Source organism: Halalkalibacter kiskunsagensis, assembly GCF_037027555.1.
In the GTDB taxonomy this organism is placed as follows: domain Bacteria; phylum Bacillota; class Bacilli; order Bacillales; family Bacillaceae_D; genus Halalkalibacter; species Halalkalibacter kiskunsagensis.
In genome coordinates, this window is record NZ_JAXBLX010000011.1 from 1 (window position 1) to 57,671 (window position 57,671).

A 57,671-nucleotide genomic window follows, 5' to 3' on the forward strand; every position below is an offset into this window, starting at 1 on the left:
TGGATTTGGGGAGGTACTTCCTTTTTTATGCCTTGGAACCCTTGAGACACAAGGGATGATATTTATGAAATTCACTCAATTGCTAGTTCTTTTCTAAAATAGATTAATTTTTGAACATTAGCTTTGAGTGATACCGTACTCCTGTATACTTAGCTAATCAACTTCCGGCGTTTCATCTCTTTGCAATATTCAATTTCAACTTCTGTCAAAGTTAATTCATACAGATGTTGCCCTTCTTTTTTATAGACACCTAAATCAAGCAGCCTTTGGATTAATTCTTCTTTTCTACGAAATACAGATTCACGTAACGTAGTCATGTCTTTACCTCCTCATTAATAGTTTTCTTTTCTTATCGATTAATGCAGAAGAGATACTCTTTTGTTAAATATTTAGAAAACGTAAATAAACCATTGATCACGATCACGATGTCACTAGAATTTAGAAACAAATCAATATACAAACTTTAGTTCATGTACGATAGAGCAAAACGAAGACCTAACCTCTTTACATGAGGTCAGGCCTTCGCGTTTTCCGATCGGCAACGTATTAAATTATTGTTATTATATATCTGATTATTCCGACCTGTCAACTCGTTTTATAATTAATGGCTTCGGCATAAAATGGTGTTCCATTATGAAATGTTACATCTTGATGCATTTATACTTGTATTTATCAACTCCCCTTAACCCAAGCTAGAGGGTGCGAATAATCGGTTTTCACTGTTGGATTTATGCTAGATAAAAAGCAATTGTTCTACTGATAGAGAGTATTATATGTTTACTCAAAATAACTTACCTGTTGATATGCTCTATATTGGTAACACTCTACCCAGCCGGTTTTTATGCCGATAATATGCTACCCTTGAAATTAAAAGCTATGGAGTGTAACTTAGATTTAAATTTCTATAGATACCTTACCGTTGTACTGTTAATATTTAAATGGTCTCTCTATAAGAAAGTCCTCACAATCGAAGAGAAAATCACCAAAAAAGCTATCTCATCAAGGTTTATACCTTGATGAGATAGCTTTTTGATTAATATTTTTTCATTTGTTTCTTGCTTTCATCAAGCTTCCACTCTATTTATCTTGAACCGTTCGAACAAATCGAATAAACGCCGCTTTTCCTTCCTCAGTTCTTTTATAGACACCAGCATGCTCTAACACAACAGAAAACACATGACCAATTTCTAGTTTCAGTACTTCATAAATTGTCTCCTCATTGAGATCTTGATATTTTCCTTTAACCTCAGTCGCCCACTCTACATGCTTTTTTGTTCGTTCATCATTACTTGCTAGTGTAGCAAAATCTTCTTGCAGCATATACGTTGCTAAAACCGCCATTTCCTCTTGAAGGCGTCCAGGTAATACGGCTAACCCCATTACTTCAATTAAACCAATGTTTTCTTGTTTAATATGGTGCACTTCATCATGAGGATGAAAAATCCCTAATGGATGCGCTTCATCAGTCCGATTATTTCTAAGAACTAAGTCCATTTCAAATTTCCCATCTTTAAAACGGACAATTGGAGTAATCGTATTGTGTGGCTCATCATTAGTAAATGCATAGATAGAAACACTTTCATCCGAATAGTTGCGCCAGCTCATTAAGATTTCTTCTGCTAAAGCGGAAACTTCATGGCGATCAGCTCCACGTAAACGGATAACAGACATTGGCCAACGGACAATCCCTACTTCCACATTTGCATATCGTGAAACAGAGAATGATTCTTCTATTTCTGCGATCGCCATTGGAAATTCATGATTACCACCTTGGAAATGATCATGTGATAAAATTGATCCTCCAACAATCGGCAAATCAGCATTCGTTCCAGCAAAATAATGTGGATATTGTTCGACGAAATGTAATAAGCGGTCAAATCCTTCTTTTGATATTGCCATTGGTTTGTGCTCTTTTGAAAACAAAATCGCATGCTCATTGTAATATACGTACGGTGAGTATTGAAAATACCAATCTTCACCGCTTAATGTAACAGGTATAATCCGGTGATTTTGTCTTGCGGGATGATTGACCCTTCCCCAGTACCCGACGTTTTCTTTGCATAACAAACATTTTGGATACGTTGATTGCTTCAGCCCTTTCGCAGCTGCAATCGCTTTCGGATCTTTTTCTGGCTTTGCTAGGTTAATCGTAATTTCTAAATCGCCATATTCTGTTTCACTATACCAATGTTCATTTTTAGCAATGCGATCTTTCCGTATATAGTAAGAGTTTTGTGATAACTGATAAAAATAGTCCGTTGCCTCTTTTACATTATCACGTGATTGAAATTGATGAATGACTTCAGATGGCCTTGGCATGAGGCAATCCATAATTTGCGTATCAAGTAAGTCACGATACGTAATCGTATTCGTTTTTAAAATCTCTTTTTCATAACACCAATCCAACATCTGATCTAAAATCGGTTGTGGTGAATCCAACTCCTCTAAAGGGGCGATTGTTGCTTCTACACCATCTAAAGTAAATATTCCTACTAGCTGATTACGAACATAGTCGACATCGAATAATGTAATTAGCTTTTTTTGAAGGCCATATTGAATGAGTCGCTCTATTTGTTCATAAATATTAATTGTTGGCATTTTCTTCCCTCCATAGTAGTTAGAGTGCAATTTCTCGTGCTTGATCTCCAATTTCTACCGTATAAAAGTCTGCCTTTAATCCGGTTTGTTGCTCATATTGTAAACCAACTTGATCAATAAATGTGGCAAGTTGCTCCTTATCCACTAAATTTACAGTGCATCCACCAAATCCAGCACCTGTCATTCTTGCCCCAACTGCCCCTGCGTCCCAAGCAGCTTGAACGAGTGCATCTAGTTCATGCCCTGTCACTTCATAATCATCTCGTAAAGAGATGTGTGACTCATTCATTAATTTCCCAAAACCAACAAGATCTCCAGCGCGTAATTTTTCAACAGCTAGCACAGTTCTCTCGTTTTCATAAACAGCATGTTTCGCACGCTTTTGAACCGTTTCATTTTCAATGACGTGTTTACGTGACTCAAACGCTTCTGTCGATAAATCTCCAAGCGAATCAATGGCAACAACCTTTTGAAGTTGCTCTAAAGCTTGTTGGCATTCACTTCTTCTTTCATTATATTTCGAATCAGCTAATCCTCTTTTTTTGTTCGTATTAATAATAACTAATGACATATCCTCTAATTTAATAGGAGAGTACGTAGCTTGGAGTGTCTGACAATCAAGTAAAATGGCATGATCTTTCTTTCCCATCCCGATCGCAAACTGGTCCATAATACCACATTGAACACCTATAAATTCATTTTCAGCTTTTTGAGCAAGTTTCACTAATTCAACTTGATCAATCGCTAATTGATACAATTCATTCATTATAACTGCTGTTACTAATTCAATAGATGCAGAAGACGATAGCCCTGCTCCATTTGGAATCGTTCCATTAAATACAACATCAAAGCCAGTAGCAATATCAGCTCCTGATTCTAATAATTTAGCTACAACGCCTTTAGGGTAATTAGCCCAATCATGTTCATCAACATATTCTAATTTTTCAAGAGACGTTTCAATGACTCCTACATCCGAAAAATTCATTGAATACAATCGAATTCTTGAATCGTTTCGTTTCCTAGCAACAGCAAACGTACCAACACTTAACGCACATGGGAATACATGCCCCCCATTATAGTCAGTATGTTCTCCAATTAAATTGACACGTCCTGGAGCAAAAAAAGCACGTAATTGATCCGTTTCATTAAATACTTCTATAAATCTTTCTTTTATGTTTTCCACGGAAGACACCTCATTTAATAATATAATTTAAAGCCTGATATAAGTTTAAGTTTTACAAACGAGAGTAGTCGCTACTTAGTCAAATGAATATCATCTACTTTATTTTTTATAGCCGCTTGGGTTGGCTTGATGCCAATACCATGCATGGGAAATGATTTCTTCTAGGTTTGGATATTGTGGTTCCCATTGTAATTGTTCTTTTGCCTTTTGCGATGAGGCAATTAAAGTAGCTGGGTCACCAGCTCTTCTTTCGGTAATTACTGCAGGAATTTCTTTTTCCGTAATAGTTCGACATACCTCAATTACTTGTTTCACAGAAAAACCTGTTCCATTACCGAGATTATAGATTCCGCTTTCATTTGTTTCTTCTAATTTTTTCAAAGCAAGATAGTGTGCTTGTGCTAAATCCATGACATGAATATAGTCTCTAACACAGCTACCATCTTCAGTTTGATAATCATCACCAAATATCTTAATGTTTTCACGTTGACCTAATGCGACTTGCAAAATGATTGGGATGAGATGAGACTCAGGGGTGTGATCCTCCCCAATCCTTCCTAATGGATCAGCCCCAGCTGCATTAAAATAACGCAAACATACTGATTTTAATCCATAAGCTTCATCAGCCCACTTCAACATTTTTTCAATTGCAAGCTTTGTTTCCCCATAAGGATTTGTTGGGATTGTCGGGTCACTTTCCAAAATAGGTATTGATTTAGGCTCCCCGTACGTGGCTGCAGTGGAAGAGAATACGATTTTTTTCACACCATGTTCAACCATTTTTTTAACAAGTGTGTACGAACCGATCACATTATTATCATAATACTCTAGCGGTTGTTCTACACTCTCACCAACTAAGGAATTAGCAGCAAAGTGGATTACGCTTGAAATATGATGAGCTCTGAAAATTTCATCAAGTACGTCCTCATTTCGTAAATCACTTCTATACAACTTCGTACCAAGCACAGCTTCCTCGTGCCCTTTTTCTAAGTTGTCTAAGATGATAACTTCCTCACCTTTTTCTTGTAAATAAAGTGCCGTATGACTGCCAATGTATCCAGCTCCACCAGTAACTAAAATCGCCAAGAAAATTACCTCCTACAATTAAGTTCAAATTTTGAATTACTCATCAAACTTAATTAATTAATTTAATTAAGTTTATCTTATCACACCGATAAGATTTTTTCTTCACCTTTTTTAATTTTTAGGGTAAATAGGCAAATCTTTTTTCATAATAGTATTTAGATGGAAATTCCTTTTTCGTTCACTACATTTCAATTCGTAATAGTGGCATAATACGTACATTGCGAGTAATTATTGTAACTATTACTGGAGGTACCTACTAAGAATGAAAATCGGATATGCATGTATTAATTTGTCTCTTCCCTCTAAATTTAAGACGTGTAGATTAAAAACTATTGAGACAGAAGGTTTACAGAAAGTGAAAGAACTCACCTTACATAATTTTAGGGAAGTACGTAGAGTTCTTGAATGGAATAGTAAACACAATATTTCCTTTTACCGGTTAAGCAGCGATTTAGTTCCTTTTGCAACTCATGACATAATGACTTGGGAATGGGATAAAGATCCAGATGTTCTAGACATCACAGAACAAATTAGAAGCATTTGCATCCAACAAAAAATGCGGTTATCCATGCATCCTGGACAATATAGCATTCTAAATGCAAAGAATCCTGATATTGTCAGAAAAGCCATTTGGGATTTAGAGTATCATAATAAAATTTTAAATCTTGTAAATGGAACTGATATGATCATTCATGTTGGAGGCGCTTATGGAAACAAAGAAGAAGCAAAGAAGAGGTTCATTCATATATATAACGGTCTATCAAGCGATAGTAAGTCCACATTGCGTTTAGAAAACGATGATAAAATTTTTTCTATTGCTGATGTGATCGACATCTTTAAGAAAACAGGAGTTCCAATTTGTTTTGATTTTCATCATCATAGGTGCAACCCCCCTACTGATTTAAACGTTGAAAAAGCTCTAGACATAGTTTTTCAATCATGGGAAAGTACTGGTCGTCCGAAAATGCATATCAGTTCAGGTAGAAATTCACTAACTGATCCTGCCCACCATGACTATATACTGGAAGATGATTTAATACAATTTAGTGAATTAATCGGGTCAAGACACATTGATCTAATGTTTGAATCAAAACGGAAAGACGAATCTGTTTTACGAATTTATAAGAAAACATCGGAAGGAGAGATTGATCTACATATTGAACAATAATTGAATATTAACTAATTAGTTTAAGAATTGAAATGTAGAAGGAGTGATGAAAGCCCCACTTCACGTTATACCATAGAAGAACCGAGGTCTTCCCTCAGTTCTTTTTCCTACAAGATAGATAGTTTAACTTGACACAAACTGATAATTACTCAATAATAATTGAACTTGCTCGGCTGGAATCGGTTTGCTAAACAAGTACCCTTGTCCTTCATGACAGTCTTGCTGTTTTAAATAAGACAGTTGTTTGCCTTGTTCAATGCCCTCCGCAATGAGGGTGAATTTTATATTTTTGCCCATATGGATAATTGTATTTACTATAATTTCTCCATCAATATCTAGCTCATCGATAAATGATTTATCTATTTTTAAAGTGTCAATCGGTAGCCGCTTTAAATAACTTAGTGAGGAATATCCTGTGCCAAAATCATCAATTGAAATTCTTACACCTAATTCCTTTAGTTCAAGTAGTTTTTTTAAGACTCGTCAATATTTAGAAGTGTGCCTTCCGTTATTTCTAATTCTAAATAGCAAGGCTCGAGCTTCGTTTCTTCCAACACTTCTTTTAAATCTTCCACAAAATGTTCTTCCCTAAATTGAACGGGTGAAACATTAACGGAAACTCTCTCTAAAGGTAATTGTAACTCCTTCTTGGTGGATTTGAGTGTAGCGCTCCATCTCAAGGTTTTGTTTAGGAGTACTAAAACAATAAGTACTTCCCCCCTGTTTTTTTGCATGATACATCGCATTATCCGCTTCTTTAATCTCCATATTTTCTTCAATTTGTTTGCGCCTTGTAATATCGTGACGGATTGAAATGTATTGGTCGGGGTTCTTTTTTCATTTAAAAATGGTACAATCGTTGTATCAACCCAATAATACGAACCATCTTTTGCTTTGTTTTTAAATTCCCCCCTCCACACTTCCCCTTTTTTCCAATGTTTTCCAAATATCATTGATAAACTTCTTACTATGGAAACCAGAATTAATTATGCGATGATCTTTCCCTATTAATTCTTCTCGACTATACTTAGAAATTTCACAAAACTTATTGTTTGCAAACTGAATGAAGCCTCTATGATCTGTAATTGCTACAATCGAAGATTCATTTAAAGCTAATTCAATATCCTTAAGCTTTTTTAATGCTTGATTAAGTTCGGACTTCAAATTCATCATATGCCCTCATTTCTCATTGCAAAGTTCTATTAATAATATAGCAATATGAGCAATTCAGATATGATGTATGTCACACTACGTTTTACAACTTCTATTTATTCTTTTTACTTCCATTCATTACATCCTCTTACACAAAAAGAAGGATGACTCAACAAAGGTAGGGTCATCCTTTAAACATATCTACACCTAAAAAAGGCGTTTTGTGCAATCCTTAGCTAATAGATCGATTTAAATTCCACTTATGCAAACTTTCAATTTTCATTTGGTGATCGGCAAAGAAAGAAATCCCTTTCGCCTCTTTTGTTGGAAAGATTCGTGCAGTCAATACTTTCTCGCCTTCATTTATAAACACTTCAACAGACGACTTATCGATAAAAATATGAAGGGATACGATATCCTCTATCGTAACCTCTGTTTTACGAACCCCACCTGGACCCTTACCTGATTTATCTCGGTTAAGGCTGACGATTCCTTCTTGTTTGTCAAAATGTAAAACAGTCTCTTGATCAGTTAGCTCATCCACTCTTAATTTCAAGCCAAACATTGTAGCATTTTGTACTTCCATTTTCACCTTTAATTCTAGGCAGTCTCCTTGCACATCATCTAGTGACTTCCCCCCGTCTACCATTACGTTGTCATAATAAACCTCTTTAAGTCGAAGCGCTTCTATTTCAGGAACTGGCAACGTATACAACCGATCCTCTTTCATTGTCACCAATCTTGGTATCGTCATCGCTCCAGAATATCCGAATTCCTGTGTAGGCATATCACTTTCCCACATATCCATCCAAGCAATTAAAATTCTTCGTCCTTTGTCATCTAGCATCGTTTGTGGCGCATAGAAATCAAACCCATGATCCAATGTATAATACGGTCCATATTGCAGTTGCCCTGTTTGATAATCCAACTGACCAATAACATAGCCTGCCTGATGAAGATTATGATAATCATTTCCTTCAGGCTTCACCCCTTGAGGAGACAAAACCAACACTTCACTTCCACTTAGCTCAAATAAATCTGGGCACTCCCACATAAATCCGAAATTCCCATCACCCTTTGCCATAACAGAAACGAATTCCCAATTGATTAAATCTCGAGAACGATACAATAATGCCTGACCCGTGTTGTTTTTTGTTTTCGAACCTAATACAACATAATATGTATTTTCGTGTTTCCATACTTTTGGATCACGGAAATGAAACGTATTTATATCTCCTTCTGGAGGTTCAGCTATAACAGGGTTCTCTTTTATTTTTTCAAAGTGTATTCCATCTTCACTGACTGCTAACGCCTGAACTTGCTTTAGGTCTTCATCTAACTTTCCTTCTATCCAGACATTCCCTGTATACATCAAATAAAGCTTTCCGTCTTTTTCGATAGCACTACCAGAAAAACAGCCGTCCTTGTCATAATCTTCGCTTGGTGCTAAAGCAATCGGCAAGTGTTCCCAGTTGATGAGATCTTTACTCTTGACATGTCCCCAGTGCATTGGACCCCATTTAGGATCATACGGATGATGTTGATAAAATAGATGGTACTCGCCTTTAAAAAATGAGAACCCATTTGGATCATTCATCCAATTCGCCTGTGGCATAACATGATAATGCAAGTTCCATTCATGATTCATAACACGTTCTTTTAATTTCGCTATTTCGTTATTTGCTTTTTCGATTTGCTCCTGATGATTGTGCATGTTTTCCTCCTATATTCTGAACTCTTATTGTTATTCCCACTCTAAAATATTTCAGTATAAATGTATTTACATAATAAATAGAAGCTCATTAATTTAAACAACAATTAATGAGCTTATTTGACTGTCTATAGTGTCGTCTCAATTTCCAAACCGAAATGGTCAGAAACAACTGGCTTGTTTACGCCATTAAAGATCACATTAGATTTTTTTACACCAATGTTTTCATTGATAAAGATATAATCAATTCTCAAATCTTGTTTATTCTTATCCCAACCAGCAATCTTTCCTTCTACTGTTGTCCCTATATCTTTTTCTTCAGCTAACTGATACGTATCAATAAGACTTTTGCTAAGTAAATAGTCATAGCCTTCTTCTTTTATGTTAGCATCATTATTAAAGTCTCCCATCAAGAAGAACCTTTCATCTTTTTGGACATATGAATATAGGGCATCTACTTGTTTAGTATAAGATTCTTCTTCATCATTCCACCATCCAAGATGGCAAGAATAAAAAGAGATTGGCTTATCATTGTAATTGATCGTCACACCAACAATTTTTCTCGTTTTCCAATTGGTTGGAGCTTCGGATTGAGTAATAAAGAAAGTGTGTTGTTTTTCAATCTTATGCTTTGTTAAAATCGCAAGGCCTTCTTCATATACTTCAAATCCAATGTGCGCAAAATCCCATACATACTCATAATCGTCTACACCAAGCGCTTTCAACTCATTTAGTAACACAAGAACATAATTATCACGCTTAACCTTACCATCAATAACTTCCTCATTTATTAATTGACTTACTTCTTGTAATGCAATCACATCATACGATTTTTCTTTGATCGTCTTTGCCAGACTTTTTATTTTATCTTGCTGATTTGTCTCCTGCCACGCATGACAATTTAACGTTAAAAGCTTCATGTACTTACGCCCCTATTCGGTCTTGAATATCTGATTTAATAATATCCGCTTTCGGTCCGTAGATAGCTTGAACTCCCTTACCCTTAACAATCAATCCTAATGCTCCATTTTTCTTCCACTCTTTTTCTGAAGCAACAGCATCTACATCTTTGATTGTCACACGAAGTCGCGTCATGCACGCATCAACTTCCTCAATGTTATCTCGGCCGCCTAATAGCGCAATAATCGAACTAGCAAGAGATTCGTCAGGCTGACTTGATCCAGATTTCCCAGCATTGTTCTCACTGCTTTCTTCAATATAATTACCTAAGCGTCCAGGAGTTGCAAATTTAAATTTCTTAATCATAAAGTTTGCAACTACGAAGTTTAAACCGAAGAACATGAGACAAGCTGCAAAGAAATAAACAAAGTCTAACCATAATCCTGCTCTAAAAATCATCGGAGTACGCGTTAATAGTTCCAACATCCCCATAGAGGAAAGGCGAATATCAACAAGATCAACAACTGCAAAAGCAAATCCCGTCATAATGGCATATACGACATAAAGAACAGGTGCAACAAACATAAACATAAATTCGATTGGTTCAGTTACTCCAGTTAAGAATACTGCCAACCCAGCAGAAAAGAACATAGATTTATATTTTGTTCGCTTATCAGGATCGACATTTCGGTACATTGCTATAGCAATACCCATTAACGCAGCACTAGAAAGAATCATTTGCCCTACTTTGAAACGTGCAGGTGTTACTTCAGTTAATAACTGGCTGTAACCCGCCACATCACCAGCAGCTCTCAAGTTGTTTAGATCAGCAATCCACGCAAACCATAGAGGCTCTTGCCCAGCAACCGTCTGTCCAGTATTCGCCCCCGTTAAAATTGTATATGTACCACCGAGGTTTGTAAAATTCATTGGAATCGTTAACATATGGTGCAAACCGAACGGAAGCAATAAGCGTTCTACCGCACCATAGATAAATGGTGCAAGAAACGGAGCAGTCTCTCTAGATGTGGCCACCCAGCGTCCAAAATCATTTAAGCTCCCTTGTATAACTGGCCAGATGAAAGAAAGAACTAAAGCCGTAACAACTGACCACAAAATAACGACAAATGGAACAAAACGTTTCCCATTAAAGAATGATAAAGCTTGTGGTAATTTATCATAATTATAAAATTTATTAAAAATAACGGCACCTAAGAAACCAGAAATAATACCGATAAATACACCCATATTTAATGCAGGGGCCCCGAGGACATCAGTGAAGAAGTCTTGAACCATTAATTCACTGCCAAAAAGAGAAGTAGCTGTCGCTTCAGGATCTTGCAACATACTGTTATTAACACCAAAAATAGCCCCTGTTACACGATTAATTAAAATAAAAGCAACTAAAGCAGCAAAAGCTCCTCCGGCACGCTCTTTTGCCCAAGATCCCCCAATAGCAACTGCAAATAATATATGCATATTACCAATGATTGCCCAACCAAGCTCTTCTAAGATGACAGCACCGGTTTGCACTAACGCTAAGTCTACTTCAAACATTGCGATCATCTTACCAAGAGAAATCATAATTCCTGCTGCTGGCATAACAGCCACTACTACGATTAAAGCCTTACCAAATTTCTGCCAAAAATCAAACGATGTGATTTTCATCCTATTTTCCTCCTATATTTAACGCTTTTCACCTTCTCGGCAATCGTTTGCACAGTATGGTAAAAAATTATTTTATTTTGTATACTCTTGCTTCATATGGTTTTAATACTAGCTCATCCATTTCTATTTCTGTGTTGACTTCGTAGTTACTAATAGATAACTCTACTGATGTCAGCTAAAGCTTATGTACTTATTTAAGTAGTTAATCAAACCCACTCATTGTCCCAAAATCCGACATGATTCCTTTATAATCACTTATGGCGTAACCGTTATCATCGTTAAGCGAACTATAGATCGGAGAAATCCAAATAACATCTATTCCAAGCGCTTTCAAGTAATCTAGTTTTGAAATAACTCCTTGTATATCACCAATCCTGTCGCCATTGGAATCCATAAAGCTACGCAGATAAATTTGATATGCTACTGCTTCTTTCCACCATGTTTGATTCATGTACGTTCCTCCTTATCTACTAATAAAATATCATAGAAACACGCTCAGCGCAATCGTTTGCATATTTTTTTGATATTTTTTGTCTAATTTTATATCACTAAATTTTTCAATATATTTTTTCCATCGCTGTTATAGCCCTGATTACTTAGTTTTTCATTACTCATTTAAATTCATATATCCCGTTTACTATACGCTTTTATCATGAATAAAAGAGGGTGTCGCAAAGGTTTTAAACCTTTGGCGACACCCTCTGACTGTACAAGTACGAAGTTTCAACTCCGCAAGACAATCGATTGCATGAAATTGCAATACATTACTTTATTTTATAAACTCTTGCTTCATATGGCTGTAACTGCATTTCATGAATTTTGTCTTCTGAAATCAATTCATAGTTACTAATAAGTAACTCAGTCGTTTTCCCTTTTAATTTAGATGGCAATACAAACTTGGCTTCCTCTGCAAAAAGATTCGTTATGACTAACACCACTTCGTCGTCTAATGTTCTCGTATAAGCATAAATTTTTTCATCTTCTTCCAATACAAGATCATAGCTTCCGTAAATAAGGACAGATAACTCTTTTCTAAGTTGAATAAGCTTCTTATAATAATGGTAAATCGAATGAGAATCTTCTATTGATTGTTCAACATTAATGTCAGTATAATTCGGGTTCATCTTTAACCATGGCGTTCCTGTCGTGAAACCGGCATTTTCTTCATCGTTCCACTGCATTGGTGTTCTCGAATTATCCCGCCCATTTTTCCAAATGATCTCCATGATTTCTTGATGAGATTTCCCCTCTGCTCTTTCATTGCGATACAAATTTTTAATTGCCACATCATTGTAATCATCTATTGAAGAAAATTTCACATTCGTCATGCCTATTTCTTGTCCTTGATAAATAAATGGTGTTCCTTGCATAAGAAAGTACATCGTAGCTAAGGCTTTGGCTGATTTGTCACGGTATTCCTCACTGTTTCCCCAAGTCGAAACCGAACGAGGCTGGTCATGGTTTTCTAGGAACAATGCGTTCCATCCCATCCCATCAAGACCCTTTTGCCATCTCGTAAACGTTTTTTTCAAGGCTGCAAGATCTAAGCCCCCACTTGTACTTTTCCCCCAAAGGTCTAAGTGCTCAAATTGGAAAATCATATTGAAACATCCTTCTTCTTCTCCAACCCATTCTTCCGCTTGGTCGACCTTTACTCCATTAGCTTCACCAACAGTCATAACATCATATTTATCAAACGTTTCACGCTTAAGCTCTTCAAGAAAAACATGAATCCCCGCTTGATTCATATGACCGTCAAGTGATGGTACATACTTCTTTTTCTTTGGATTCGGTAAATCAGGAAAATCAGCAACCTTTTTGATGTGAGAAATCGCATCAACACGGAATCCATCAATTCCTTTATCTAACCACCAATTAACCATTTCATATAAATCATTACGAACCTTTGGATTTTCCCAGTTTAAATCAGGTTGTTTGCGCGAAAATACGTGCATGAAATATTCTTTTGTTTTCTCATCATATTCCCAAGCAGAACCACCAAAGATCGATTCCCAGTTGTTCGGCTCTTTTCCTTTTTTCCCTGGATGCCAAATATAATAGTCTCGATACGAATTCTCTTTTGAAGAACGGGACTCAATAAACCAAGGATGCTCATCAGATGTATGATTAATCACAAGGTCTAAAATTAATTTCATGTCTCGATTGTGCACTTCCTCGAGTAGCTGATCAAAGTCAGCCATTGTTCCGAAATCCTCCATGATTCCTTTGTAATTACTTATATCATAACCGTTATCATCATTTGGTGAACTGAAGATCGGACAAATCCAAATAACATCGATTCCTAGATCTTTTAAGTAATCAAGTTTTGAAATCACTCCTGGAATATCACCAATTCCATCTCCATTTGAATCCATAAAACTACGTGGGTAAATTTGATACGCAACTGCTTCTTTCCACCATTTTTTTTTCATATTGTCTTCCCCCTTGTATATTTTTAAGATATCATAATTATTAACATTGTGCAATCGTTTGCATTAAATTAGTTTTATGAAAAAGAAGCCTCTTCGATAAGTAACTAAACTCCTCAAAGTTTATCCCAAGATATTTAATTCTAAACTAATAAGAGAAACCTCCAAAAAAAGATGCTCTTGAAAAAGGTTGGTTTTCACCTTTTTCAAGAGCATCTAAGCAACGAGCGGAACCATTGCCGCTTCCTCTAGGATCTCTTTAAGGTTGGTTTTAGATTTTTCAGTGCATCTCCAAAAATGGTGGTTTGTCCATGATACAAGGAGCCTAAATAACCCTATATAGCACTCTTATATTTGGTAAATTCTCGCTTCATGAGGTCGAAGTGCTGTTCTTTGAATCGACTCTTCTCCAGTTACATCTTCGTAGTTAGCGATAATAAGTTTTTTACCCGCAACATCAAGTCCCTTACCTAATGACAAAACCTGCTTCTCATCCGAGTGATTTAATATAACTAACCAAGTGATCCCTTCATAACTACGCGTATAAACATATAGGTTTTCATCTTTCTCAGAAAAATCCTTATAGTCCCCGTAAATCATCACAGGGTTTTCTTTCCGTATAGAAATCAGTTTTTTATAATAATAAAACACCGAATCTGGGTCAGCTAGTGCTTGTTTGACATTAATGTCTTTATAGTTTGGATTCACTTTAATCCAAGGTGTTCCTGTTGTAAAACCTGCTTGGTCTGTATCATCCCACTGAATGGGCGTACGGGAGTTGTCACGGCTTAACATTAATAAGCTTTCAAACACTTCTTGTGGATCGCTGCCTTTATCAACTTCTTCTTTGTACTTATTTCTCATCGCGATATCATTGTAATCATCAATTGAATCAAAATGAACACCAGTCATACCAATTTCTTCCCCTTGATAAACATACGGAATTCCTGGAAGTGTATGAATCATCGTCGCTAATAATTTTGCCGATTCTATTCGGTATTCTCCGTCATTTCCATAGCGAGTCACCTGACGAGTATGATCATGATTGTTCATAAACTGAGAGTTTGTCCCTTTCCCTTTTAATCCTTCATACCAGCGTGCTTGGATTTCCTTGAAGCGCGTCATATCCCATGTAGGCATATCATCGGCGACCTCAAAATGGAACAATGTATGTAGCTCTTTACGGTCTTCCCCAACATAAAGCAAACCATCTTCTGGTGTGACAAACGGGATCTCACCAACCGTCATAATGTCATAGTGCTGCAAGACTTCACGGTTCATCTCCTGTAAGTAATCATGAATTCCAGGGTTGTTACCTAAATAGTTGATATCGTTTGGGTTTTCTACACTTGGAAATCCTTCTACTTTGGCAAGTAGATTAATGACATCTAAACGAAAACCATCTATGCCTTTATCAAGCCAAAAACGCATCATTTTATAAATTTCTTGCCGAACTTGCGCGTTCTCCCAGTTTAAATCAGGTTGCTCAACAGCAAAAGAATGCATATAGTATTGACTAGTTCTTTCATCGTACTCCCAAACAGACGGAGCGAAATAAGAGCGCCAGTTATTTGGCTCTTTTTCATTTTTAGGGTCTTTCCAAATATAGTAATCACGTTTCGGGTTATCCTTAGAAGAGCTTGATTCCAAAAACCAAGGGTGCTGATTTGACGTATGATTCACAACAAGGTCCATAATCAACTTCATGCCTCGTTTATGAACTTCACTTAAAAGGCGTTCCCACGTTTCCATAGTTCCTGCTTTTCTCATAAGGCTGTTGTAATCTGAGATATCATAACCGTTATCAAAATCAGGTGATTCATAGCACGGATTTAGCCAAATAACATCAACACCCAGCTCCTCTATGTAATCAAGCTTCTCAATGACACCTTCTAAATCACCATAACCGTCTCCATTTGTATCAAAAAAACTCCGCCAATAAACTTGATATACAACTGCTTCTTTCCACCATGTTTTCATTTTTGATTTCCCTTCTACTTGTAATCGTTACGTTCTCTTGCAAAAATAACTGAAAAAAGGAGCCTGCATAAGCTCCTCTTCTATTTACATGATTCCCTCTTGATTAGCCTATGAGGAACAATTACCTTTCTTTCACCAAAATCAGGTTCAATAATTTTACTAATTAAACATCTCGTTGCTTCAAAGCCTAACTCATAAATATGAATATCGACCGTTGTCATAGTCGGTGACGATAGTTCTGATATCATTACATTATTAAAACTGACAATCGAGATGTCTTGCGGAACTTTTACATTCATATCCGCTAACATTCGTAACACTCCAAATGTCATAATATCATCAGCCACAATAAGAGCCGTAGGACGATCTTCAATCGACATCAGCTCAATAACTGCATCTTGTCCACCTTCCTTTACTTCCTCGTGGTGAACAACGTATTCTTGTCTAATTGGTATATGAGCGTTATTTAATGCTTGCTCATACCCTCTCATATGGTCAACCGTGACTACATAATCTAGGTTACCACCTATAAACCCTATTCTCTCGTGACCTAACAACATCAAATACTCTGTTACTGTTTTGGCCGCTTTGTAATTATCATTATTCACAAAAGTAACTTGATCTTCGTCGATATTATAAGGTCTACCAATCAACACGAACGGAAATTCTTGTTCAATTAAAAAAGGCATAACCTTATCATTTACTCTTGAATATAGGAGTACTATTCCATCCACACGTCCGCCATATACCATCTGCTTTACTTCTTCAAGAATTTCTTCTTCCGTTTGTCCAGTTGTTAAATAAAGACCATATCCCTCTTGATAAGCCTTTGTACTAATCCCACGAATAACTTCGGGGAAAAACGGGTTTTGAAACGCAATTTTAGCTGAGTTAGGCATAACGATCCCTAACGTACTCGTACTTTTATTTGCTAGACTTCTAGCATTAAAATTCGGATGGTATCCTAGCTCCTTCATCGCTTCTCTGACACGCTCTTTCGTTTTTTCACTGATACGCGAGCTATTCGCGATAACTCGAGATACCGTCGACGGTGCTACGTTAGCCCGTTTAGCGACATCTTTTATGGTGACCGCCATCGGTATTCAACTCCTGCCTCTTTTGTTTCTTTTTATTTTAGCGCTTACACACTATTTAGACAATCACTATCTTTTATCTTAGGTAACGAAGGGCCTGACCCCAGCTAGTTTACACAACAAAATGATACAGAGCAATTCTCATCTCCATCATAAATATTGTCAACTAAGGTCAGACCCTTGGTTTTAGTCACCCTCATCCTAGCTCATATCGTGAATCTAGGACGTTGTAACGATCCATAATAACAAGGCAGAGTATAAAAACAAGACACCAGCAAGCACTAATAAAATAATTGAAAGTACTTTAAACCTTTTAAACAAGAGAACCACCTACTTTGCTAACAGTTACCCTTTTTCAGCACCAGCCGTTAACCCTTCTACTATAAAGCGTTGGAATACAAAGAACAACACCATTAGTGGGACTGAAATGAGAACGGCTCCTGCTGCGAAAACAGTGAAGTTATTATTTGCTTGTCCTGATACTAAAGTAAACAAGCCTTGTGCCAACGTCCAGTTACTACTAGACCGTAATATAACTTCCGCCATGATAAAGTCCATACTTGCTCCAACGAAACTATTAAATGCAACAAATGCAATAATTGGTGTTGCTAGCGGCAGCATGACTTTAACAAAAATATCTGTATTTGACGCTCCATCAATGCGAGCAGCTTCCATTAAACTATTTGGAATCCCATCAAAGAATCCTTTAACAATCCACGTGTTAAAAGCAACACTCCCGGCAGCTAATACTAAAATATAACCAAGATGAGTATCCAAAAGACCGAAAGCTCCGAGCAACGTGTAGATTGCAATCATCCCCATAATCGTCGGGAACATTTGTAAAATGATGATCGCCATCAAACCTTGCTTCTTCCCTGCAAACTTAAACTTCGAAAAAGCGTACCCAGAGAAAACTCCGAAAGTCGTCGAAATGAGCATATTGGATACAGCAATGAACATCGTGTTTTTATACCACGTTAAATAATCATGTTCTGCAAATAAGGCTTTATAATGTCCCCAATTCCAATCAGCAGGACTTGGAAATACTTGAGATGAATGTAGAGATGAACCAGGGTTAACTGATCCAATAAATATAAAATAAACTGGAAACAAACAAATGATCACTAACGCAATTAAAATACTATATACAATAAAGTAATTTATTGCTCTTTTTCCTTTATGACTAAGCATGTTCTATCACGCCTCCCCTTTCATCGATTTTGTATTTCGCAAATTGAAATACGCAAATCCTGCAATGATAAGAAAGACCACTAAGGCAACAGCAGAGGCAATGGCATACTGTCCGTTATCTAATGTCATTTTGAATATCCATGATAATAAAATGTCCGTATGACCTGCGTAGTTATAATTAGCGTTCATTGGTCCGCCTTCTGTCATTAAATAAATAAATGTTAACTGGTTAAAGTTAAATGCGAAGGTAAAGACCATTAATGGGACAGCAGCTACCATAACAATTGGGAATGTGATGTTACGGAACTGTTGAACGATTGTTGCTCCATCTACTTCAGCAGCTTCATATAATTCTTTACTAATGGTCGTAAGTACCGCAGTAAACAATGCCATCCAAAACGGAAAACCTAACCACAGGTTTGTCATTAGTACGGCAACTTTCGCCCATGTAGGGTCTGATAACCACGGAATTGGATTCAATCCAACCGATCGCAGCATATCATTAATAACTCCAAATTGACCATTATACATATTTCGAAAAATGAGAATACTGACAAACCCAGGTACAGCCCAAGGGATAATGTAAATATTTCTCCAAAACTTTGTATATTTCACGACTTTTTGTGATAACACAACAGCGACAAAAAGTCCGGCAAATACCACGATTAGTGTAGATGATATAGCCCAGATAACCGTCCAAGAGAAAACACCAAGGAATGTCCCTCTCCAAGATTCCATCGTGAACAAACGAACAAATTGCTCAATTCCCACCCAATCAACTAAAGCCCTTGGCGGTAAATAGTTCGGGGAAGAAAAGTTCGTAAAAGCAATCAATGCAGTAAAAACCAGTGGAAATACCGTTAACAAGATCATACAAATAGCGGTAGGTGTGATCAAGATATAGGCATACCCGTTATCCCAGATATTACGAACCGATTCTTTGAAGTTCATAATTCTTTGCCCTTGCTCACGCATCTTTCCAACAAGGTAAGCATCACGAACACTTAAATAATAAAGACCTACGATCGCTATCAAAACGATCAGTAACATAAGCCCTTCAGCCATTAATAAGATTGAATGGTCACCGGGATCAACGATACGCCCTCTTTGTCTTACTTGAGGCGTTTCACCGAGTGTAATTAGCCCATGTAAACCACTCATAATTGGTTTAATAAAGAAAATTAAAATGATGAGCTCAAACAAGGACCAACTAATACCCTTCCAATATTGCTTGTTGTATAGTTGTCCAAGTCCCATAAAGAGAACAGACAGCAAAGCAGCTATTTTGCTGTGACTTTTACCTTTATGCGACTCTTGAGATTGTACATTCATAGACACATTTACTCCCCCTTCTACTTTCTATATAGTAAATAAATAGTGAATCAGTGAGGCAACTTAGGAGGATTTATCCGATAAACCACACTCACTGACCATCAAATTTATTCATCGAGTTTACTTACCTAATACTCAAAAAATAATTTTTTATTGCTGTTGCTCTTGTATAGCTGTTTCGATCGTGTTCACTGCTCGGTCTAACGCTTCTTGAATATCCACATCACGATTCCAAATTTCTGTAAATGCCGCTGCCATTGGATCCCACACAAGAGGCATTTCTGGAATGTTTGGCATTGGATGAGCATGTGTTGCTTGTTCCAAGAAACCAACTGCAATTTCATTACTTTGAATATCTTCATGCTCGACTAACGCTAAGCGTGGAGGCAAAGCACCAGTGATTTGATATGACTCCAACAAGTTTTCTTCGTTCGTAATAAATTGAGCTAATAATGAAGCTGCGTCTGGATATTCTGTATATGCGTTTACATAGAAACCACGGGTACCTGAGAAACTAGTTGGGTTTTCACCATTGTCAAGTACTGGCAGTGGTGCAACATTGAAGTTTACTCCTGCATCTTCATATCCACGGACAGCCCACGGACCGTTAATATCAAATGCTAAGTCCCCTCCTTCAAATAGTGCCGTTCTTACATCATAGGTGATATCTTCATTAGCCATCCCAGGAAGAATCTCATCACGGATTCGAACCAATATTTCTGTACCTTGTACAGAACCTTCATTATTTAGGCCAACATCATCTGGGTTTGTACCCTCATCACCGAAAACATACCCACCATACCCACCAAGGAATGCATACGTGAAGTAAAGGTTTTCAGGCTCCATCATAAACCCATATTGATTACCTTCTGTTACTTCTTTCGCTATTTCAAACAATTCGTCCATTGTCTCAGGAGCATCGTCTACTAAATCAGTGTTGTAGTAAAGAGCATACGTTTCAATACCAGATGGGTATCCGTAAAGTTCTCCATCAAATGATGTAGCAGTAATAGCCGCTTCCATAAACTCTTCTTCATATTGTTCTGGCCAGAAGTTTTCAAGAACCAATCCGGCAGAGATCGCACGGCCAATACGGTCATGTGTAGAAGCAAATACATCACCTGCTAATCCTTGAGGACCATCTGTCGCTAAACGCTCTGGCGCATCCTCTTGGTTTACTTCCTCTACTTGTACTGGTACACCATATTCTTCTTCAAATTTCTCAGCCATAAGCTCAGCCCACTGTAGCTGCTCATCTCCGTCACTCCATAGCAACAACTCCGCTCCTTCTTCAGGAACGACTTCGAAATCTACTGCTTCTTCACCAGCTCCGTCACCTTCACCAACTCCAGTTTCTTCTGGTGCTTCATCTGCTCCGCCACATGCTGCCAGTACTAATGACAACGATAATGATAATGTTACTAACTTTGTTTTATTGAACATATATTTGTTCCCCCTTTTATTTTTTTTAAAATACCCAACCCATTGCGACAGGCGTTAACTATGATCTCACCTCCTTATTAAAATGCTATTTTTATTACAGCTTTACACTATCATCTGCTAAATATTGTTCTCCGTTACATATCATTACCAATCTGAGAAGCTTTTTGCACGGTTTATAAAATAAAAACGTTCCTGCATAAGTTTGGTTAATGACAACATCCCCTAATGCAACCACATTGCACAAAACGAGCAACCGTTTGCATGTCAGTCGTAAAAAAAAGCACCTATCTTTTCATTTGTAGTGAAAACGGTTGCACTTGGATAACCTCATTATAGAGTGTCTATTCAATATTTACAAGGCTTATTCAAAAAAATATCATAGTTTTATTTTTAATTATATTTCTCTGTCCTACTAAATTTGTGTTTTTTGTGCAACCGATTGGCTTTTCATCGTATTGTTAGTATAGATCATGAGTTTTTTATTTTCCCTATGTCCTGCCTATTAATCTTTCAGTCATTTAGGCTTAGGGTTAATCGAGATTTGAATTGCTTATATCTTGCATGAATGGGTTCTGGGACAGTTAAAGTGAACGCGTTGGCGTGATCGATAATTACAACAGATGTCTACGTCCGAAAAACACGAGGAAAATAAAGTTTAGTATCATATTTTGGGTCCTAAATGATCTTTTTCTCACATATCAAACTGGTAACATATGTTACCAGTTTGATAAGCGTACAAAGTTTTTCAAAGTTCAAAAAGCTAACTCGCTATTCCTTTGAGTTAGCTTTTTCTCGATTTGTTTAGTTTATAAGCTTGGTTTTGTTGCTTTGATCAAAATCGACTCTCCCATAAATGAATCAACCTTCCCATCTTTTACTTGAATTCTAAATTTAGCTTGATGCTCTTTCGTTGATTGCACCATATCATTTGATAAAAGGGTTTTCTTCTCATCAGATAGATTCATCATTTTGCACCAAGTATCAAACTGAAAAAGCTTTTGAAATCGGTAAGACTCCTCGATTTCAAAACCAGTCACTTCTAACTTATGATACCACTCTGTTTTTTTCCATGCTCGGTGATGACTATGATCTCGATCTTTTTCAATTTTATTATAAAATTGATCAAAGTCATCTCTTTCTGGTGCAACATTATCTATTAATAATAGTGCTCCTTCGGCTTTGACGACTCGAAATGCTTCACGGACAAAAGCAGAGATATCAGGAAAGTGATGAGCTGCAATCCGGCAGGTAACAATGTCAAAAGTTTCATCATCAAACGAGAGCTGTTCCGCATCCCCTTGGACAAATGCAACATTTGAATTGCCATTCGACTCAATGAAACTCTTAGCCACCTCTAGAATTTCATTAGTCAAGTCGAGTGCCACAACCTCCCTAACTAAAGGTGCTAGTGCATTTGCTACATGCCCTCCTCCTGTTGCGATATCCAGGACGTATTCATTTCCTTTCAAGTTCGCTACTTCCATTAACTTTCGTAAATCATTACCATTTGCGTGCGTCTTACTAGTCATATAGTTACTCGCATTCTTTCCAAACTGGGCTTTCACATTAGCTTTCGTGTCTCGTTCCTTCATTATCATCACATCCTTAAGTCTCGTCATGAGAAAGCGATTATCTTATATTATACAGTACTCGTATTTAGTTTTACTTCGTTTCTCATAAAAGATACTACATAGTAGTCAATTCATCTCACACTATAAAAAAATCACTTTTATTCTATGTTTATGTTGATATTTGTTCGATATCTTTATATAATGTACACGTGTACATGAGAAAAAAGGAGGTGAATACAATAGCAAAGAGAAAAGATGTCGCGAAGCTAGCAGGTGTGTCCGAAGCAACCGTATCACGTGTTTTTAACAATGTTCCACCTCTTCGTGAAGAAACCAAACAAAAAGTCATGCAAGCTGCAAAACAATTAAACTATCATCCGAATGCGATTGCTCAAAGCTTTGCTAAAGGAAAAAGTCAAAATATTGGTGTCATCGTTCCCTATTTGCCTAAAGTTCATTTATTATCAACGTCTTATTTCTCAGAAATTTTAAGTGGAATTGGTGTAAAGCTAGGAGAAATGGATTACGGGTTACTCCTTCTGTTTCAATCATCAACTGAGCCAAAAGACTATGTACAACTATTTCACACACAAAAAGTTGATGGTTGTATTATCCTAGGTTCACAGGATAGCATTGAAGAAAGAGCAGCTCTAAATCAGCTTCAAGAGTTAGCCCTGCCATACTGCCTTGTTAATCAAACGTTTGAAGGTACATCTTTTCATTCAATTGATGCGATGCATTATGAAGGAAGTTCTCAAGCAGTATCTATTCTCCTTGAGAAAGGCTATAAGCGAATCGCTTTCTTAAATGGACCAAAATCATATTCAAATAGCTTAGAACGTCTATCAGGGTATGAAAGCGCTTTACAAGAAAAAGGTATTGAGCTGAATGACGATTGGATTTTTCAAGGGAATTACAGTCGCAAAAGCGGGTTTCAGGCAGCCGCCGACATCGGCCCTCTTATTCCACATCTTGATGCAATTTTCGCCTCTAATGACCGAATGGCAATTGGTCTCATGCAAGGGTTAAGTGAACAAGGTTTTCAAGCTGGTCGTGATTATGCACTAATTGGTTACGACGATTCTGATATCTGTAGTATGATTAGTCCCAAGCTCAGTTCCGTAAATGTGCCACTCTTTGAAATGGGACAGATCGCGGCTGAAACTGTATTAACGATGGTTGAGCGGGGAGTAACCGAACAAATTCAAGTTAGGCTTCCTGTGACAGTTATTGAAAGAGCATCTATTTAAATAAACTTTTTATAAAAGGAGATAAAGCGATGGAAACATTAAATATTGGTATGGTCGGTTATAAATTTATGGGAAAAGCTCACAGTCATGCCTATCGAGATCTCCCGATGTTTTTCCCAAAACATATTCATCCACAAATGAAAGTGATTTGTGGTCGTAATCCAGAAGGTATTGCTCAAGCAGCAGCGCAATTCGGCTGGGAGGAATACACGACTGATTGGAAAGAACTTTTAAAGCGAGATGATATTGACTTAATTGATATTAATGCACCTAGTGATGTACATAAGGAGATTGCCATTGAAGCCGCAAAGGCTGGAAAACATGTTTTTTGCGAAAAACCGTTAGCGCTTACATTAGAAGATTCTAGGGAGATGTTAGAGGCTGTTGAAGCGGCTGGTGTCAAACATATGGTTGGTTTTAACTATCGGTTTGCTCCTGCTGTCATGCTAGCAAAGAAGTTGATTGATGAAGGAAGATTAGGCGACATTTATCATTTTCGAGCATGGTTCTTACAAGATTGGATCATCGACCCAGACTTCCCTCTTGTTTGGCGACTTCAAAAAGAAATCGCTGGCTCAGGCTCGCATGGGGATTTAGGAGCCCACCTAATTGATATGGCCCACTATTTAATCGGTGATATGACAGACGTGATTGGAATGAGTGAGACATTTATTAAAGAACGACCATTGCCTTCAGAAATGACTGGATTATCTGCAACCGGTAACAAAAATGCTGAAAAAGGCCCTGTTACGGTTGATGATGCGACATTATTTTTAGCGCGGTTTGCAAATGGAGCTGTCGGTAGCTTTGAAGCTACTCGCTTTGCTACTGGTCATCGAAGTACGAACTCATTTGAAATTAACGGAAGTAAAGGAAGCGTAATTTTTGATTTTGAACGTATGAATGAATTGCAAGTATATTTTGTTGATGACAAGGAAGATGTACAAGGCTTCCGTCGAGTGGTGGCAACCGATGCTGCTCATGCGTATTCCGACGTTTGGTGGCCAGCTGGTCATACGATTGGTTATGAGCATACCTTTATTCATTCAGCCGTTGAACTTATGGAAGCATTCCGTGAAGATCGCCAGCCAGTTCCCAATTTCAAGGATGGTGTGAAGTGTCAGCAAGTATTAGAAGCTGTTGAACAATCAATTGAGCAAAGCAAGTGGATAAAAGTCTCTGACCTATAATACATGAAAAACTAATTACATAACGAATAGGAGTGTTTAATGATGAAAAAGAATGCATTAATCGTTTGGGGCGGTTGGGACGGACATGAACCGGAACAAGTAGCCAACATTTTTAAGGGAATCCTAGAGGAAGAAAACTTTATTGTAGAAGTATCAAACTCATTAGACTCTTATGCTGATGCTGAAAAACTGAAGTCTTTGGATTTAATTGTCCCACATTGGACAATGGGCCACATTGAAAAAAGCTATGTACAAAATATATCTTCAGCTATTATGAGTGGTGTTGGTCTTGCAGGTTGTCATGGCGGGATGTGTGATTCATTTAGAAACAATGTCGATTGGCAGTTTATGACAGGTGGAAACTGGGTCGCTCACCCTGGCAACGATGGTGTAGAATACATGGTTAACGTTAAACATTCATCTAGCCCACTACTTCAAGACATTCCTGACTTTAAAGTTGTCAGTGAACAATATTATCTTCATGTAGACCCTGCTGTTGAAGTATTGGCTACCACTCGTTTCCCTGTCATCGATGGGCCACATGCTGCTAACGGTGCTGTTGATATGCCAGTCGTTTGGACAAAACGCTGGGGATCTGGCCGCGTATTCTACAATTCATTAGGTCATGTTGCTAATATTGTTGCAATGCCCGAAGTTTCAAAAATTATGCGCCGTGGCTTCTTATGGGCTGCTGAAGGAAAAACTCTTTATGGAACAAAAGAAGTAAATACATTTGCAACATCAGGAAATGGATCTGGAACTGTGTACACAGGAATGGGAGACAGTCAATAATTTAGGGGGGATTATTATGAGTAAAGTAAAAGTCGGCATCATTGGCTGCGGAAATATCAGCACAATCTATTTAAAAAATTGTCGAGAATTCGAACCTATTGATTTAGTTGCATGTGCAGACCTAGATATTGAGCGCGCAAAAGATCAAGCTGAAAAATTTGGTATTAAAGCTTATAGCGTACAAGAATTACTCGAGGATCAAGAGATTGAATTAGTCATTAATTTAACGATTCCAAAGGCTCATGCACAAGTATGCATTCAAGCTCTCGAAGCAGGGAAACACGTCTATACAGAAAAACCATTAGCTGTAACTCGTGAAGAAGGACGTCAAATTTTAGAAGTGGCCGAAGCGAAAGGCCTACGAGTTGGTAGTGCTCCTGACACTTTCTTAGGTGGAGGGATTCAAACAGCGATTCACTTAATTGAAAAAGGAGAAATTGGGACACCGATTGGTGCTACAGCCTTTATGATGAGTCGTGGACACGAACATTGGCATCCAGACCCTGCCTTTTATTATGATGTTGGTGGTGGTCCAATGTTTGATATGGGTCCATATTATTTAACAGCTTTAATTGCTGCTTTAGGGCCGATTGATAGAATTTCTGGTTCTGCTCGGATTAGTTATCCTGAAAGGACCATTTCAAGTGAACCTAAAGCGGGTACGAAGATTCAAGTGAAAACGCCAACTCATATCTCTGGTGTTCTTGATTTTGCTTCGGGTGCCATAGGGACGATGATTACAAGCTTCGATGTTTTTGGCGGGTCCACTCTTCCTCGAATTGAGATTTATGGAAGTGAAGGAACGATACTCGTACCTGACCCTAACACATTTGGCGGTCCAGTCCAGATTCGAAAACGCGATGAAAAAGACTTTGTTGACATCTCATTAACTCACCAATATGATGAAAACAGTCGAGGAATTGGCGTAGCAGATATGGCTGAGGCCATTCAGCAAAATAGAATTCACAGAGCGAATGGTCAGATTGCTTTTCATGCATTAGAAGCAATGCACGGCTTTCATGATGCCTCTAGTAACGGAACATATTATCAAATGGAAAGTACATGTGAGAAGCCTGAACCACTGCCACTTAACTATCAATTCACATCTACTATCCTTAAATAGAAAAACTAGAAAAAGCAGCGATTCATCGCTGCTTTTTCCACATTTACGTTCTTGGTATTCCTGAAAATATCCGATCAAATGTTTGAATCGTATATGGCTCAGCGAGCATTTGGGGTATAACTGATTTAAATCGCAGAAAATGGTCTGTCTCTCTATGTCTCTTTTGATCTTGAGGTGTTTTGTATATTTCTACTAGTGTAAAACGTTTGTTATCTTCTTGATCTTGTAACACATCAAATGCAATAACCCCTTCTTCTTGGATGCTATGACTTGCATTCTCTTTAATCGCTTCTTTAAATGGAGTAATAAACTCCTCCTTTACGTGTATAGCTACATGAACCATATGCATTCTGATTCCCCCTTTTATTAAATAAAATTGGAAAGCCTCTCAACAATCGCTTTAATTGTAATGTATCGAATAAAACCAAAGGACCTAACCTCTACCGCTTTTGATCGCAATACTAATTGAGGCCAGACCCTGATGTTCATCCTATTTAACGTTCATTTTCTTCATAACTGAAATAATCAAAATCAGCATGCATGTTTTGACCACTTAAATCTTGTACACACATACCAATGAACGCGCCAGTAAAACCTTGTTCCATAAAGACACCGTCATCAATAACTTCAGCGTTTTCATCCGATAAAATGCTAGCATTAAGAATGGGACCGATCTTCATCCATTCATTCCCATCAGTTGAATAGAAAAATTGGAAATTTTCATCCGCAATTCTAGCTTTTAAATAAACTCGATCCAAGCCTTGAATGGATACTTCTTGTTCGAGCGGTTCATCATATCTGCCCCGATTGCTTGTCATGATCCCCAAACACTTTCCTAATTGTTCGTCATGGCTTACTCGCAAGTAAAAATAATTGCGGTTGTTATAATAATAGATTAACCCTGCCATTTGTTGGAATGTCTGTGGTTCAAATTCAACGACCGTTTCAACGTCAACGTTAAACCCTTGTTGACGACGCGCAAGTAAACTTTGTCTATGAACAGAGTTTAGTGATTCTCTACCATATAAACGTAAATAACCTGGTCTTTCTTGTAACGTTACCCAGTTTTCTTCAAAAGGCACACGCAATGAATTAAAATGAATATTTAATTCAGCACTATCAAACTCTTCTTTTGTTGGTTCATCGTCAAAAGGATATTCAGGTAAAGAAGGTCCTTCAACAATTTCTTTCGGAGAGTTTCCTCCTCCTGCTAATCGAATCCATCCATCTTCTGTCCACTCACATTTCTGTATGGCTGTTTCTCGTCCTAAATTACAGTGTAAGGACGGCTTTAGTTGACGACCACATAAATGAACCATATACCATTCACCATCTTGCGTTTCCACAAGACTTGCATGCCCAGCTTTCTGTAGGACTAATTCAGGTTTTTCATAAGACGTTAATATTGGATTGGTCGGGTCGACCTCATATGGACCGAATAATGATTTGGAACGAGCCATTGTTGCAGCATGCTTTAATCTCGTCCCTCCTTCTGCCGTTAGCAAATAATAATAGCCATCTTTTTTATAAATATGAGGGCCTTCTGTTAGACCGATTTCTGTCCCTTTAAAAATATTACGAATGGGACCTACTAATTTTTGTTCTTCTTCGGAATATTCTTGTATAAGTGTTCCCCCAAAGGAATTCTTCCCTTTTCGATGATCCCAAACCATATTTAATAACCATTTTTTCCCGTCATCATCATGGAATAGAGACGGATCAAATCCACTACTATTTAAATAAATTGGCTCTGACCAAGGTCCCATAATATCAGTTGCCGTTACTAGATAGTTGTGGGTGTCTTTAAATACAGTCTTATGACTCTTTACATCTGTATAAATGAGATAAAATGTTCCATCATGATAACTTAAACAAGGTGCCCATGCTCCACCTGAGTCAGGATTACCTAGCATATCGATTTGACTTTTTCTAGTTAACGGATGCGGTAACAATCTCCAATTCTTTAAATCTCTTGAATGATGGATCTGAACACCAGGAAACCATTCAAACGTTGAAGTTGCTATATAATAATCATCCTCGACTCGGATAATAGAAGGATCCGGATTAAATCCAGGTAAAATTGGATTTATTATTTCATACATTTCAAACACCTCCAAATAAATTTAAGTTACACTCCAGAATAAGATAAGAAACCACCATCAACCGGAATGGTAATGCCTGTAACAAAACCTGACATATTGTCATCAGCTAACCAAATGAGCGTACCTAGAAGATCTTCAGGCTTTCCAAACCTCTGCATTGGAGTATGAGTTAAGATTTTATGAGAGCGTTCTGTTAAAGAACCATCTTCATTCGTTAATAGTCGTCTATTTTGTTCTGTTAAGAAAAATCCAGGTGCAATTGAGTTTACTCTTATACCAACCTCTGCCATATGAACAGCCATCCATTGTGTAAAATTATCAATACCAGCTTTTGCTGCACTATAAGCGGGAACCTTCGTCATTGGAGAAGGTGCACTCATTGAAGACATATTAATAATCGTTTTTCCTTGTTTATTGATCATTTTCTTAGAAAAGACTTGGGTAGGAATAATAGTCCCAATTAAATTCAAATTAAATACAAATTGAAATCCTTCCGCAGTTAAATCAAAAAATGTTTTCAATTCCTTATTATCCAAATCTTCTAGTTTCAATGTTTCATTTGTTGTTGAACCATCTGGGTGATTTCCACCGGCACCATTAATTAAAATGTCACATTCACCAAGTTGTTCTGTAATAAGAGCTTCAGCCTTTTTCACACTTTCAACATCGAGTACATCACAAGAAACTGCTAGAGCCGTACCACCACTTTCACGAATATCCTGTTCAACAACCTTCCCTTTTTCCAATTGTCGATTCAATATGGCTACTTTTGCTCCTTGTCTGCCAAGTTCTCGTGCCATCGCCCCACATAAAACTCCGCTTCCTCCAGTAATAACCGCTACTTTCCCCTTCAAATTCTCATTTAGTGGTAACATTATACTTCCTCCTTTTTCATTCTTTCTAGTGAATCCCATATTCCCCATAAGTACATGATTCCAAGTCCACGGTCGTAAAGGCCATAGCCTGGTCTACACTTTTCATCCCAAATATGACGACCGTGATCAGGTCTTGCATATCCTGTGAAACCAATATCATGATAAGCTTTCATAATACTTAAGATGTCAACAGATCCATCCGACGACCGATGAGATGTTTCTATGAAATCTCCATTTTCATAAGTTTTTACATTTCTAATATGCGCAAAATGAATTCGGTCAGCAAACTCTCTTACCATTTCAGCAACATTATTATTTAGGTTTGCTCCTAGTGATCCACTACAAAGAGTCAACCCATTAGCCGGATGGTCAACAAGCTTTAGAAATCGCTCTATATTCTCTTTATTTATAATGATTCTTGGCAGACTGAAAACAGAAAATGGAGGATCATCTGGATGAATCGCCATTTTAATATTATTTTCCTCTGCAACTGGGATGATTTGCTCTAAAAAGTACTGTAAATTGTTCCATAGGTCTTCTTCAGTAACCTCTTGATATAGTTCAAATAGCTTTGTTAAATACTTCAATCTCTCAGGCTCCCAACCTGGCATCGTTTGAGTGAAGTTACTGGATATTTCCTTTACTAATTCCAATGGATCTATGTCTTTAATTTTTTCATTTTCAAAGAATAATGCTGTCGATCCATCTTCGAGTTCTTTGAATAAATCAGTCCGAGTCCAATCAAACACCGGCATAAAGTTGTAACAAATAACTTTAACACCAACTTGGCTTAACTTTTCAATTGTTCGTTTATAATTCTCAATATATTGATCTCTCGATGGTAAACCTAGCTTAATATCCTCGTGAATATTGACACTTTCTACAACGTCTATATTAAAACCATGGAGATCCGCTTGTTCCTTGACTTCCTCAATCCGGTCAAACGGCCACTCTTCTCCTACCGGGATATCATGAAGAGCCCAAACAATCCCTTCTACACCAGGAATTTGTTTCACATGTTCTAATGGGATTAAATCATTGCCCTCTCCAAACCAACGAAATACCATTCTCATTAGTCTACAACTCCTTTTCTTCTTCAAAGCCAAAAGCTAAATAGCTCTCTATATTTCTGTAACTAATGTCCTTCACTATATTTCCTAGTCGCTCAATATCCGCTGGGTATTCTCCATTTTCAACCCATTTCCCTATCACATTACAAAGAATTCTTCTGAAATACTCATGTCTAGTATAGGAAAGAAGACTTCTAGAATCCGTTAACATTCCAACAAAGTTTGATAATACACCTACGTTAGCTAATGTTTTGATTTGATCTTCCATTCCATCGCGTTGATCATTGAACCACCATGCAGTCCCAAACTGAACTTTTCCTGGCACTTCACTTTGAAAGTTTCCCGCGAGAGTTGCGACCATATAATTATCACGAGGATTCAAACAATATAAAACTGTCTTCGGTAAACTATCTGTTTTCTCCAATTCATCTAGTAATCTAGCAAGTTCCTGTGCATACGTAAAATCCGCCATTGAATCATAGCCAGTATTTGGTCCAAGCTTCTCAATCATTCTTGTATTCGTATTACGCAGACCTCCAATATGTAACTGCATGGCCCAACCCTTTTTAGCATAAAGCTGTCCTAAATAAATCATCACAGTCGTTTTATATTGAATGACTTCTTCACCACTAATTTGTTCATTTGCTAACGCTCGTTCAAAAATCGATTCCACTTCGGATCCCGTAAAGTCTTTATAAAAAGAGGAATCTAAGCCATGGTCGGATAAGCGACAACCTACTTCATGAAAATAATTCAGCCGTTCTTCTAAAGCGCTTTTAAAATCTGCCAAACAATTTATAGAAATTCCTGAAACTCGTTCGAGCTCTTTGATCCAATCAATAAATGTGTTCTTATCAATATTTAAGGCTCCATCAGGTCGGAAAGTCGGCAATACCTTCACGTCGAATGATTGATCTTCTTTTAATTGTTTATGATACTCTAATGAATCAACCGGATCATCTGTTGTACAAAGGGCCTTCACCTGAAACTGCTTAATAATTTCTTTTGCCGTTAATCGATCCGTTTGTAGTTCTTGATTACACTCTTCCCAAATCTTTTCAGCTGTTTCTGGAGTTAATACATCTTTAATTCCAAAACAACGCTGAAGTTCTAAATGGGTCCAGTGGTATAATGGGTTCCCGATGAGATTTGGAACTGTCTCAGCCCATTTTAGGAACTTTTCTTTATCACTTTTTTCACCTGTCACATACTCTTCAGGAACACCATTTGCTCGTAATGCTCTCCATTTATAATGATCATCGCCTAACCACACTTCTGTAAGAGAAGAAAACTGTTTGTTTTCAGCAATTTCTTTGGCTGATAGATGGCAATGATAATCAATAATTGGCATATCCTTGGCATAGGTATGATATAATTTTTTAGCAGTATCTGTTTCTAACAGAAAGTCTTTACTCATAAAAGCAAGCACGATATCCACCTCATTCATAAAATTCATTTCCCCCCTAAGACAACGCTTTCATTTTTGCAAATAAACAACCAGATAGTAGCTGGTCATTTGATCATTATTTAAAATATTTAGGAAAGGCTACTTTCAGTTCACCTTGATCATTGTTTACAAGTGTTAAATGATCTCGAATGACTGTTTTTGCTTTTATAGAATCTTGCTCTTTTATCGCTGCGATCATGTCTTCATGTTGCGTTAAAAGAATTTTCCAATTATGGTTTTCAGCTAGACTCAGCATTCGGACCCGGTTCAAATGAACATTCATTTGCTGAATAACGGTCCATATCCTCTTTCTCCCACAACCTTCAGAAATCGTCTCATGAAACTCTTCATCCAATTCAAAAAACTTTTTATAGTCGCCTACTTCAACACAACGCTTTTGAATATGTAAATTATATTCTAACTTTTGCATATGTTTTGGTGAAAACACTTCACATGCTAATCCAATGGCTGCTATTTCTAAATGTTCACGAATAAATCTAGCTTCCTCAACATGATCAAGATCAATAAGTGCTACAAAGGAACCTCTTTGTGGAAAAACTTCTAATAGTTCATCTTGCACTAGTTTCACGAAGGCTTCTCTAACAGGAGTTCGGCTTACTTGAAGCTTTTCTGAGATGTCTTTTTCCGAGATGTTTATACCTGGTTCAAGTTTTAATGAGATAATATTCTCTCTTAATACATGGTAGACATAATCGCGAGTAGAAGAGAACGAATTTCTCTCACCAAATTCCAATTTCACGTTGTTCCACCTCCTTACTTCTATACTACCATACAAGTATACTTGCATGGTAGTATAAAATGATTTTTCTGGATATTATTCGCTCACTTCCGGTACTCTTTTTATACGTGGGTCTGTAAAAATGTCGTATTCATCTCGACTCGTCGTAGAGAACTCCGACACGATGGCACCATCATCACCTGCCTGAAACCAATGAAGAGTATTAGGAGGAATGGTGAATTGTTCTCCGGGATTTAATTCGATTTCATTAAAAACCGTGTAATAGTTCTTGCTACTAGTAGGAACCGTTGCCTGTATTTTCTTAGTTTTTAGCCCTTCTACATAAAGATATACCTTTCCAAAACGGCAACGAAATGTTTCTGTTTTCCCTTGTAATTCTCCAATTTGTGGGTGCTTGTGCTCCGGACATGTTTGATTTGGGAATAATACTAATTCCTTTGCACAATAATAGTCGTTGTTAATATACGTTATAAGTTCAAGCCCTTGTATTTCCAGCTCATTTAAGCCAAAATCAGCAACTTCAATCATTTGTTGTTCTTCATTAGACAAAACGATCCCTGCTTGCTCAAAATAGGCTATTGTTTTTTCCTGTGCTCTTAAAAATACGTTCTTTGCTAGCATACATTCACTCCTTATCTACCACAAACAAGCATGAATTGAAAAATCAAGGGACTAAAACCTAATAGAATCAGACCCTTCTTGCTACAACCATTATCTTGCTATTTAGTTAAATCTGCTTGATCTACGTTAAACTCAATTAAGTTACGATCTGGATCCTTACAAAAGATTTGCGCAAATCCACTTTGACTATTAGGCTTTTCTACAATTTCAATTCCAATTCGCTTCAAGTAATTCAGTGTTTGATAATAATCCTTCACCCGAATGGCGAAATGACCGTCCTTTGATTCAATTGGTCCCTCATTTCTCAATGTATCAGACGTTGGATGCACAATTAAATGAAGTTGTTGATTACCTATTTGATACCAAGCACCTGGAAAATCAAAAACAGGTCGCTTAATTTCATGAAAACCAAGAATGTTACTGTAGAAGTGTTTTGCCTTTTCTAAATCTGTAACAGACAGACTCACATGATGAATTGATTCGATTGCAAACAAACCATCACCCCCAGATTAATTTAAACTAGCTTCAGTTTCTGCCGTTTCAACCTGAATTGCTTGCACTTGTGCTTTAATACATAATTCCGCTGCTTTAAATGCGTGCTCTTGAGTCATCGCGTTTTCTGTTCCATTTAAACAATCTAATATAAATTCACCGAAAAATGGGAATCCGACTTTTCCAGATAACTCAAAATGTTTTTCGCACTTTTGATTGACAAGATATAAATGATTAGAAGAAGCATCTCGACCAATATCAATATACTTGCGGATTTCGATGTATCCTTCTGTCCCTAAGATAATTGCACGTCCATCTCCCCACGTTCCAAGGCCATCAGGTGTAAGCCAGTCAACACGGAAATAAAATGTAGCTCCATTATCAGCAACAAGAGTTGCATCACCGAAATCTTCAAAATGCGGGTACTGTTTATAATGGTAGTTTGCTACTTTACTGTGCAAGACCTTGGCATCTTTTGCTCCTGTATAATGAAGGAATTGTTCAATTTGGTGGCTTCCAATATCACATAAAATTCCACCATAGCTTTCAGGGTCAAAGAACCATTCAGGTCTGCTTTCTGCATTGGCACGGTGAGGACCTGTTCCAATCACTTGAACGACTCGGCCAATGGCACCCTCCTCAATTAATTGTCCAGCAAATACTGCACTTTCTACATGTAAGCGCTCACTATAGTAGATACCCCATTTTAACCCAGTTTCAGCTGTTTTCTTTTTTGCTTTTTCAACTTGATCTAGCTTAGTAAAAGCAGGCTTATCAGCAAAATAATGTTTGCCATGATCCATTGCTCGTAGCCCTAACTCTCCACGTTTTGAAGGGATACAAGCAGACGCAACCAGTTTAATAGACGGATCGAGCAAAACCTCCTCTTCTGTAGTCGCAACTCTAACACCAGGAAACTTTTCGCAGAAGGTTTCAATTTTTTTCGGGTCTGGGTCATATACAGCTACTAAATCTCCTCCTGCTTCTAGTAATCCATTACACATCCCGTAAATATGTCCATGATCTAAGCCGATGGCAGCAAAAGGAAAGCTACCACTTTCAACAACCTTATTGTCTTTTCCTTTTGGTGCATAGTTCATTCCATCATTTTTATCCAATTGTCTTCACTCCTTTAATTCATAAAATTATAGATCGGCAGAATAGTTTCCACCTGTAGTAATCTTATTTTCTGTGAAGTTCTCAACACTGTTCGTCTTCTCATAGAAATGAGTCGCATGTTTCATGACACCTTCTCGTGTATAAAAAAGGCTTTCTTCATTTAATGGTAGTTTAACAGACTCCCCAAAACTAGAAGCTTGGTAAATCGCTGTAATAAGTTCTAACGTTTGACGACCTTGAATGCCGTCGACAAGTACTTCTTTTTTTCCTTCAATCGCGAGCATGACATCATTGATTTGTCCAGCATGACCCTCGTATTGAACTTCTGGTTGTTCATCATATACTTTTTGAATCTTTGATTCTAACTCTTGATCTAGTTCTGGAAAACCATTTTGTTTAGACTTTGAAGCTTTGAGCTTCCACGGTGCTGAAACACGTGCATGTTTTCCTTGGAAAATCAATTGTTGCTCTTCCCCATGATGGACGACTGAACTCGTTACTTGTGCTAGGCTTCCATTGTCATAACGACAAATAGCAATTGATAAATCTTCCACCTCGGCATTGTCATGTGAGGTATTGCTTGACACAGCTGTTACTTCAGAAGGCATCCCGTTCATCCACTGAAAAATATCAATATGGTGCACCGCGTGGTTCAACGTACATCCACCGCCTTCTTTTTCCCATGTTCCTCTCCACCATAGGTCATAGTAACTGTGACCTCTCCACCAAAATGAATCGACTTGTGTATGAACGATCGGACCCATTAACTTTGTATCAAGTACATGTTTCAACTTCATCATTGGAGTACGGAAACGATTTTGAGCGACGACTGATAATACTTTTTGATTTTTTCTCGCTGCTTCATTCATCGCATCACACTCTTCTAGTGAAGACGCCATTGGCTTTTCAACTAACACATTCTTCCCAGAATTGAGCAAGTCAATCGCAGTTTCGGCATGAGTGTATGGTGGTGTACAAACAGAAACAAGATCAATATCTGTTCGTTCTATTAAATCTTTGTAATTACTATAAACATTTACATTCAATTTATAATCCGCCGCTAATTTTTCTGCCTTCTCTGGGTAAATATCACATAAAGCTACAATTTCACATCGTTCTGAAAACTCTTGGTAAGCTTGAATATGTGATGGAGCAATCGCTCCCGCTCCAATAATGGCTACTTTTAACATTCTAATCCTCTCCTATTTCATAAAAGATAATTTTGTACGTTTAGTAAACGTGCAGATAGAAATTTAGAACTTACTTCTTTTCTTCCATATTGGGATAAATCATAATTTTAATACTTGTATCTTTTTGTGTTCTCGCCATTTCAACTGCTTCCTTAATGTCCTTTAACGCATAATTGTGAGTAATGACTTTTCTAATATCAATTGTTGATCGACTTAATGCTTGAATCGCTGCTGGATATGTATTGGCATATCGAAACACACCATATACATCAATTTCTGAATCAATTAAATTTGAAATATTAAGTGGGATATCATCAACAGTTGGTAGGCCAACTAGTACAATTCGTCCACCACGATTTACAACGTTAACTGTATCAGAAATAGCTCTTTGATTACCTGATGATTCTACGACCACATTTACACCTTGACCATCTGTTAATTCTGCGATTTTATCCTTAATTGAACCAGAAATCGGGTCGATTACGGCTGTTGCTCCCATTTCAAGCGCAAGCTCTCTGCGATATGGAACGACATCACTCGCATAAATTTCTGTTACCCCAAAAAGCTTTGCACTTTGAATGGCCAATAAGCCAATCGGTCCTAATCCTGATACAAATAGACGATCCGCTGGACTAACTTTCCCACGGATCATGGAATGAAAACCGACTGATAACGGTTCTAACAATGCACCTTCTTCATAACTCATTTCATCGGGGAGTTTAAAAAGAAAATCACTTCGGATCGTCACATACTCAGACCAAGCTCCGTCCACAGGTGGCGTAGCCATAAAGACGACATCTGGACATAAATTATAGCGACCCGATTTGCAATGATTACAACGCCCACATGTTACTCCTGGTTCAACCGCTACTCGATCTCCGACTGCAACATTCGTTACCAAATCTCCTACTTGAATGACCTCTCCTGCTAATTCATGACCTAAGATGAGAGGCTCCTTCACTTCGTACCGCCCAATTTTCCCATGCTCATAATAATGAACATCCGATCCACAAACTCCAATGCAATATACTTTTATTAAGGCCTCATCTTGATCTGGTTTTGGTACGGGCACCTTTTTAACTTCTATTGACAGTGGTTCATTTAAAACTGCTGCATCCATTAGTTGTTCTGACATTTAATTCACTCCTTCAATCTGAATTCCTAAAAAAATCTACCTATAGATAACGCTTTCACACCATGCATTAATCATATTAGTATGGTAGTGCGATGTAAATATCTAAATTTTACGAATGTAATTTAATTTCTAAATTTAATTCAATTGGTATTATCGTATTGCCTGCTGTATATACCCAGATATTTTTTAAAAAAGGCCTGATCAATGTGTAACCATGCTGATCAGGCCTTCCATATATGCTAATTTTTCTACTACACGTTTCTTATTCGTACTTATTGCTGAGTATCAGCATACAATCTTTCAAAATCTTCGCGGATATCATCGCCACCACGATCTCTCCAATTTTGAACTGCAGCTTCCCATCCAGCTTCATCAATTGCGCCTGTAACAAACCTGTATTTCGCATCATTGATTAATTGCTCAATATCCGCACCTAAGGTGTTGTATACTTCAGAAACTAATGACATTGCAGGGTCTGCAACTACCAAGTCATCATTCTCAATTTCAATCTCTGCCACTCTTTGACCTAATTCTGAAAGGTCACCAGGTGTCGCTACTGGCTCTAAAGGAGCTGTAGTTAATGGGAATTTGTAACCAAAACCTACATCTTTCATGTACTTGTCGTAATCTAAAGTTTGAGCTTTTCCATCAACGATTTCATAATGCTCGCCTTCAATCCCCCATTGCAAGAGATCAGCCATTTCTGGTTCTGACAATTGATCAAAGAATGTAAGTAATTGAAGCAATTCTTCTTCCGTTTCTACGGTAGCTTTCGGGAACATCAAAATACCATTCGAACCGAATTGACTTTCTAAACGTCTTTCACCAGTTGGTCCTACTAAAGCATTAAACACTCCTACTTCTGCATCAGGGAAATTCCCTTTTAATCTGCTCTCAATTGATAATACGTTGTTTGTTGATGCTGAATGGAACCCAGAAATCCCATTTTCAAAATCAGCTTCACGAGTTTCGCGGTCAGGAGCTACGATATCTCTATTTACGACGCCTTCTTCATATAGCTGACGTGAATATTTTAATGCTTCAAAATATTCTTCTGTTTCGTGTTCAGCGATAAACTTACCATCAACAACATCCCATTCGTGTGGAGCTCCAAATCCAACTCCAAAATCGAATCCAAAATCACCAGGAAGGGCAACACTAGTGATACCACGTGTATCATCTGCACCAGATTGGTTTGGATCATCATTTGTGAACGCTCTCAAAACTTCTAAATATTCTTCATGATTCGTTGGTACTTCTAAACCTAAATTATCCAACCAATCTTGTCTGTACATTGTAACAAATCTTGACAATGGACGATATCTTGGAAGACCGTATAATTCTCCCTCAATTTTCACGTTATCATAAACAACTTCATTCATTGATGATAGATTCGGAAATTGCTCGAGGTATTGACCGATTTCCCAGAAAACACCATCTTTCATTGCGCTAATTAAATATGGTTGTTTAGGTGCTCCACAACTTGCAACTACATCCGGTAGGTCACCAGAAGCGATAAGAACTGGTAATCTTTCACAGAAATTCGCACTTACCATATGCGTAATGTCTAACTTTGAATTCGTATACTCTTCAATTGCTAACTGAATGTCATTCCCAGCTTGCGGTACTTCTGTTCCATCAAAGTTTAATGCCATTTTAATCTCAACAGGCTCATTTGATGTTGTTTCTTCTCCTGATGATGAATCAGGTTGAACCTCTTCTGATGTTGTATCTTCGTTCCCACCACATGCAGCTAACATTGTTGCAGTCATAGCGGATACTAACATAAGTTTCCATTTTTTCACAATAAATCCCCCCAAAAATATATGATATTTATAAAATGATAACCTCAGCTTCTAAATTTAGATTAAGAGATCATCCTTTTACTGAGCCTAGTAGCATTCCTTTTGCAAAATGCTTTTGAATAAATGGGTAGACAATTAATATTGGAATGATCGACACAATAACAACAGCCATTTTTAGACCCTGACCAAAAACAGATGAATCAGCATCCATTGCACTTTCATCACCAATATTCCCTGTAGATAAAATAACGATTTGCCGCAAAATTACTTGGACTGGCCATTTTTCTGGTGAATTTAAATACATGACAGCCCCAAAATATTGATTCCAAATTCCGACAGCATAAAAGAGTGAAATAGCAGCAATTACAGGTAGCGATAAAGGCAAAACAATTTTAATCAAAACGATAATATCATGCGCACCATCGATCTTCGCTGATTCAATCAATTCATTCGGTATATTGGAAAAGAAACTTCGCATTACGATTAGATAAAAAGCACTTACCAAGTTTGGAAGCATTAATGCCCAATACGTGTCAATCATATGAAGATTTTTAACAACGATATAGGTTGGGATCATTCCTCCATTAAAGAGCATGGTGAAAATAATCGCGAGCATGATCCACTTTCGCCCAGGGATTTCTTTGTACGATAATGAGTACGCGATTAATGCTGTGACAACAACACTCATAAATGTCCCTAGAATAGTAATGTAGGCAGAGACTCCTAAACTTCTAATAAACGTTTGAGTAGTAAAGATATATTTGTAAGCATCGAGTGTAAAGCCCGATGGCCATACTGAGTTGCTTGTTGAAAACGAACTAATGAAAACATAGATAAATGGTATAATACACAATAATGAGAATATAATTAGAAATATATAATTGGAAGCATCAAATATTTTTTCTCCAAGGGTTGGTTTTTGTACCAATGATCCCACCTCCTAGTAAAGTCCTTCTTCACCGAATTTTTTCGCAATCCAGTTAGCACCCATTACTAAAACTAATCCAACTGCTGCTTTAAATAATCCAACTGCTGCACTGTAACTAAATTGACCTTGCACCAAACCGGTTCGATAAACGTACGTATCAAAAACTTCACCGACTTCTCGGTTTAATGAGTTAACCATTAAGAAGATTTGCTCAAATCCTAGGTCTAAGAAGTTACCTAAACGCAAGATTAATAGGATAACGATAATATTTCTTATCGACGGCAACGTAATATGCCAAATTAATCTGAAGCGATTCGCCCCATCTAACCTTGCAGCTTCATATAGTTGTGTATTAACACCAGCTAAGGCTGCCAAGAAAATAATCGTCCCCCACCCAGCGTCTTTCCAAACCATTTGCATCACGATAAGTGGCCGGAACCAATCAGGACTCGTTAGGAAGTCAACTGGATTGCTCCTAAACTGGCTTAACATTTCGGTTACGACCCCACCCTCGACAGATAGAAGGATGTGTGTAATCCCGACAATAACTACCCAAGATAAGAAATATGGTATATATACTATCGTCTGAACACTCTTTTTAAACCATTCTTTTCTTATCTCATTTAGCATAATGGCCATTAAAATCGTCAAAGGAAAGAAGATAACTAAATCATATAAAGCTAGTAATAACGTATTTCTAAATAACATCCAAAAATCAGGTAATGAGAAAAACCGTTCAAAATGGGCGAAACCTACCCATTCACTTTGCATAATTCCTAAATGCGGGCGATAATTTTTAAATGCCATGATCAATCCCCACATTGGCATATACTTAAAAACAAAGAAGTAAAGCAACCCAGGAATCATAAAAACATAAAGCCAACGAAATTTCCAAAAATGGCTAAAACGAGTACCAGATTTCGGGGTGAAATTGAGCGTTTTTTTGAGCTCTGTCACTGTATTTGCGTCCATTTTTAACACACCTTTCCTTCAGCAATTTCTATATCTACACAGAAAGCGGTTACACTTTTTGCGTGGATTTACAACTCCATTAGAAGTACAATAATATTGATTTGGGTAATTAAAATGGATTTATTAGGTACTTTATATTAATAACATAAAAAGATTACAAGCGGTCCGTAAGCGGTTACATTATAAATATTAAAAATACCAAAATCCTTTTATTAGTATAATTTAATTTTATAAAAGTTTTTTCGTGAATTCCTTACTTTCATCTTAGCAATAGACCTCAATTCGATCTATGTACCTTTCTGTAGTACTTTTACCCAAATGAAGACCTTTTTAGTGTTTTCGAATTTGAAAATCGATCGTTTTCGACACTTTCACCTTATTTTTGTCTCTTTTTGACATTGACCAAACGATATTGACTAGGAGTTAAACCTGACCACCTTTTAAATTGTCTACTGAAATGGGCAATGTCGTGATACCCCATAATATAGGCAATTTGTTCAATTGTATAATCCTTTTCTGTAAGCAAGACCTTAGATTCATTTAGTTTTTTAAATGATAAATATTGACGCGGCGACATGTTATAAACCTTTTTAAATACTTTGTTACAATAGGAAGTGCTAAAATTCAATTCATCAGCAATCTTTTCAATTCCTCCAATTCCTTCCATATCTTCAATGCTTCGCTTTACCAACAATTCAATCTTTTCAGCAATTCGATAAGCGATTTTAACCGTTCGTTCATTTCCTGGCTCTACGTCTCCAGTCTGCTCAGTCATCCCTTCAATCAAAACCGCTAATAACTCAAACATGATCGCGTGAACTTGCATTTTCTCTTTAAGATTCAATCCTGAAGCTTTACATACATGAATCAAACGATCTAAATATGGTCGTATCAAAAGGGCTAATTTTGAACCCGAATGGAAGTAAACTTCATTTGAATTTTTTAAGTATGGAAGAAACAACTTATCATCAATATCAAAATGCAGACAGAAATATGTAAATCCATTTCCTGCTCCACTTCGACTTGAATGACTATCACCAGGTCGAGCTATGATAATATCGCCAGATTGCTGATCATATGGTTTACCCTTCACTTTAAAAACTTGATGACCATCTAGAACTAAGTTAATCTCGTATTTTGGATGTTCATGCTCTGGATAGTTCCACGTATTTTTTACCGTACGGAGATGCATGCCATATAATTCAAAGCCAGTTTTAATATTTGGATAAATGAATTCTTCTAAGCTGTACTGAGTAGTCAATTGATGATTATCAAATAGCTTTCGATCCAAAAAAGTGAACTCCATCTTCACCCCTCCCAATCTTTTTTGTTGCATTTATCCTTTCTTGTACTCATTATACATAATACTGAAAACTTAAAAAACTAATGAAAATATAGGTTAAACTTTAAAAACTATATATGTTTAGTGAAAGAGGCAATCTATTATCAGATGAGTTAGTAAGCGCTTCCAAAATAAGAGAACAAAAAAACAGAATGTCAGCATAAATGTCGACATTCTGTTTTTATTAAATTATTTATTATTGGGCTACTTCCTTCGCTTCTTCGACCTTTTGTTGTTTTGTTTCAAGTCTTTTAAAAGCAAAATAGGCAGATCCCATCGTTATAAACCCAAACGCACTAGCACCAAACACTGGAATCAAACCAGGGATGAACATGAACAAATAATAGATAACCGACAACGTTGCAATCATCATAATCGTCATTAATGGACTAAGGAATCCAATTAATATTGAATGTCTTAGATACTGAAGTACCTTTAAATCATAATGTACATAAACAGGAATTATATAGATGACCATTATTAGAAAAAAGAAACCTATAATGATCAAGCCAGCAGTTAGGATATATTGCAACATTCCACTCACTTGACTCAAAAATTGCAAATCAATATACAAAATATAACCAATCGCAAAAATAATAAGACCTAATAAATTCACTTTTATAAATTCTTTTTTATATGTTTTAAAAAAAAGCTTTGTAATATGAACGTCTTCCTCACCCATTAACCATTTCCGAATAACTGTAAACATAGCAACGGTTGCAGGCATAACACCAAAAATGACTAACCCTATTATTGAAAAGAATATCCATAGTATATTAATATAGGCCAACCTCATAACCCACTCACTAACTCGATAAAAGCCTCCCATAACTCCTTGGTTTGGCATATCTCCACCCCCAACAGTAACTTACTTGTGTAATCCTTTTCATTATACCATTAATTCTTATGATTTTAATAGTGTGTGAGTATATTATCCGGTTTCCAAATATAGAAAAAAAGAGGATAACTCTTATTAGTACTGCGCCCTTCTTGAACGTAACAACAATAAATATTGTCTGTTACAGTATAATCCGGCAACATGATACTAGTTTTTGAGTCATCCCATTAAATATAAGAATTATTTTTAGTTAATTAATAGATTGTTCTATTTTTTTCATCATTAATGCCAGACTTGCGGAAGAAGTAAGTATTAATGATGTCACGCCATTGCTTCGCATTTTCAATCTGGACTTCAAGTCGATTTGCAACATTATCATACCGTTCTTCATCAATCTTTCCTTTTAGCTTGCTCCAACGTTCATTTAAGCCAATCGCTTGCTCAACACCTTCGAAATGAGTGTTGTAAATGTGCTGGATGACCGTCACACCAGACTTTAGTTTGTGCGTATACGGTACATGATGGAAGAATAATAACAACTCATCTGGACAAGAATCAAGTGACTCATACATATCCGCATTTTCTTTAAAATACTGTGCTGTATATCCAGTTCCACTTTTCACTGTACGATCAACACCGATTCCTTGCCAATCGGCAAAATGGTACGTTCCCCAAACTGAATATTCATATCCATCCACATTTGGTCCGTAATGATGGTTTGGGTTCACCATCCAACCAACACCAAGTGGAGATGTATAATTTTCGTAAATCGGCCAAGAATCATGGAGCATTGTTGTTATTTGCTCAACAACTTCAGGATCGTTACCAAATGTTGCTCGTACCCATTCGCCTGTAATCTCTTCAGTCGAAAGGTCCGGATTCCAAATTAGACGCCCATAACCGTACAAGTTTGCTTGTGCAAGCTGGTGTCCCGTCCAGTTGTTATCGTTTCCAATATTCGATACAGCTGCTATACCACTCAGTTTATTTTCAAATGTCGATCCGTCTACAATCCTCTTAATCGGCGTCCCTTGTCCTTTAGCGAATGTATCAAACTCGAGAATTTCTTTCCACTGAGGAATTAAATAGCAAAGATGTCGTTGTTGTCCGGTATATTCCTGAGTCACTTGGAACTCTAGTATTTGATTCGTTTCAGTCAACGCACCAAATAAAGGAGAGTTTGCCTCACGAACTTGGAAATCCATTGGTCCATTTTTTATTTGTAAAATAACATTATCATGGAACTGACCATCTAATGGTTTAAAGTGATCATATGCAGCCCGGGCACGATCCGTCTTTCGATCACGCCAGTCTTGCATACAGTTGTATACAAAGCATCTCCAGATCACAACTCCACCAAATGGCTCTAATGCTTCAGCTAACATATTTGATCCATCTGCATGATTTCGATCATACGTAAATGGTCCTGGTCGATGTTCCGAGTCAGCCTTTACTACAAATCCACCAAAATCAGGAATGACACGGTACACGTCTTTCGCTTTTTCTTTCCACCACTGTCGAACATCTTCGTTAAGCGGATCGGCAGTTTTTAAATCACCTAATTGCATTGGGCTAGCATAGTTAATGCTTAAAAAAGTTTTAATTGCATAATTTCTAAAAATTTCTGCAACCTTCGCAACATCAGGGAGAAATTCATCTGTAATTAGTTTTGTTTCAACAGCATGTACATTAACATTATTAATCGATATAGCATTTATCCCTACTGAGGAAAGCAATCTTGCATAATCTTTAATCCGCTCTAGATTCGTTGTAAACTTATTGTTTTCAAAGAAAATAGATTCTCCAGCGTATCCTCGTTCAATGCTCCCGTCCATATTATCCCATTGATTAATCATTCTGTACTGATTTGCAGGATTCTCTTTAATATTCAGGTTATCTAGATTTGTTCTAGTTTGAATAAGTCTAAGAAAATGAAAGCTTGCATATAGAACGCCTTTATCAGTTTTACCAGTTAAAGAAATATAGGAACGATCATTGCTGTGAATGGTCTGAATGACATACCCATCTTCGTTCAATTCATCTAAAGACTCTACATTATTATCCTTAGATGTCGTTAAGAGAATTTGATAAGAAGACTCAACAGCATTTGCAAGAGTTGGTTCCTCATCTGTCATCTCACAAATTGCATTTACAAGCTCATTCTTTGCTGATTTCATTACCTCAGAATGATCTTTAACAACAATCGTACGTAACCACTTGTTATTCTCATTTAGCCAATTTGCACCAGTTATTTTTTTATACGTTAACCAGCCTTTATATGCCTCAGTTACATTGTTTTTATTACTCATTGTAATTCCTCCAGTCAAACATTAGAAATTATTGAAGTTCTACATAAATTTGTAATGCTAAATATTACTTTCAACGGTCGTCCTTTTGGTCGAAAATACTTTGCTCAATCCTTTTTTGAACAAAGTCATTCATCAATTGTTCGAATGATTGATAATCAAGTTTATTAAATTCAGCAACGTAAGCGTCCCAATTAGAATCAAATTGATCCGGCTCTGATAAAACCATTTGCGGAAACCATTGTCTTTGCAAATTTTGTTTATGATCTTGAAAAATGGCTGCAGCAGATCCTTGCTCAATATTCGCACTCCAAGCTGGGAACCACGGACGTTCTTCCGGCTTTGAAAACAGATCTGCAAATACATTAAGATCGTATGCATCTAACAAGACTTTATCTTTTTCTGAATAACTATTCATCGCAACCTCAGGCTGGCGACGCGGCTCCCAAGCATTTCCATCAGAAAACTTTCCATTTCCACGAGGCCAATTCCATTCAAATATTGAAAACCCAAAACGATCCCTGTATTGTTTCTGGGCTGTTAACGCTATTTGCCTCTTTGTACGATAGTAGCGCCCTTCATCATTAACCTTGTATGTTTCCCCCTCAATTCCCCAAGTTACTAATTTTTGATTTTCTTCTTTCATTAAATTATCAAAAAATTTAATAATTCGAACAGGATCTTTGGCACTTGTTGTTATTCCAATCCCACGATTGGCAATAAAAGAAGGTGGATCTAGATATTGGTCTTTAATCGTTTCATCAAATACGATCGGCAATGCCATATACTGTCGGTCATCATCAGCAGCTGCACTCAAACTGTTAAATGCCTGACCCACTTGCCAGCGATAATCGAAAAAACCAAGTACTCTACCAGACGTGATTTTCGCTAAATATTCATCATACGTTGCCACAAATGCTTCCTGATCAAATAAACCCTTGCTATTTACTTCATTAAGTTTGGCTAAATATTGCTTCGTAATGTCCTTATTTCCATATACCTCAGCTCTGTACGTACCCATATCTACAATAACATCGCCATCATTTGGATAGCCTGCTAAGTGTGCGGGGGGGTTAGAGATAGCGAAAAACCTCCAGTCATACGTCAAGGCTGTAAAACCAATAGTATCCTCGCCATTAATTTCTGGAAATTTCATTGCATACTGTTCAATTAAGTCAAAATATTGATCAAGTGTATTAATATTCGGATAGCCAAACTCTCGTAAAACCCCACGTTGGATCCAAAAGGCACCTTGATCAATGTCTGGGCTAGGGACATATCCTTGGTGGGTTGCTCCAAAAGGGATATAATAAATATTGCCGTCTTCGTGAGTCATCTGTTCAATATATGGCTCATAAACTTTCTTCAAATTTGGTGCGTGTTCATCAATGAGATCATTTAAAGGAATAAACGCTTCGGCTTTAACGAGCTTATCAATGGCAATGTCTGGACTTATCACATCTGGATATTGACCACTTGCAATCATAACCCCTATACTTGTATCAATGTCACCTTCAAGGTTATCTACTTTAAAGTTAACCCCAGTTTGCTCTTCTAGTATTTTTCCAATAGTCGTTAGGTTCGAGTGTGTACTTCTTCCAGATCTTGATGCATTAAAATACGTAAAGGTAACGGGTGACAACTCTTCATGTTGACTGTCTACCTTCTCATCCTCACGTTCATTCATATTACAGCCAACCGATAGCGAACAGACAAACACCAAAATTAAAATCAACTTATTTTTTCTCATGCATGATTGCTCCTTACAAGTGATAGCTGTAAGCACTTGTATGTAAGCACTTACATTATAGCTTTATTTTTTGTGCTTCGTGACCCCGAAAAGTATAGAACATACTTAGAAAACCTTAGACTCTTTTAGAAGGGAAAATAATTTGCACTTTTGTCCCTTGACCAACAGAACTTTTTATATCAAATGTAAACTGATTTCCATAATGGAGTTTAAGACGATAATATACATTCTTTACACCTATACTTTCGCCCATGTCTTCTTTCGTTTGTATAGAATCTACTAAGTTCTTCAGCCGCTCTTTATCCATTCCAACACCATCATCCGTAATAGTAAATCGCAATCCCTCACTTATTTTCTCAATTTTTATGTGCAGAAATCCATTTCCTTTTTTGGACTCAATCCCATGTATGCTTGCATTTTCTACAAAAGGAATAAGGGACATATTAGGAATCATAAAACCTTTCGCCTCTTCATCTACTTCAATCTCAAAAAGTAATTTATCTCCAAAACGATATTGTTGGATCTCTAAAAAGCATTGAATAATCTTCAGCTCTTCTTCGACGGTAACCCAGTCCTTCCCCCAAGTGATTGAATTCCGTAACAATTTAGCCATATTTTGTATGATTTTCGCTGTCTCACTTTCTTTTTTTAATAGGCTTCTCATTCGTATCGTCTCTAGTGAATTGAAGAGAAAATGAGGATTGATTTGACTTTGCAATGCACTAAGTTGAGCTTGCTTTCTTTTTAACTCTAAATCTTTCTTTTGTAAATTGGCTATATACACATCATTAATTAAATCGTTAATTTTTTGTGACATCCGATTAAACTCGCTTGTTAATTGTCCGATTTCATCCTTATATTCAACTCCATCGATTAGCTCAAAATTCTGGTTTTTCATGCGTTTCATATGACGTACTATACGTAACAACCGTGCATGAAGCGAACTTGAAATCCAAATAATGATGAATGACGGTACTAAAAAATTAATCGAAGCTAGATACAAAATAAACTTCCTAGAATTTTGTACTCCTTCTAAAATAGCATTCTCTGAAACAACACCAACAACTTTCCATCCATCTAGATAGTTTAAATCAAATTCTTGTTCAAATATGGTTGAGTCTTTGGAGGATGAATGAACGTCAGTAAAATAAGTTGAATGCTGCCTAGGTACTTCAGAATCTGTCGTATATTCAATCCGACCATGTTCACTTAACAAATAGATATTCCCTTGAAATGCAATATTGCCAAAAGCTTGTCTAATGATCTCTGTGTTCAAGTCGATTTTCACAAACTTTTCTCGGGTATTCGTTTGAAAGTAATTTAATTGTCTAATAACGCTAAATGTATCGATAGAAGCTGTTCTTCTTACGATTGGATGCGAATATTGCAATTGAGTAATATCTTGATACCAATGATTATTCTGGATATTTTCGGTAATTTCTTCGATACCACCTGCAAATAGCATTGAATGATTATCAGTATAAAATGTAATTGATTTAATAGCAGAGTAAACAGGACTATATTTGTTAAAATTCCGAAAAGTTGATTCATATTCTATGACATAGTCAGTAACTGTTTCGTACTCTGTTTCAAAAAAATCATGTAATGTATCGTCTGTATAAATAGTAGATGAAACACCAATAGCCTCATCAACTGTATTTGAAAAATCGTTTGCAATTTGTTCAAAAGCAAGTGTCAAATCCTGCATTTTTTGTTTCTTCACATTCCCTGTTGTCACATGATAAAAAATGATATTAGTAAGAAGAATAGGGATAAAAACAGATAAGAAATAAATAATCAACAGCTTATTCTTAAGATGGACGTTATTTAAGTTAAACTTCCTCATTGTATCTCCATCATTTCATTAAAGTTTGTGTTAAAGTGATTTTCGATAATCGGTTGGAGTCATATTCTCCATTTTTTCAAATTGAGTTACAAAATAATCTGCACTTCTAAATCCTACTTTTTCTGCAATCTCATAAACTCGTAAATTCGTTTGTCTAAGGAGTTTTTTTGATTCATTCACCCTGATTTGCAAAAGGAAATCTTTAAAGTAGACGCCGTATGTTTTTTTAAAAAGTTGCCCCATATAGACCGGATTCATAAAAAACGTATGAGCAATACTTTTTAAACTGATATTTTTATGATAATGCTGTTCAATATAATTTTTGATTTTATGGATATCGCTTTTCACGTTTTGCTTTCTTAATTTAAAAATGTAACCGGAAGCTTCTTCTACAAATTCAATTAATAATTCCTTTAATTGAAGCAAAGTTAAGGATGAGTTATTCAAGTTGAGTATTGGCTGTAATTTCGTAAGTTGTTGTTCATTTCCTTCCATACTCCTTATCGCTTTCATAACACCATGGACACACCTCTTTATAGTTGTTTGAATGGACTCAGGTGCAAATAATTTCTCTTGAAATTCCTCAAACATTAAATCAATCTTCTTCCTCATATTACTAGAATCATTTTCTTCAATCGCTTCCATTAAAGATATAAAAACTTCATCTGTAATCTCAGAATGGATAATGGTTTGATCTTTTACCATGTCATATATAATAGGCTCATTTTCCAATTGCGTATACCTATATTCCATCGTTTTTGTTGCTGTTTCAAACGAGGTATTTAGATCATTAATGTGTTCTACAGCTTGACCAACATATATAGAAACAACCTTATTTAACATGTGTTGTAATGTGGTTTGTAACTCATTTACAAAACCTGCAATGTGGTTCGCAAATTTTTCAAGATGCTGATCTGTCACAAATACTCCATACCGATTTAATTCATGGTCTCGAATCATAATGGACTTTTCATTTGATATTTCAAAAATTGCATCACTAATGTATTCTTTAATTACATCGACCTTTTTCAAGTCAGAATGATAAGTACTACATGTATTAACTTCAACAATAATATAATACATTCTTTTCACTCTTTCTAATTGAAAGAAATTCGATAGCTCTTTCTGATGTTCGGTTATATTTCCTGAAAGAACATCTTCGAACATGTTTGTTATAATCAATTTTTGATTATGCTCTTTGAGTTTTTTCTCTTCATGAAGTGTCGTAGATAGTTGTTTTAAAGTTGTCTCTAACTCTTCTTTTTCTAATGGCTTTAAAATAAAATCACAGACACCATAACGAACAGCTTTCTGAGCATACGAGAAATCATTATAACCGCTTAAAATAATGAATTTTGCAGATGATTTTTTTTCTTCAACTAGCTGCCGTATCAATTCCAACCCATCTAATACAGGCATTCGTATATCTGTGATAACTAAATCAGGTTTCGTATTATCTATAACTTCTAGTGCGTCTTCCCCATTATCTGCTTCTGCTGAAACTTGAAAACCGCAATCTTCCCAATCAATAAGTGAGATAACCCCTTTTCGAACGAAATGTTCATCATCTACTAATACTACTTTGTGCATCACTATTCCCTCCCTTTGTTGTATTTTGTAAAAAAACACCAAAGATTGTCGCGTTGATCTATGTTGCTATTATAATACTAATCTCCTAATTTGGAAACGGTATCATTTATTAGTTCTGACTTTGGCGGTTCAAAACTACATTATAGTTAGTAAGTTCAAGACCAAAAAAGAATGGAGTGTAAATAACAACCCCCATCCTTTCATTCAATCATTCCCAACACGTTTTACGAAAATTTCCTCTGGATCAAATAGTCAATTATATTAAGACCTCTATAAAATTTTTAGGGCCTTCACCGTAGAAGGTTTTTCAAAAAGTCTAATCGTTGCTTTGCATTTCCTTTGATAATAATGTCTACTCCGCTGTCTATCATTTTCTCAACCTGTTCCCCGTTTGTTGTTCTTAATGCAGTTTCAACACTTAAGTACCCCATATCATATGGATTTTGTGCCACTGATCCTGCTACTACTTCGTCTTCTATTAGCTCAATCATTTCAATAATGCCATCAGCTCCGGTAACTGGAATTGCTAGGTCATGCTCTTGTAGTACTTCAATAACATGCAAAGCTAATGTATCATTTGATGCAATAATCCCTTTAATATCAGAATGACCTTGTAGTACTTCTTTCGTTGCTTTTTTAACAGAACTTGAGTCATTTGATAAATCTAGCTTTTCTGCAGCGATATAAATTCCTACATCCTTTAACCTTTCTCTAGCCCCAGTTATGCGCCCACCTGAAACGGGACTGTTTGAATCTCCACCAATCATTGCGACTTTATCTCCAGGCTGAAGTTGCGAAGCAAGTAGTGCCCCCGCCTTCTTTCCTAGATCAATGTTATCCGTGCCAATATAGGATGTTTTATTTGGCCAAGGATGATCCGTATCAAGCAGCAATACCGGAATACCAATCGCAACAAATTCATCTAATATTGGGATAATGTAGTCTGGATAAGTTGGTGAAACAATTAAGACATCTAGGTCTTCTTGTAGAATTCCCATTAAAATTTCACCTTGCTCTTCAGCCGTTCCTTCAACTGGAGCTAGCACTTGACCATCCATACCAAAGTCTCGAAACCCCTTTTCAGCACCAGCTTTAACGATTTCCCAGTACTGTGAATTTAAATCTTTTAATACTACTGCCACTTTTGGCTTTTCCTCTGCAAACGATTTCGATATGTATCCTATTGCTACCGTCAGTGTAACAAGTATACTTAGCAAGATTAAGGATTTCTTCTTCATTATTCAACCTCTCCTCTCAGTTAAGATCGAAAACGAATGGAAAAAATCGTTCCTGTAGATCCTGTTTCTATATCTATTTCAGCACCATGACGTTCGGCTACACTATAACATATTGCTAATCCTAATCCAGTTCCCTCTTCTTTTGTTGTAAAGAATGGAGTCCCTATTTTATCTAATATTTCGGGGCTAATACCAGTTCCTTGATCAATAATCCCTAAGATGACCGCTTGATCTTTCTCATATGTTTTTATTGTAAGTACTCCACCAGGAGACATAGCATCCAGTCCATTTAACGCTATATTTAAAATAATTTGACGAATTTCCTTTTCATCAACAATGATATCAGGGCAATCTTCTAAATCAAGTATGATCTCTTTGCTAGACCGTAATGCCTCTGCATGTATTAATGGGAATAAAGTATTGACAATCGCATTTAAACTTTGTGTTCTTTTATCACTTACTTTATTTCTAGCTAAATTTAAAAATTCAGTAATAATTGAATTAGCTCTATCTAATTCTTCCAACATTAAATCAACAATCTCTAATGGTAATTCATCACGGTTACTCCTTGCAACTTGTAAGAATCCGTGAACCGTAGTCATTGGATTACGAATTTCATGTGCAATTCCAGCCGCCATTTCTCCTATTAAATTAAGGCGGTCTAGCCTTGACATTTCTTTTTCTAATAAAACTCTGTCAGTAATATCTGTCAATACTAATAAAACACATCTCTCAGGATGTATGTCAATCATCTCAACAGAAAATAATGCTGCCCTAATTTCCCCACTTTTTGTCTTATAGTTAATTTTCTTGTTACGGACCCTCTTGCTAAAATCAACATAATTATCATCAGACCCTTCGACACTGTGCAATAAATCGATCTGTTCCTTTTTTAATTCTTCTAAATGGTAACCTGTAAAACTGATCAAGCTTGCATTCACATCTATATAAGTTTCTTCTTCAAGAGAATAAATCGCCATTAGACAAGGGCTTGATTCAAATATTTTCCGAAATCGCTCCTGAGATGCAAAAAGGTCATCCGCCACCTTATTTCGTTCAACTATTTCTTTCTGTAATTTTTGGTTGGCCTTCAAAAGCTCACTTGTTCGCTCTTTAATCACATGTTCCAATTCTGTGTATTGTTGCTTTTTCACTTCTTCTATCTGCTTTCTCTCTGTGATATCACGAATTGTACAAACAAAGATTTGTTCTCCTTTAACTGACGCTTCTCCTATTTGGATATCACAAGGAAAGTAACTTTCATCTTTTCGTAAGGCCACCGACTCAATTACTTTTCCTTCAGCTTGCTCGATAAATGAAAAAAGAATATAAGGATTGTCTTTTTTTTCATTCCCATTCAAATCAAGAAAGAGTTTCGTGACCAATTTCCCAATTAATTCCTCAGCCCTATAGCCATACATTTTTTCTACTGCGGGGTTTACTGACAACATGTAACCTTGCCCATCAAATGTCACAATCGTATCCATGATTGTTTCACCAATTACTTTTGATAAAGCTTCAGTCCGTCGTAAATTTAATGTTGTTACGTCTAACCTTTGATTGATCTCTTCAAGTTCGATCGTTCGATTTACATCATTCTGAAAGAGCTCTTGTTCATGTTTTTGATGAATCTTTACAAACTGTTCCATCTTCTGTTTTAATGTTTCAGGCTCAAATGGCTTAAATATATAATCAATTGCCCCTACAGAATATCCTTTATGAACGTGCTCCATATCTTGACTTATGGCTGTAATAAAAATAATAGGAATATTTTTTGTTTTTTCCCTCATTTTAATAAGCTTGGCTGTTTCAAATCCATTTAGTCCAGGCATTTGTACATCTAATAGAATAACGGCAAAATCTTGTTTCAACATGTATTTCAATGCTTCTTTTCCAGAAGTTGCACTAACTAAATTATAGTTTGGTGATATCAATACAGCTTCCAATGCTAGAAGATTTTCGGGATGATCATCTACCATTAGAATATTTACTTTTCTCGTATCCGCTCTATTTATATTTACGGTAGAGTTTTTCTGTTGAATCGAACTCTTCATAACAGTTTCCATAACTAGTAAATCTAATCCCCTCTCTTTTACCAAGCCCAAGAAAGCCATTTACACGTAAACTTTCATACATGAGCTGATGGACCTTATTTTGCAAATTCTTATTAAAATAAATGAGAACATTTCGGCAAATAATTATATCAAACTCATTAAATGAATGGTCCATAACTAGATTATGTTGTGCAAACACTACATTTTCTTTCAAAAATGACTGAAAAACCACCTGTTCACCTAATGCTTTATAATATTCTGAAAAAGCAGTTTTTCCACCGGATTCGAAATAATTTTGAGTATAGCGCTGCATACCATCAATTGAAAAGATCCCTTGCTTAGCCTTTTCTAAATTATTCGAATCTATATCTGTAGCGTAAATTTTTGCGATATTATAGATCCCCTCTTCGTGTAAAAGAATGGCCATAGAATATACTTCTTCACCTGTGGAACTTCCCACGTGCCAAATTTTAATATCTTTTCGATCTTTTAACGCTGGAAAAACCTTTGTACGCAATGCTTTAAAAAATGGTGGATCTCGAAACATCTCGGTTACATTTATTGAAAAGTCGGAGAATAAATGTTGCATTACTACTGGGTCACGTAATATTTTTTCCTGTAAAGCAGAAATGCTTGTTAGTTTCTCTTTTCTAACTCGATGAAATACTCTTCTTTGTATGAAAGGAAAAGCATATTCTCTAAAATCATAACCATAATAGCGATAAATCGCTTCAAGTAACATTTCAAGTTCAATCTTTTCTACTTCTTGATTTTTGGTATGAATTGTATTAACCGTGATCACCTACTCCTTCTTCCTATACAGCCATACATGCATAAGTGAGAATAACTGATCTATGTCAATTGGCTTACTAATGTAATCGGTGGCTCCAGCCTCTAAGCATTCTTCACGATTATGTTTCATAGCTTTTGCCGTAACGGCAATAATAGGGATTGTTGCATACTTAGGTAATTTACGAATACTGCGCATTGCTTCAAACCCGTCCATATCAGGCATCATAATATCCATTAAAATTAACTCAGTATCTGGATTCGCATATAATTCCTCGATCGCTTCTCGTCCACTTTCTGCATAAATAACATTTGTATCATATTTTTCAAGTGCTGATGTTAGTGCAAATACGTTTCGGACATCATCATCAACGATAAGAATCTTCTTATCTTTTAACAAAGTCTTTCGATGTCCTTGAACACTGCTTTCTTCAATCATGTCCGTTATATTCATTTCTTCAAAGTCATCCTCTACACCCGCAGCAACTTCTTTTAAAGCAAAGGTCTCATTTGCTTTTCCAGTTTGATCATATGGCACATACAACGTAAAGGTACTTCCTTTTCCGATTTCACTTTCTACTTCAATATAACCACCTAGTAAATAAGCAATTTCTCTACTAATAGATAAACCGAGACCCGTACCACCATACTGACGACTTGTCGTTCCATCAGCTTGTTTAAATGCATCAAAAATTGTCCTTTGTTTCTCTTGCGCTATTCCTATTCCTGTATCTTTAACTGAAAATACTAGCAATGATTTCTTTTCTTTCTTATCTCCTCGTACTACTAACGTCACACTGCCGGTATCGGTGAACTTAAATGCATTTGAAAGTAGATTTTTAAGGATTTGTTGCAGCCGATGTTGATCTGTATAAAAGATTTCTGGCAAGTCAGGCTCAATTTCGACATTAAAGAGAACTTCTTTTTGACGAGCAACTGGAGAAAATTGACGTATCACAAACTGTTTTACTTTCTCAATCTCAACTTCTTTTTGGATAATCTCTAATTTCCCTGATTCAACTTTTGCCAAGTCTAATATATCATTAATTAAATGAAGCAAGTCATTGCCAGAAGAATATATAGTCCGTACATATTCTTCCTGTTTATCCGTAAGATTGCCTTCCCCATTTTCAGAGAGAATCTTCGCTAAAATTAATAAGCTATTTAGCGGTGTACGTAACTCATGCGACATATTAGCAAGAAACTCTGATTTGTATTGCGAACTTAGTTCTAATTGCTGTGCCTTTTCTTCAAGAGCCTCCCTCACTTTTTCTAGCTCTTGCTTCTTAGATTCAGAACTCTCATATTGCTCTTCTAGCTTTTCATTCGTACTTCTTAATTCCTCTTGTTGCACTTGTAACTCTTCGGATTGAGCTTGCAGCTCTTCTGTAAGAGCTTGAGACTCTTGAAGCAATTTATCAGCCTTCATGCGATTAGCTATACTATTCATAGTAATACCAATATTGCTAACAATTTCTTCAAGTAGCTTAACTTGAGAAGGATTAAATGTACTAATAGAAGCTATTTCAATAACAGCAAGGACCTCTGTCTCATATTGCACCGGCAAGATAATACTATTTTTGGGAGAAACGACCCCGATTCCAGAAAAAATCTGTATGTTTTCACTTGGGATTTGATCCATTAAGATAGTGCGTCTTTCTGCTGCGCATTGACCAATTAAACCTTCTCCGATACGAAAGCGATCATATTTATTGCTCTTATCCGAAAGTGCATAAGAAGCACGCTTTTTCAAATACAAATGTTCGCCTTCCACTTCTTTAATATAGAACACCCCCCAGCTTCCCCCTACCATCGGTACAAGTTTCAAGATTATTAAATCTGCCAGCATCTGAACATTTCTAAACTCAGGATACATCGTAGCAATTTCGGCGATTTTTGTTTTTAACCAACTATGTTCTTCAGCTTCTTCTTTTAACTTCTTTTCTAATCTACTTTGCTTCTCTAACGATTGGGCCATTTTGTTAAAAGCCTTAGCAATAGCACCAAATTCATCTTTTGTAGCAATAGCAATCCGAGGCAGCGGACCAATATTGCCGCTAGTTACACTTTGCATAACAGATGTCACATCATTGAGATTTTTTGTGATGCTTCTAATAATCCAATAGGTAACGGCAATGGCAAGGCTTAACCCCACGGCAAGATATATGTAAATCATTTTTACAGCCCAATTATAGGAATCTCTAGAGCGGAAAAGTTCGTTCTTTAATTCTTGTTCTTGTAGTCCATGTAGTAGTTCACCAATTTGCAGCATTCGCTGACGAGTTAGTTCTGCGTCTTCCCATAGCAACGGTTCTACATCTACTCCTCTATTAATCCTTTGAATAGTTAGAAGTTGTTGTGCCGTATCTTGATAAGAATCATGTAATGTATTAAATTTCGCAATCAGTTCTTGAGATTTTTCTTGTGCATCCATTTTTTCCAAAGATTCAATTGCTAGCTTCAAATTCAAATGCGATTGTTCCCAGCCATTCATCGATATAGAGATCGATTCCTCTGATTGCTCAGTAGTTATCTCTCTTA

44 protein-coding genes and 2 pseudogenes (1 of these 46 running past the window's edge) are annotated in these 57,671 nt (G+C 36.7%); 5 read left to right on the forward strand and 41 right to left on the reverse strand.

Going from position 1 to position 57,671, the window contains the following annotated elements:
• Positions 1 to 149: 149 nt before the first annotated feature.
• The 4 genes from SLH51_RS08100 to galE form a co-directional block, all read right to left on the reverse strand.
• Positions 150 to 317: a Fur-regulated basic protein FbpA gene (locus SLH51_RS08100; RefSeq protein ID WP_335960549.1), complete on the reverse strand. Its 168-nt coding sequence runs from the start codon at positions 315 to 317 to the stop codon at positions 150 to 152.
• 760 nt (positions 318 to 1,077) lie between these two features.
• On the reverse strand, positions 1,078 to 2,589 hold the full coding sequence (galT, locus tag SLH51_RS08105) for a UDP-glucose--hexose-1-phosphate uridylyltransferase (RefSeq protein WP_335960690.1): 1,512 nt from the start codon (positions 2,587 to 2,589) through the stop codon (positions 1,078 to 1,080).
• A 28-nt stretch (positions 2,590 to 2,617) separates the two neighbouring features.
• On the reverse strand, positions 2,618 to 3,781 hold the full coding sequence (locus tag SLH51_RS08110) for a galactokinase (protein ID WP_335960551.1): 1,164 nt from the start codon (positions 3,779 to 3,781) through the stop codon (positions 2,618 to 2,620).
• A gap of 99 nt (positions 3,782 to 3,880) precedes the next feature.
• Positions 3,881 to 4,867, reverse strand: a complete 987-nt coding sequence (gene galE, locus SLH51_RS08115; protein ID WP_335960552.1) for a UDP-glucose 4-epimerase GalE — start codon at positions 4,865 to 4,867, stop codon at positions 3,881 to 3,883.
• A 262-nt stretch (positions 4,868 to 5,129) separates the two neighbouring features.
• Between galE and uvsE the strand changes: the two genes are divergently transcribed.
• Positions 5,130 to 6,035: a UV DNA damage repair endonuclease UvsE gene (uvsE, locus tag SLH51_RS08120; protein WP_335960554.1), complete on the forward strand. Its 906-nt coding sequence runs from the start codon at positions 5,130 to 5,132 to the stop codon at positions 6,033 to 6,035.
• A 123-nt stretch (positions 6,036 to 6,158) separates the two neighbouring features.
• On the opposite strand, the pseudogene SLH51_RS24440 reads toward uvsE, so the two are convergent.
• The 13 genes and pseudogenes from SLH51_RS24440 to SLH51_RS08180 form a co-directional block, all read right to left on the reverse strand.
• A pseudogene (locus SLH51_RS24440) lies at positions 6,159 to 6,488 on the reverse strand (EAL domain-containing protein); the annotation flags it as partial.
• 447 nt (positions 6,489 to 6,935) lie between these two features.
• On the reverse strand, positions 6,936 to 7,205 hold the full coding sequence (locus tag SLH51_RS08125) for a PAS domain S-box protein (RefSeq protein WP_335960556.1): 270 nt from the start codon (positions 7,203 to 7,205) through the stop codon (positions 6,936 to 6,938).
• A gap of 214 nt (positions 7,206 to 7,419) precedes the next feature.
• Positions 7,420 to 8,901, reverse strand: a complete 1,482-nt coding sequence (locus SLH51_RS08130; RefSeq protein WP_335960558.1) for a glycoside hydrolase family 32 protein — start codon at positions 8,899 to 8,901, stop codon at positions 7,420 to 7,422.
• Between the two features lie 125 nt (positions 8,902 to 9,026).
• Entirely contained in the window at positions 9,027 to 9,818 is a 792-nt protein-coding gene (locus SLH51_RS08135) for an endonuclease/exonuclease/phosphatase family protein (protein WP_335960559.1), read from the reverse strand.
• 4 nt (positions 9,819 to 9,822) lie between these two features.
• A complete protein-coding gene (locus SLH51_RS08140) occupies positions 9,823 to 11,466 on the reverse strand; it encodes a PTS transporter subunit IIBC (RefSeq protein WP_335960561.1) in 1,644 nt (547 codons plus the stop codon).
• A 205-nt stretch (positions 11,467 to 11,671) separates the two neighbouring features.
• A pseudogene (locus tag SLH51_RS08145) lies at positions 11,672 to 11,917 on the reverse strand (alpha-amylase family glycosyl hydrolase); the annotation flags it as partial.
• Positions 11,918 to 12,230: 313 nt separating this feature from the next.
• Entirely contained in the window at positions 12,231 to 13,898 is a 1,668-nt protein-coding gene (locus tag SLH51_RS08150) for a glycoside hydrolase family 13 protein (protein WP_335960563.1), read from the reverse strand.
• Between the two features lie 345 nt (positions 13,899 to 14,243).
• Positions 14,244 to 15,875, reverse strand: a complete 1,632-nt coding sequence (locus tag SLH51_RS08155) for a glycoside hydrolase family 13 protein (RefSeq protein WP_335960564.1) — start codon at positions 15,873 to 15,875, stop codon at positions 14,244 to 14,246.
• An 80-nt stretch (positions 15,876 to 15,955) separates the two neighbouring features.
• Positions 15,956 to 16,972 carry a LacI family DNA-binding transcriptional regulator gene (locus tag SLH51_RS08160; protein ID WP_335960566.1) on the reverse strand — a complete coding sequence of 339 codons (1,017 nt, stop codon included), beginning with the start codon at positions 16,970 to 16,972 and terminating at the stop codon, positions 15,956 to 15,958.
• 342 nt (positions 16,973 to 17,314) lie between these two features.
• Positions 17,315 to 18,160, reverse strand: a complete 846-nt coding sequence (locus SLH51_RS08165) for a sugar ABC transporter permease (RefSeq protein ID WP_335960568.1) — start codon at positions 18,158 to 18,160, stop codon at positions 17,315 to 17,317.
• Between the two features lie 6 nt (positions 18,161 to 18,166).
• Positions 18,167 to 19,492: a carbohydrate ABC transporter permease gene (locus SLH51_RS08170; RefSeq protein WP_335960691.1), complete on the reverse strand. Its 1,326-nt coding sequence runs from the start codon at positions 19,490 to 19,492 to the stop codon at positions 18,167 to 18,169.
• Between the two features lie 150 nt (positions 19,493 to 19,642).
• The gene (locus SLH51_RS08175) at positions 19,643 to 20,935 is read right to left on the reverse strand and encodes a sugar ABC transporter substrate-binding protein (RefSeq protein ID WP_335960570.1); all 1,293 of its coding nucleotides are present in this window, start codon (positions 20,933 to 20,935) and stop codon (positions 19,643 to 19,645) included.
• 806 nt (positions 20,936 to 21,741) lie between these two features.
• Positions 21,742 to 22,527 (reverse strand): class I SAM-dependent methyltransferase, encoded by a 786-nt coding sequence (locus SLH51_RS08180; RefSeq protein WP_335960572.1) that lies wholly within the window; start codon positions 22,525 to 22,527, stop codon positions 21,742 to 21,744.
• A gap of 209 nt (positions 22,528 to 22,736) precedes the next feature.
• On the opposite strand from SLH51_RS08180, the gene SLH51_RS08185 reads away from it, so the two are divergent.
• The 4 genes from SLH51_RS08185 to SLH51_RS08200 are packed head-to-tail and all read left to right on the forward strand — an operon-like array spanning position 22,737 to position 26,861.
• Positions 22,737 to 23,756, forward strand: coding sequence for a LacI family DNA-binding transcriptional regulator (locus tag SLH51_RS08185; RefSeq protein WP_335960574.1), 1,020 nt, complete (start codon positions 22,737 to 22,739; stop codon positions 23,754 to 23,756).
• Between the two features lie 29 nt (positions 23,757 to 23,785).
• Positions 23,786 to 24,946 carry a Gfo/Idh/MocA family protein gene (locus tag SLH51_RS08190; protein ID WP_335960575.1) on the forward strand — a complete coding sequence of 387 codons (1,161 nt, stop codon included), beginning with the start codon at positions 23,786 to 23,788 and terminating at the stop codon, positions 24,944 to 24,946.
• Positions 24,947 to 24,988: 42 nt separating this feature from the next.
• A complete protein-coding gene (locus SLH51_RS08195; protein ID WP_335960692.1) occupies positions 24,989 to 25,738 on the forward strand; it encodes a ThuA domain-containing protein in 750 nt (249 codons plus the stop codon).
• A 16-nt stretch (positions 25,739 to 25,754) separates the two neighbouring features.
• Complete coding sequence (locus tag SLH51_RS08200; protein WP_335960576.1) at positions 25,755 to 26,861, forward strand: Gfo/Idh/MocA family protein; 1,107 nt, start codon at positions 25,755 to 25,757, stop codon at positions 26,859 to 26,861.
• A gap of 43 nt (positions 26,862 to 26,904) precedes the next feature.
• Here SLH51_RS08200 and SLH51_RS08205 read toward each other — a convergent pair whose 3' ends face one another.
• From SLH51_RS08205 to SLH51_RS08320, 24 genes are all read right to left on the reverse strand, one after another.
• The gene (locus SLH51_RS08205) at positions 26,905 to 27,210 is read right to left on the reverse strand and encodes a putative quinol monooxygenase (RefSeq protein WP_335960577.1); all 306 of its coding nucleotides are present in this window, start codon (positions 27,208 to 27,210) and stop codon (positions 26,905 to 26,907) included.
• Positions 27,211 to 27,355: 145 nt separating this feature from the next.
• Positions 27,356 to 28,963: a glycoside hydrolase family 43 protein gene (locus SLH51_RS08210; RefSeq protein WP_335960578.1), complete on the reverse strand. Its 1,608-nt coding sequence runs from the start codon at positions 28,961 to 28,963 to the stop codon at positions 27,356 to 27,358.
• A 26-nt stretch (positions 28,964 to 28,989) separates the two neighbouring features.
• Positions 28,990 to 29,838, reverse strand: coding sequence for an SDR family oxidoreductase (locus tag SLH51_RS08215; protein ID WP_335960579.1), 849 nt, complete (start codon positions 29,836 to 29,838; stop codon positions 28,990 to 28,992).
• Complete coding sequence (uxuA, locus tag SLH51_RS08220) at positions 29,838 to 30,911, reverse strand: mannonate dehydratase (RefSeq protein WP_335960580.1); 1,074 nt, start codon at positions 30,909 to 30,911, stop codon at positions 29,838 to 29,840. The genes SLH51_RS08215 and uxuA overlap by 1 nt, the downstream gene beginning before the upstream one ends.
• Before the next feature lie 4 nt (positions 30,912 to 30,915).
• A complete protein-coding gene (gene uxaC, locus SLH51_RS08225; RefSeq protein WP_335960582.1) occupies positions 30,916 to 32,355 on the reverse strand; it encodes a glucuronate isomerase in 1,440 nt (479 codons plus the stop codon).
• Positions 32,356 to 32,431: 76 nt separating this feature from the next.
• Positions 32,432 to 33,115 (reverse strand): GntR family transcriptional regulator, encoded by a 684-nt coding sequence (locus SLH51_RS08230; RefSeq protein ID WP_335960583.1) that lies wholly within the window; start codon positions 33,113 to 33,115, stop codon positions 32,432 to 32,434.
• A 75-nt stretch (positions 33,116 to 33,190) separates the two neighbouring features.
• On the reverse strand, positions 33,191 to 33,736 hold the full coding sequence (locus SLH51_RS08235) for a D-lyxose/D-mannose family sugar isomerase (RefSeq protein WP_335960584.1): 546 nt from the start codon (positions 33,734 to 33,736) through the stop codon (positions 33,191 to 33,193).
• A 98-nt stretch (positions 33,737 to 33,834) separates the two neighbouring features.
• Positions 33,835 to 34,230: a VOC family protein gene (locus SLH51_RS08240; RefSeq protein WP_335960587.1), complete on the reverse strand. Its 396-nt coding sequence runs from the start codon at positions 34,228 to 34,230 to the stop codon at positions 33,835 to 33,837.
• Positions 34,231 to 34,245: 15 nt separating this feature from the next.
• A complete protein-coding gene (locus SLH51_RS08245; protein WP_335960588.1) occupies positions 34,246 to 35,346 on the reverse strand; it encodes a Gfo/Idh/MocA family protein in 1,101 nt (366 codons plus the stop codon).
• Positions 35,347 to 35,373: 27 nt separating this feature from the next.
• On the reverse strand, positions 35,374 to 36,537 hold the full coding sequence (locus tag SLH51_RS08250) for a Gfo/Idh/MocA family protein (protein WP_335960590.1): 1,164 nt from the start codon (positions 36,535 to 36,537) through the stop codon (positions 35,374 to 35,376).
• A 70-nt stretch (positions 36,538 to 36,607) separates the two neighbouring features.
• Positions 36,608 to 37,672 carry an NAD(P)-dependent alcohol dehydrogenase gene (locus tag SLH51_RS08255; protein ID WP_335960591.1) on the reverse strand — a complete coding sequence of 355 codons (1,065 nt, stop codon included), beginning with the start codon at positions 37,670 to 37,672 and terminating at the stop codon, positions 36,608 to 36,610.
• 272 nt (positions 37,673 to 37,944) lie between these two features.
• Positions 37,945 to 39,477: a hypothetical protein gene (locus tag SLH51_RS08260; RefSeq protein WP_335960592.1), complete on the reverse strand. Its 1,533-nt coding sequence runs from the start codon at positions 39,475 to 39,477 to the stop codon at positions 37,945 to 37,947.
• 70 nt (positions 39,478 to 39,547) lie between these two features.
• Positions 39,548 to 40,414, reverse strand: a complete 867-nt coding sequence (locus SLH51_RS08265) for a carbohydrate ABC transporter permease (protein WP_335960593.1) — start codon at positions 40,412 to 40,414, stop codon at positions 39,548 to 39,550.
• 3 nt (positions 40,415 to 40,417) lie between these two features.
• Positions 40,418 to 41,377: an ABC transporter permease gene (locus SLH51_RS08270; protein WP_335960595.1), complete on the reverse strand. Its 960-nt coding sequence runs from the start codon at positions 41,375 to 41,377 to the stop codon at positions 40,418 to 40,420.
• A 376-nt stretch (positions 41,378 to 41,753) separates the two neighbouring features.
• A complete protein-coding gene (locus SLH51_RS08275; RefSeq protein ID WP_335960596.1) occupies positions 41,754 to 42,683 on the reverse strand; it encodes an AraC family transcriptional regulator in 930 nt (309 codons plus the stop codon).
• A gap of 232 nt (positions 42,684 to 42,915) precedes the next feature.
• Positions 42,916 to 43,566 carry a YesL family protein gene (locus SLH51_RS08280; RefSeq protein ID WP_335960597.1) on the reverse strand — a complete coding sequence of 217 codons (651 nt, stop codon included), beginning with the start codon at positions 43,564 to 43,566 and terminating at the stop codon, positions 42,916 to 42,918.
• A 245-nt stretch (positions 43,567 to 43,811) separates the two neighbouring features.
• On the reverse strand, positions 43,812 to 45,866 hold the full coding sequence (locus SLH51_RS08285; RefSeq protein WP_335960599.1) for an alpha-glucuronidase family glycosyl hydrolase: 2,055 nt from the start codon (positions 45,864 to 45,866) through the stop codon (positions 43,812 to 43,814).
• Between the two features lie 70 nt (positions 45,867 to 45,936).
• Positions 45,937 to 47,613: an ABC transporter substrate-binding protein gene (locus SLH51_RS08290; RefSeq protein ID WP_335960601.1), complete on the reverse strand. Its 1,677-nt coding sequence runs from the start codon at positions 47,611 to 47,613 to the stop codon at positions 45,937 to 45,939.
• Between the two features lie 115 nt (positions 47,614 to 47,728).
• Positions 47,729 to 49,459: a sensor histidine kinase gene (locus tag SLH51_RS08295; protein ID WP_335960603.1), complete on the reverse strand. Its 1,731-nt coding sequence runs from the start codon at positions 49,457 to 49,459 to the stop codon at positions 47,729 to 47,731.
• 30 nt (positions 49,460 to 49,489) lie between these two features.
• Positions 49,490 to 51,049 carry a response regulator transcription factor gene (locus tag SLH51_RS08300; protein WP_335960605.1) on the reverse strand — a complete coding sequence of 520 codons (1,560 nt, stop codon included), beginning with the start codon at positions 51,047 to 51,049 and terminating at the stop codon, positions 49,490 to 49,492.
• A gap of 290 nt (positions 51,050 to 51,339) precedes the next feature.
• Positions 51,340 to 52,287 carry a sugar ABC transporter substrate-binding protein gene (locus SLH51_RS08305; protein ID WP_335960607.1) on the reverse strand — a complete coding sequence of 316 codons (948 nt, stop codon included), beginning with the start codon at positions 52,285 to 52,287 and terminating at the stop codon, positions 51,340 to 51,342.
• Between the two features lie 20 nt (positions 52,288 to 52,307).
• On the reverse strand, positions 52,308 to 54,353 hold the full coding sequence (locus SLH51_RS08310; RefSeq protein ID WP_335960609.1) for a PAS domain S-box protein: 2,046 nt from the start codon (positions 54,351 to 54,353) through the stop codon (positions 52,308 to 52,310).
• Entirely contained in the window at positions 54,295 to 55,083 is a 789-nt protein-coding gene (locus SLH51_RS08315; RefSeq protein ID WP_335960693.1) for a CheR family methyltransferase, read from the reverse strand. The genes SLH51_RS08310 and SLH51_RS08315 overlap by 59 nt, the downstream gene beginning before the upstream one ends.
• A gap of 60 nt (positions 55,084 to 55,143) precedes the next feature.
• Positions 55,144 to 57,671, reverse strand: partial view of an ATP-binding protein gene (locus SLH51_RS08320; RefSeq protein ID WP_335960610.1) — the 3' portion only. The gene runs 190 nt beyond the window's last position; 2,528 of the gene's 2,718 nt are visible here — the last part of the coding sequence; its start codon lies beyond the right edge, outside the window; its stop codon occupies positions 55,144 to 55,146.

Excerpts from the sequence above, each read along its gene's own strand:
- SLH51_RS08100 (WP_335960549.1), bottom strand. The coding sequence starts at position 317 with ATGACTACGTTACGTGAATCTGTATTTCGTAGAAAAGAAGAATTAATC.
- uvsE (WP_335960554.1), top strand. The coding sequence starts at position 5,130 with ATGAAAATCGGATATGCATGTATTAATTTGTCTCTTCCCTCTAAATTT.
- SLH51_RS08125 (WP_335960556.1), bottom strand. The coding sequence starts at position 7,205 with ATGAATTTGAAGTCCGAACTTAATCAAGCATTAAAAAAGCTTAAGGAT.
- SLH51_RS08130 (WP_335960558.1), bottom strand. The coding sequence starts at position 8,901 with ATGCACAATCATCAGGAGCAAATCGAAAAAGCAAATAACGAAATAGCG.
- SLH51_RS08135 (WP_335960559.1), bottom strand. The coding sequence starts at position 9,818 with ATGAAGCTTTTAACGTTAAATTGTCATGCGTGGCAGGAGACAAATCAG.
- SLH51_RS08140 (WP_335960561.1), bottom strand. The coding sequence starts at position 11,466 with ATGAAAATCACATCGTTTGATTTTTGGCAGAAATTTGGTAAGGCTTTA.
- SLH51_RS08150 (WP_335960563.1), bottom strand. The coding sequence starts at position 13,898 with ATGAAAAAAAAATGGTGGAAAGAAGCAGTTGCGTATCAAATTTACCCA.
- SLH51_RS08155 (WP_335960564.1), bottom strand. The coding sequence starts at position 15,875 with ATGAAAACATGGTGGAAAGAAGCAGTTGTATATCAAGTTTATTGGCGG.
- SLH51_RS08160 (WP_335960566.1), bottom strand. The coding sequence starts at position 16,972 with ATGGCGGTCACCATAAAAGATGTCGCTAAACGGGCTAACGTAGCACCG.
- SLH51_RS08165 (WP_335960568.1), bottom strand. The coding sequence starts at position 18,160 with ATGCTTAGTCATAAAGGAAAAAGAGCAATAAATTACTTTATTGTATAT.
- SLH51_RS08170 (WP_335960691.1), bottom strand. The coding sequence starts at position 19,492 with ATGAATGTACAATCTCAAGAGTCGCATAAAGGTAAAAGTCACAGCAAA.
- SLH51_RS08175 (WP_335960570.1), bottom strand. The coding sequence starts at position 20,935 with ATGTTCAATAAAACAAAGTTAGTAACATTATCATTATCGTTGTCATTA.
- SLH51_RS08180 (WP_335960572.1), bottom strand. The coding sequence starts at position 22,527 with ATGAAGGAACGAGACACGAAAGCTAATGTGAAAGCCCAGTTTGGAAAG.
- SLH51_RS08190 (WP_335960575.1), top strand. The coding sequence starts at position 23,786 with ATGGAAACATTAAATATTGGTATGGTCGGTTATAAATTTATGGGAAAA.
- SLH51_RS08195 (WP_335960692.1), top strand. The coding sequence starts at position 24,989 with ATGAAAAAGAATGCATTAATCGTTTGGGGCGGTTGGGACGGACATGAA.
- SLH51_RS08200 (WP_335960576.1), top strand. The coding sequence starts at position 25,755 with ATGAGTAAAGTAAAAGTCGGCATCATTGGCTGCGGAAATATCAGCACA.
- SLH51_RS08205 (WP_335960577.1), bottom strand. The coding sequence starts at position 27,210 with ATGCATATGGTTCATGTAGCTATACACGTAAAGGAGGAGTTTATTACT.
- SLH51_RS08210 (WP_335960578.1), bottom strand. The coding sequence starts at position 28,963 with ATGTATGAAATAATAAATCCAATTTTACCTGGATTTAATCCGGATCCT.
- SLH51_RS08215 (WP_335960579.1), bottom strand. The coding sequence starts at position 29,838 with ATGTTACCACTAAATGAGAATTTGAAGGGGAAAGTAGCGGTTATTACT.
- uxuA (WP_335960580.1), bottom strand. The coding sequence starts at position 30,911 with ATGAGAATGGTATTTCGTTGGTTTGGAGAGGGCAATGATTTAATCCCA.
- uxaC (WP_335960582.1), bottom strand. The coding sequence starts at position 32,355 with ATGAATGAGGTGGATATCGTGCTTGCTTTTATGAGTAAAGACTTTCTG.
- SLH51_RS08235 (WP_335960584.1), bottom strand. The coding sequence starts at position 33,736 with ATGCTAGCAAAGAACGTATTTTTAAGAGCACAGGAAAAAACAATAGCC.
- SLH51_RS08250 (WP_335960590.1), bottom strand. The coding sequence starts at position 36,537 with ATGTTAAAAGTAGCCATTATTGGAGCGGGAGCGATTGCTCCATCACAT.
- SLH51_RS08255 (WP_335960591.1), bottom strand. The coding sequence starts at position 37,672 with ATGTCAGAACAACTAATGGATGCAGCAGTTTTAAATGAACCACTGTCA.
- SLH51_RS08270 (WP_335960595.1), bottom strand. The coding sequence starts at position 41,377 with ATGGACGCAAATACAGTGACAGAGCTCAAAAAAACGCTCAATTTCACC.
- SLH51_RS08275 (WP_335960596.1), bottom strand. The coding sequence starts at position 42,683 with ATGGAGTTCACTTTTTTGGATCGAAAGCTATTTGATAATCATCAATTG.
- SLH51_RS08280 (WP_335960597.1), bottom strand. The coding sequence starts at position 43,566 with ATGCCAAACCAAGGAGTTATGGGAGGCTTTTATCGAGTTAGTGAGTGG.
- SLH51_RS08285 (WP_335960599.1), bottom strand. The coding sequence starts at position 45,866 with ATGAGTAATAAAAACAATGTAACTGAGGCATATAAAGGCTGGTTAACG.
- SLH51_RS08290 (WP_335960601.1), bottom strand. The coding sequence starts at position 47,613 with ATGAGAAAAAATAAGTTGATTTTAATTTTGGTGTTTGTCTGTTCGCTA.
- SLH51_RS08295 (WP_335960603.1), bottom strand. The coding sequence starts at position 49,459 with ATGAGGAAGTTTAACTTAAATAACGTCCATCTTAAGAATAAGCTGTTG.
- SLH51_RS08300 (WP_335960605.1), bottom strand. The coding sequence starts at position 51,049 with ATGCACAAAGTAGTATTAGTAGATGATGAACATTTCGTTCGAAAAGGG.
- SLH51_RS08305 (WP_335960607.1), bottom strand. The coding sequence starts at position 52,287 with ATGAAGAAGAAATCCTTAATCTTGCTAAGTATACTTGTTACACTGACG.
- SLH51_RS08310 (WP_335960609.1), bottom strand. The coding sequence starts at position 54,353 with ATGGAAACTGTTATGAAGAGTTCGATTCAACAGAAAAACTCTACCGTA.
- SLH51_RS08315 (WP_335960693.1), bottom strand. The coding sequence starts at position 55,083 with ATGTTACTTGAAGCGATTTATCGCTATTATGGTTATGATTTTAGAGAA.